Source organism: Roseovarius sp. (genome assembly GCF_040223625.1).
Taxonomy (GTDB): Bacteria; Pseudomonadota; Alphaproteobacteria; order Rhodobacterales; family Rhodobacteraceae; genus Roseovarius.
Genome location: NZ_JAVKFX010000008.1, coordinates 109,947 through 164,796, shown reverse-complemented (window position 1 = coordinate 164,796; position 54,850 = coordinate 109,947). Strand labels below are relative to the sequence as shown.

Below are 54,850 nucleotides of genomic sequence, written 5' to 3'. Positions count from 1 at the left end.
ACGTGGCGGATTCGCAAGGCGCCGTGTCGAGCGGCATGCGCAGGCGGAGGAAGCCGCCCGGCGACAGGCCGAGATCGGTGAGGTCATGGGCCGCGATGTCGGCGGGGTGGGCGCGCAGGCCGGGGCCGGACCAGATCAGCACGGAGGTGTCGGGCAGGGGCAGGAAGCGCCAGGCCGGGGTGGCGGAGAGGGCGTGATGCCCGCCGTCGCGGAAGAAACCGGCGAGCAGGTCGCGTACGGGCGTTTGGCTGGCATGGACCAGGCGGTTTTCCGGCAGCACCGGGTAGGGGCCGCCGCCGAAGGCGCGGTAGTTGTTGACCGCGACGACGAAGTCGTCGGCCGGGGCGACGGGCCTGCCCTCATGGGCGAGGTCGCGGATGCGGCCGGGTCCGGCGGGGCCGGGCAGGGGCCGGCCGCTGTCGTCGTAGAGGGGCGGTGCGGAGAGGTCGATCCGGTAGGTCAGCCCGGCGATGGTGTCGGCGGCGTGGCCGGGGAAGGCGTTGTTCCAGAGCGGCTGGTCGGGTTGGCCCGGCGCGATCCGGTGAAAGCAGGAGGCGGCGCGTTCGAGCCAGTCCTTCACCTCGGCCCCGGTGAAGCGCAGCGCGCAGAGCGAGTTCGGGAAGGGTTGCAGGTCGGCGGCGTTGCGCAGGGTGAGATCGCCCGCGGGAATGTCGGTATAGGCGCGGGGCCCGGCGCGGCCGCCGGTGTTGAAGGGTGCGGTGGCGGCGAGCACGGGCAGGCCGTCGAGCGCGGTGCCGGACAGCGCCTGCCGGACCGCGCGGCGCTTGGCCTCGGCCACCAGCAGGACGGGCAGGTCGGCGCGGTAGAGCGACAGGTAGCTGTGGATCGGCTGATCGGTGTGGCCCAGCGGCGCGCGCATCCGGGCCAGCGTGGCGGCGTGGTCGTGGCGCACGGTTTCGGCGATGGCGGGGTGGGCCGGGGTGTCGCCGGGCAGGACCGGGTGAAGGCGGGCGCGATGGCCGCTGACGGACCAGCCGCCCGCGTCATGGGCAAGGTCGAGGTCGATCTGCCCGAGATGCGAGCCGCGATAGCCCGGCAGCACGGCCGGGATGCCCGAGAAGGTACCGGCGAGGTGATCGGCCTCGTCCGCGCCGGGGGGCGTGTCGCCATGGGGAAACAGCTCGTGGCTGTGGCCGGCGACGATGGCGTCGACGCCGGGCAGGCGGGCCAGCGTGAGGGCGGCGTTTTCCATGTCCGGCCCGGCGTCGCCGGTGTCGATGCCGGTATGGGCGAGCAGGATGACGATATCGGCGCCCTGGGCCCGCAGGGCGGGCACGTGGTGGGCGGCGGTGTCGACCATGTCGCGCGCGGTGACCTCGCCGCCGAGGTGGAACCTGTCCCAGAGGGTGATTTGCGGCGGCAGCAGGCCGATCAGGCCGATATTGAGCGTGCGGGTCTCTCCCGCCGCGCTGGTGACGGTGCGGGTGAGGATGGTGGCCGGGCGCAGGAGGGTTTCATCCTCGGCGGGGGTGGCGCCCTTGCGGGTGAGGGTGTTGGCGCTGAGCACCGGGAAGGCGGCCTGTTCCACCGCTGTCCGGAGCGTGGGCAGGCCGAAGTTGAACTCGTGATTGCCGAGATTGGCGGCGTCGTAGCCCAGCCGGTTCATCGCCGCGATGACCGGGTGCGGGGCGCCCTCGGGATCGTGCAGGTCGCTGAGCGGGCTGCCCTGGAGGAAATCGCCGTTGTCGACCAGCAGGCAGGCGCCGGGGGCCTCGGCGCGGGCGGTGTCGACGAGGCTGGCGATGCAGGCGAGGCTGTAGCCGCTGTCGGGGCGGTCGGCGGCGTAGTCGTAGGGCAGGATGGCGGCGTGGATGTCCGAGGTGGCGAGCAGGCGCAGGTGGAACGACCCGGAGCCCGTGCGGAGGGCTGGGGACGGCTGGGGTCTGACGGGCGAATTCATCCCGGTGCAATCATTACGCAAGCAACTCTTTTCGGTTTCCGGGGCCGGGTGCCAGACGTCCCGGCACATGCGACGAAAGTCAGGGTAATTTGGCAATTATAGATTGTAAACATGCTTGTCGGAAATCGTATTCCGTGAACGAACTGTTTCGACCGGGCCGCGGGCGCGGGGAAGATCGCCGGTGTCGGGCGGCCGGGTGCGGGGCTCTCTTGCCCGGCGGGGTGGAACGTGGCACCCCAAGGGAAAAGGAAGATTGCATGAAGCATGCCGAGACGGTGACATTCGGGGGATCGGGGCTCGACCGGGCGGCCGAGCTGCGCGGCGACGAGGCGGCGCTGGCCTATCGCCGGGCCGAGGGGGCGGTGGACGTGGCGCTTTTGTGGCGCGGCAAGCTGCTGGTGGAGGCGGCGGAGCTGGACCGGCTGGTGCGGCTGCCGGCCGATCATCCGGTTCTGGAGGGGGCGACGCTGCCGCCGGTGCTTCTGGGGCGCGAGGAGAGCGGGCGGCTGGTGCTGGCGCTGGATATCTCGGGCTGGGTGCCCGAGGACCTGGACGAGGCCGAGATCAACCGGTTTCACGACACCAGCCTGCAGTCCCATCCCGACCTGCCCGAGGGCAGCGCCTTTGCCGAGCTGCGGCGGATCATGACCCGGCTGAGCCCGCGGGACGCCGAGCTGGCCGCCACCGCCAAGGCGATCGCCGGCTGGCATGTGAGCCACCGGTTCTGTGCCCGCTGCGGGGCCGAGAGCCGGATGATCCTGTCGGGCTGGCAGCGGTCCTGCGATGCCTGCGGCGGGCAGCATTTCCCGCGGACCGACCCGGTGGTGATCATGCTGATCACCCGCGGCAACCGCACGCTTCTGGGCCGGTCGCCGGGCTGGCCGGAGGGGATGTATTCCTGCCTTGCCGGCTTCGTGGAGCCGGGCGAGACCATCGAGGCGGCGGTGCGGCGCGAGGTGTTCGAGGAATCGCAGATCCGGGTGGGGCGGGTGGAGTATTTGTCGAGCCAGCCCTGGGCCTTTCCCAGCTCGCTGATGTTCGGCTGCCGGGGCGAGGCGCTGACCGACGAGATCCGGATCGACCCGCAGGAGATCGACGACGCGATCTGGGTGAGCAAGGAGGAGGTGATGGACGCCTTCGCCGGGCAAAACCCGAAAATCCTGCCCGCGCGCAAGGGGGCGATCGCCCATTTCCTGCTGCGGAACTGGCTTGCGGATACGCTGGAATGACGTGACAAGCAGGGCATGGCGGGGCACGGAAAATGTGCTAACAAAACGCCGGGGCAGGGCTGACGGACGCAACGAGGGACAGGCATGAAATTCGGGACCAGGGAAGATATCGAGGCACCGATCGAGTTCGTTTTCGAGCAGATGACGGATTTCAAGGCGATCGAGCGCGCGGCGATGCGGCGCGGGGCCGAGGTTCAGCGGGTCGACAAGCTGAACCACAAGGGTGTAGGCATGATGTGGGACGCCGCGTTCGAGCTGCGCGGCAAGGCGCGCGAGATCGAGCTGGAGCTGACCGAGTACGACCCGCCGAACGGGCTGGTGATGGCATCGCGCTCGGCCGGGCTGGGCGGCAAGATGAAAGCGGAGCTGGTGGCGCTGTCGCGGACCCGCACGCGGGTGACGATGGACGTGGAGCTCGAGCCGAAGAACCTGACCGCCAAGCTGCTGGTGCAGTCGCTGAAGCTGGCGAAGAAGAGCCTGATGAACCGGCTCAATGAACGGATGGCCGCGTATTCGAAGGAAATCGAGCGGCGGTACAAGCAAACCGCCTGAACGAACGGAAAACCGTTACAAGGGTATCGTAGGCCAAGGGGCATTCCAGGGAGGCGGGCCATGCAGACAGCCTTTACCGCGCCGGGGCGGTTCTTCCGCGGCAACCTGCACACCCATTCGACCCTGTCCGACGGGCGGCTGGCGCCGGACGAGGTGTGCCGCCGCTACCGGGCGGAGGGGTATGATTTCATCGCGCTGACCGACCATTTCATCGGGCTGTATGGCTATCCTGTGGCCGATACGGTGCCGTTCCGGGGCGAGGGGTTCACCACGATCCTGGGCGCCGAGCTGCATTCGGGGGCGATGCGGAACGGGGAGATCTGGCATATCCTTGCCGTGGGCCTGCCGGCGGATTTCGCGCAAGGCAACGCGCCGCATTTCGGGCCTGTCGAGGGTCAGGAAAGCGGGCCGGAGCTTGCAAGGCGGGCACGGGAGGCCGGGGCGTTCGTGACGGTGGCGCATCCGCAATGGAGCGGTATGCATTTCGAGGACGCGATGTCGATCGAGGCGGCGCACGCGGTGGAGATCTACAACCACGGTTGCGCGGTCGAGGCGGGTCGGGGCGACGGGTGGCACATGGCCGACCTGATGCTGTCGGCGGGCCGGCGGCTGACCGCGATTGCCACGGATGACGCGCATTTCGCCACACCCGACGCGTTCGGCGGCTGGGTGATGGTGAAGGCGGAGGAGAACGCGCCGGAGCCGTTGCTGGCGGCGCTGAAGGCGGGGCATTTCTATGCCACGCAGGGCCCCGAACTGCGGGATGTGCGGATCGAGGGCAAGGAGATCGTGGTGGAGTGCTCGGCCGTGGAGCGGGTGATCGTCCAGGGCCATGGCAGCGCGGCGCTATGCGAGACCGGGCGGTCGCTGACCGGGGCGCGGATCAAGCTGGCAAAGTTCTCCGCGGGCGACTGGGTGCGGGTGACCGTGCTGGATGCCGCCGGGCGGGCCGCATGGTCCAACCCGGTGTGGAAGGACTGACGGTACAGGTTTGCGACCCCGGCCGATGGGCCGGGGCCGGAAAGGCGACATGGCTTATGCGATGCCGGGTTTGCGCTCTTCTTCGCTGAGTTCCGCGATTTCGACTTGCTGCGCGTGGTCGGCGACGTTCTCGATATCGGTTTGCCGTTCGCGTTCACTGAGTTCGGCGATGTCGGTCTGACGCTCGCGTTCACTGAGTTCGGCGATATCGGTTTGCCGTTCGCGTTCACTCAGTTCGGCGATATCGGTTTGCCGCTCGCGTTCACTGAGTTCGGCGATGTCGGTTTGCCGTTCGCGTTCGCTCAGCTCGGCGATGTCGGTCTGCCGCTCGCGTTCGCTGAGTTCGGCGATGTCGGTCTGCCGCTCGCGTTCGCTCAGCTCGGCAATGTCGGTTTGCCGCTCGCGTTCGCTCAGCTCGGCGATGTCCGTTTGCCGCTCACGTTCACTGAGTTCGGCGATGTCGGTCTGCCGTTCGCGTTCGCTCAGCTCGACCAGATCGAGGGTTTCCGTCTGGGCGGTTCTGAGAACGAGGCTGTGCAGCGGGGCCGGCCCCGTCGCGGAATAGGCGGCAAGAGCGGGCAGTGCGGCAGCGGTCGCGATGGCGATCAGTTTGAAGCTTTTCATAGCGTCCTCCTTTGAGGTTTTTCTTGTTTCCATTCACTCAGCGGCGGACTGTTCCGTCGTTGCGTGACGCTCAAATAGGATGCGCGCATGTGCTATGAAACGCCGATGCCGCACGGGTGATTGTGCGCATGTGCGAAGACACTTCGGCGTGAAAAGTCTTGTGCGTCTGGAACAGGTTCCTAACGTACATCTAAGACAAGTGACTGAAACGAAACCGGTTCCCGAACAGGCGACGGCCCCCGGAACGCCGGTTTCGTTGCGGGGGCGCCGGATGGGAAAGCGATCCGGCGCGGACGGCAAAGCCGGAACGGTATCGGTGGCCTAGTGGCGCTTGGGATCGGCGGGGTAGACGCCCAGCATGGTGATCTCGGAGGTGAAATAGTCGAGCTCTTCGAGCGCGCGCTGCACCGCCGGATCCTCGGGGTGACCCTCGATATCGGCGTAGAACTGGGTGGCGAAGAAGGTGCCGCCCAGCATGTAGCTTTCCAGCTTGGTCATGTTGACGCCGTTGGTGGCGAAGCCGCCCATCGCCTTGTAGAGCGCGGCGGGGATGTTGCGGACCTGGAAGACGAAGGTGGTCATCATCCCGTCATCGCCGCGGCGGGACCAGTCGGGCTCTTTCGCCATGACGAGGAAGCGGGTGGTGTTGTTGCCCTCGTCCTCGATGTCGCGGGCCAGCACCTCGAGGCCGTAGATCTCGCCGGCCAGTTCGCTGGCGAGGGCGGCGGTGTGGGGGTCGCCATCCTCGGCCACCTGCCGGGCGGAGCCGGCGGTGTCGGCGCCGGTGACTCGGTGAATATTGTGTTCGCCAAGGAAGCTGCGGCACTGGCCGAGCAGCATGGTGTGGCTCATGGCGTGGGTGATGTCGGTGAGGGGCGTGCCGGGGATGGCGAGCAGGTGGATGCGGACCCGCACGAAGGCCTCGTCGACGATGTAGAGACCGGATTCGGGAAGCAGGTGGTGGATGTCGGCGACACGGCCGAAAGTGGAGTTCTCGACCGGCAGCATGGCGAGCTCGGCCTCGCCCGTGCGGACCGCCTCGATGGCGTCCTCGAAGGTGCGGCAGGGCATGGCCTCCATCTCGGGGTAAGTCTCGTGGCAGGCCTGGTGCGAATAGGCACCCGGCTCGCCCTGAAAGGCAATGCGTCTGGTCATTTCTTGTCCGTTTCTGTCCCTTGTCGCCGCCGGTGCGAGGTGCGGTCGTTTGGTCGCGCAAACTACACCTTGCGCCTTCGTAGTGGAAGCGGATAGATACCGCCCGAGAGATAAATGGGATCGAGGCACATGTTCGATACGATGACATTCACCAAGATCGTCGGCGGTCTCTGCGGCGCGCTGCTGATTTTCCTTTTGGGCAAGTGGGCCGCGGAACTGATCTATCACGGGCCCGGCGGGCATGGTGAGGATCATGCGCAAGGCTACGTGATCGACACCGGAAGCGAGGGGAGCGAAGGCGGCTCGGAAGGCGAGTCCGGCCCGAGTTTCGCGGAGCTGTTCGTGTCGGCCGATGCCAGCAAGGGCGAGCGCGTTTTCAACAAGTGCAAGGCCTGCCACACGGTCGAGGAGGGCGCCAACGGGACGGGCCCCTACCTGTACGGTGTGGTCGGTCGCGACGTGGCCTCGGCTGACGGGTTTTCCTATTCCGGGAACCTCGTGGCGGCGGCGGATGTGTGGACGCCGGAAAACCTGAGCGCCTTCCTCGAAAGCCCCTCCGGTTTCGCGCCGGGCACGACGATGGGTTTCTCGGGTCTCGGCAGCATCGAGGACCGGGCCAACGTGATCGCCTATCTCGACCAGACCGATGGCGATACGTACGAGATGGAAGTGCCCGAGGAAGAGGCGTCTGAAGAAGGGACGGAAGAGGCCTCTGCCGAGGGTGAAGAAGGTGCCGCCGAGGAAGGTGCCGCGGACGAGGGCGCTGCCGAAGGTGAAGCCGCCGAGGAGGGTGCCGCGGACGAGGGTGCTGCCGAAGGTGAAGCCGCCGAGGAAGGTGCTGCGGACGAGGGTGCTGCCGAGGAAGGTGCTGCGGACGAGGGTGCCGCGGAGGATGAGGCCGCTGGTGAGAGTGCCGAGGACGACGTTCCCGCCATCTCCGCCGAGCAGGTCACCGCGGAAGAGCCGGAGCAAGCGGATGTCTCTCCCACGCCGAGCGCCGAGGCGGATGCCGCGAGCGTGACCGAGAACGGCGATGCGGTTCTGGTCGACGAGGAAGCAGACGCGACCACGGAAGAGACCGACGGGGCCGGGGATGCCTCGGGCGACGCCGCCGAAGAGGGTTCGGAAGAATCGGCCGATGAAGAGGCGGCCAGCGAGGAAGAAGCCTCTGCCGAGGGCAGTGGCTTCGCCGCGATGGTCGCGTCGGCCGATCCGGCCGAGGGCGAGAAGGTCTTTCGCAAGTGCAAGGCGTGTCACGTGGTCGACAGCGAGCAGAACCGCGTCGGGCCGCATCTCGTGAACCTCGTGGGTCGCGACGTGGCCGGTGTCGAGGGGTTCCGCTATTCCAACGCCCTGCAGGAGCTTGGCGGTCAATGGACCGAGGACCGGCTGAACGAGTGGCTGGAGGATTCCAAGGGCATGGCGCCGGGCAACAAGATGGCCTTTGCCGGCCTCAAGGACGAGGCAGACCGCGCGGCCGTGGTCGCCTATATCGAGAGCGCCTCGAACTGAACACGGCAGAAACATGCGTTGAAGGCCATCGACCCGGGCGGGACGGTGGCCTTTCGTTTTTGTGACCCCATATTGGGCGAAACGGACGTATCAGCGCTTGAATGTCGGAGGTGGCCTTGATTAGCCTTGCGGCAACGACAAGCGCCAGATCGCAGATCGGCAGGAGGTAGCAAGACATGATCCGATACAACAGCCGGGCCCGCGCGGCGCGCTTTGCCCCCCGCGCGATGGTTGCGGCCCTGACGGGGCTTTGCATCGCGGCGCTGCTGGCGCAGTCGGCGCTGGCGCAGGAGGACGGCGACGAGACGATCATCAAAAGCCACGGCTATTCGTACTTCGGCGACCTGTCCTATCCCGAGGATTACGAGCATTTCGATTACGTGAACCCCGACGCGCCTAAGGGGGGCGAGATTTCCCTGGCGCTGTCGGGCAGCTTCGATTCGATGAACCCCTACACCCGGAAGGGCCGCGCCGCGGCGCTGTCGACGGTGATGTACGAAAGCCTGCTGGGGCAGGTTCTGGCAGGCAGCGGGGCGCTGCCGGCGGATGATTACGACGAGATGTACGGGCTGCTGGCGCACACGATCGAGTATCCCGAGGACAAGTCGTGGGTGATCTTCCACATGCGCCCGGAGGCGGAGTTTTCCGACGGCACGCCGGTGACCGCCCATGACGTGCTGTTCAGCCATAACCTGCTGCTGGACGAGGGGCTGAAATCCTATGCCGAGGCGGTGCGCAAGCGCATTCCCAAGGCCGAGGTGATCGACGATCACACGATCAAGTTCTACTTTGCCGACGGCATCTCGCGCCGGTCGCTGATCGACCAGGTGGGCAGCGTGCCGGTGTGGTCGCAGAAATGGTTCGAGGAGAGCGGCGCCAAGCTGGACGAGAGCCGGCTCGAGACGTCGCCGGGCTCGGGGCCCTACGTGATCGAGGATATCGACGTGAACCGCCGGGTGATCCTCAAGCGGAACCCGGATTACTGGGGCTGGGACCTGCCGATCAACAAGGGCCGGCACAATTTCGATACCATCCGGCTGGAGTATTTCGCCGACAGCACCGCCGCCTTCGAGGCGTTCAAGGCGGGCGAGGTGACATACCGGACAGAGGCCGACCCGAAGAAATGGGCCAGCGCCTATGATTTCCCGGCGCTGAGCCGGGGCGACGTGGTGCGCGAGGAGCTGCCGGACGGGATGCCGCCCAACATGACCGGGATCGTCTTCAACCTCGGCTCGGAGCCGCTGAAGGACAAGCGGGTGCGCGAGGCGGTGGCGCTGGCGCTGAATTTCGAATGGACCAACAAGTCGCTTCTTTATGGTCTCTATGAACAGCAGCGGTCGTATTCCGACGGCACGCGGCTGGAGGCCACCGGCCTGCCCGAGGGCGAGGAGCTGGAATTCCTGAAGTCGCTGGGCGACGTGGTGCCCGAGGAGATCTTCACCGAGGAGCCGTGGGTGCCGCATGAATCCGATCCCGACCGGCTGAGCTCGCGCCGGAACCTGCGGCAGGCGCTGAAGCTGTTCGAGGAGGCGGGCTGGACCGTGGGCGAGGGCGGCCGGCTGCGCAATGCCGAGGGCGAGACCATGCGGCTCGATTTCCTGTTCAACGCGTCGTCCGAGGCGACCAGCCGGGCAATCGCCGAGAACTTCATCGTGAACCTCAAGGCGATGGGCGTGGATGCGCGGTTCGAGTCGGTTGATTCGTCGCAGTATTCCCTGCGCGAGCGGGATCGGGATTACGACCTTGTCTTCGATGGCTACCCGGCGCTGCTGGGCACCGGGACCGGGCTGGCGCAGCGGTTCGGGTCGGAAGCGGCCGAGTACAGCCTGTTCAACCCCGCCGGGCTGGCCAGCCCGCTGGTGGACCGGATCATCGAGGAATCGCTGATGACCGAGAGCCAGGAAGAGGAGGACGTGGCGATCCGCGCCCTCGACCGGGCGCTCAGGCACGAGTTCATCGTCATTCCCGACGGCTACAAGCCCGATCACTGGGTCGCCTACTGGGACATGTACGAGCATCCCGAGGAAATTCCGCCCTACGCGCTGGGCACTCTGGATTTCTGGTGGTTCAACGAGGAGAAGGCCGAGGAACTCAAGGCGTCAGGGGCGCTGCAATGACCCCACGCCGTCTTGCGGCCCACCTGACCCCGCGCCGGAGGGCTTGCTGACGTGGGCGCCTATATTCTTCGCAGGATACTGCTGATCATCCCGACGCTGTTCGGCATCATGGTCATCAACTTCGTGCTGGTGCAGTTCGTGCCCGGCGGCCCGGTCGAGCAGATCATCGCCGAGATGCAGGGCGAGGGCGACGTGTTCGGTTCCTTCGCCGGCGGGGCCGAGGACGCCACGTTCCAGCAGAGCCAGGGCGAGGGCTATATGGGCGCCCGCGGCCTGCCGCAGGAGTTCATCGACGAGCTGGAGGCGCAGTACGGGCTGGACAAGCCGCCGCTGGAGCGGTTCGTCAACATGATGTGGAACTACATGCGGTTCGATTTCGGCGAGAGCTATTTCCGCTCGATCAGCGTGACCGACCTGGTGCTGGAGAAGATGCCGGTAAGTATCTCGCTGGGGCTTTGGTCGACGCTGATCGCCTACCTGATCTCGATCCCGCTGGGCATCCGCAAGGCGGTGCGCGACGGGACGAGCTTCGACAGCTGGACCAGCGGCGTGATCATCGCCGCCTATGCCATCCCCGGCTTCCTGTTCGCGGTGATGCTGGTGGTGCTGTTCGCGGGCGGGAGTTACTGGCAGATCTTCCCGCTGAGGGGGCTGACCTCGGACAATTTCGCCGACCTCAGCCTCTTCGGCAAGATCGTCGACTACCTCTGGCATATCACCCTGCCGGTGCTGGCCTCGACCATCGCGGCCTTTGCCACGCTGACGCTGCTGACGAAGAACTCGTTCCTGGACGAGATCAAGAAACATTACGTGATGACCGCGCGCGCCAAGGGCCTGTCGGAGGGCAAGGTGCTGTATGGCCATGTCTTCCGCAACGCCATGCTGATCGTGATCGCGGGCTTTCCGGCGGTGTTCATCGGGGTGTTCTTCGGTGGCAGCCTGCTGATCGAGACGATCTTCTCGCTCGACGGGCTGGGGCGGCTGGGCTTCGAGGCGGCGCTGAGCCGGGATTACCCGGTGATGTTCGGCACGCTGTTCCTGTTCGGGCTGATCGGGCTGCTGGTGAATATCATCAGCGACCTGTGCTATGTGCTGGTCGACCCGCGGATCGATTTCGAGACGCGGGAGGGGTGATGCGGACGATGTGTTCTTCGCGGTGTGAAGAGGGGCGCTGCCCCACGCTGAACCCCCTGCAGGGGTTCAACGCCCCCCGGGATATTTTTGGCCAGAAGAAGCGCGGGGGCGGTTTTTCATGAAGCTGTCGCCGCTCAACCGCCGCCGCTGGCGCAACTTCAAGCGCAACAAGCGGGCGCTCTGGTCGCTGATCATCTTCTCGGTGCTGATGGTGATCACCCTGCCGGCCGAGTTCGTGGCCAATGACCGGCCGATCCTGGTGCACTACCAGGGCGAGTTCTACACGCCGATCTTCAATTTCTATCCCGAGACGGCCTTTGGCGGGGATTTCGCGACCGAGGCGATCTATGCCGATCCGGAGGTGGAATGCCTGATCGTGTCGGGCGGGCGCGAGGATTGCTTCGACGATCCCGAGGGGGTGATCGCGGATGCGCAGGATGGCGAGATCGGCGGCGAGGCGATTGCCAAGGGCTGGACGCTCTGGCCGCCCATTCCCTACAGCTTCGACACCCCGGTCGACCGGCCCGGCGCGGCGCCGCTGCCGCCCAACGAGCAGAACCTGTTGGGGACCGACGGCACCAAGCGCGACGTGCTGGCACGGGTGATCTACGGGTTCCGGCTGTCGGTGCTGTTCACGCTGATCGTGACGGTGCTGTGCAGCGTGATCGGCATCTTCGCGGGTGCCGTGCAGGGGTATTTCGGCGGGCTGACCGACCTGATCTTTCAGCGGATCATCGAGATATGGTCGGCGACGCCGCAGCTTTACGTGATCATCATCCTGTTCGCGATATTGCCACGAAGTTTCTGGCTGCTGGTGGGGATCATGGTGTTCTTCGGCTGGATGGCGCTGGTCGGCGTGGTCCGGGCCGAGTTCCTGCGGGCGCGGAACCTTGAATACGTGCGGGCCGCCAAGGCGCTGGGGGTGGGGAACCTGACGATCATGTTCCGTCACATGCTGCCCAACGCGATGGTGGCGACGCTGACGCTGTTGCCGTTCATCGTGACCGGCACGATCGGCACGCTGGCCGCGCTCGACTTCCTCGGCTTCGGGCTGCCCTCCTCGGCGCCGAGCCTGGGGGAGATGACCTTGCAGGCCAAGCAGAACCTGCAGGCGCCGTGGCTGGCCTTTACGGCGTTCTTTGCCTTCGCGATCATGCTGTCGCTGCTGGTGTTCATCTTCGAGGGTGTGCGCGATGCGTTCGACCCGAGGAAGACCTTCGAATGAGTGTCGTGGTCACCTCTCCCTGGCTGGGCCGGGCCTTTGTCGCCGCGCTGGCGGTGCATGGCGCGATCGTGGCGGTGCTGGCGGGCGCGGCGCTTTGGGTGGCCCGGGTCGGTGTGGGCGCGGATTCGGCGCCGGGCGGCGTCGGTCCTGCGCTGATCGCGTTGCCGGTGCTGCTTGCGGCGCTGCCCTCGGGCGTGGCGCTGTTGTCGGCGTGGATGTGCCGGCGCCAAGGGTGGCGGCCCTCGGCCACGCACATGGCATTGACCATCGGGGCGGCGGCGCTTTTCCCGATTCTGTACCTGGGGGCCCTCTGACATGAGCGATGCCGTTCTCGACGTGCGCGACCTGACGGTCAGCTTTTTCCAGGATGGGCGGACCATCGAGGCGGTGAAGGGCGTGTCCTTCTCGGTCGGGCGGGGCGAGACCGTGGCGCTGGTGGGCGAAAGCGGGTCGGGCAAGTCGGTGACGGCCTTGTCGACCGTGTCGCTGCTGGGCGCGTCGGCAAGGGTTGGCGGCTCTGTCACCTATGACGGGCAGGAGATGATCGGCGCGTCGGACAAGCGGCTGCGCGACGTGCGGGGCAACGATATCAGCTTCATCTTCCAGGAGCCGATGACGTCGCTGAACCCGCTGCACACGCTGGAAAAGCAGATCCGCGAGAGCCTGGAGCTGCACCAGGGGATCGTGGGCGACGCGGCCCGGGACCGGATCGTGGAACTGCTCGACATGGTGGGCATTCGCAACGCGGAAAGCCGGCTGAAGGATTATCCGCACCAGTTGTCGGGCGGGCAGCGGCAACGGGTGATGATCGCCATGGCGCTGGCCAACAAGCCCGACATCCTGATCGCCGACGAGCCGACAACCGCGCTGGACGTGACGATCCAGGCGCAGATCCTGGAGCTGCTGGCGCGGATCAAGCGGGACGAGGGGATGGGCCTTCTGTTCATCACCCATGACCTGCAGATCGTCGAGCGGATCGCCGACAAGGTCTGTGTCATGAAGGATGGCGAGATCGTCGAGGCCGGGCCGACGAAGGAGATCTTCGCCAACCCGCAGCACGCCTATACGCAGAAGCTTCTGGGTGCGCGGGCCACGGGCGAGCCGGCGCCTGTGCCGGAGGGGGCAAGGACCATCGTCGAGACCGAGGGGCTGCGGGTGTGGTTCCCGATCCAGCGGGGCCTGCTGCGGAAGACCACGGGCCATATTAAGGCGGTGAACGACGCGACCATCTGGGTGCGCGCGGGCGAGACGCTGGGGATCGTCGGCGAGAGCGGGTCGGGCAAGACCACGCTGGCGATGGCGGTGATGCGGCTGGCGGCGTCGCAGGGGAAGATCACGTTTGACGGCGAGGATGTGCATGGCTGGTCGACGCGGCAGTTGCGCAAGCGGCGGGCGGATATGCAGATCGTGTTCCAGGACCCGTTCGGCAGCCTGAGCCCGCGGATGACCTGCGAGCAGATCATCGCGGAAGGGCTGGGGGTGCATGGCAACCCCGATGACCGGTCGCCGCGAGAGCTTGTGGCCGAGGTGATGGAGGAGGTCGACCTGAACCCCGCCACGATGGACCGCTACCCGCACGAGTTCTCGGGCGGGCAGAGGCAGCGGATCGCCATTGCAAGGGCGATGATCCTGCGGCCCAAGATGGTGGTGCTGGACGAGCCCACCAGCGCGCTCGACATGACGGTGCAGGTGCAGATCGTCGACCTGTTGCGGAAGCTGCAGGAGAAATGGGGGCTGGCCTACCTGTTCATCAGCCACGACCTGAACGTGGTGCGGGCGATGAGCCATAACGTGGCGGTGATGAAGGACGGGGATATCGTCGAGTACGGCTCGGCGCAGGAGATCTTCGACAACCCGCGCACGGCCTATGCCAAGACGCTGTTGCACGCGGCGCTGGACCTGAAGGCGTCGGTACCGGCGTGAGGGGTGAGGCCCCGGATCAGGTCCGGGGCGGGCTATCGGGCACCTCAGATCGCCGAGCTGTGGCCGGCCTTGTCGAGGTCGTAGGCGTCGAGGCTGCGGGCGACCATGCGGGTCAGCGGGCGGGCCTCGGGCGGGATCGAGAGGCCGTCGGGGCCGACGCGAAGCAGGCCGTCGAAATCGCGGTTGATCCGTTCCAGCAGGGACGACAGCGCCGGGGCCGAGAGGCCGAAGCGGCTTCGGATCTCGGCGGCGTCGATGCGGAACTCGCACATGAGCTGTTCGATCATCCGGCCGCGCATCAGGTCTTCCTGTGTGAAGACATGGCCGCGCGCGGTCGAGAAGCGCCCCTCGCGGATGGCGGCGGTGTGGGCGCCGGTGGCGGGGGCGTTCTGGGCATAGCCCTGCGGGAAGCGCGAGATCGAGGAGGCGCCGACGCCGATCAGCACCTCGGCGGTGTCGTCGGTATAGCCCTGGAAATTGCGGCGCAGGCGGCCGGTCTTGCGGGCGATGGACAGGCCGTCATGCTTGGTGGCGAAATGGTCGATGCCGAGCTCGTCGTAATGATCCCACAGGAAGAGACGGCGGGCGGTGTCGAAGAGCTCGAGCCGTTCGGCGGGCGTGGGCAGCGCATCGGACGGGATCATCTGCTGGCGCTTGGCCATCCACGGAACGTGGGCATAGCCGTAAAGCGCCACCCGGTCGGGGTTGAGCGAAAGGAGTTTCTGGACGCTCTCGGTGATCTTCGCGCGCGACTGGTGCGGCAGGCCGTAGAGGATATCGGCATTGAGGCTGGCGACGCCGCGGGCGCGGATTTCATCCACCGCGTCGCGGGTGATGTCGTAGCTTTGCATCCGACCGATGGTGGCCTGTATGTCGGGATCGAAATCCTGCACGCCGATCGAGGCGCGGGTCATCCCGGCGCGGGCCAGCGCGTCGAGCCGGGGGCCATCGATCTCGTTCGGGTCGATCTCGACCGAGAATTCGGTGTTGTCGGTGAAGGGCGCGACCTCCCCGATGGCGCCGGCGAGGTCTTCCATCATCTGCGGCGACAGCAGCGTGGGCGTGCCGCCGCCCCAGTGCAGGCGGGACAGTGCCACGCCCTCGGGCAGGTGTTCGGCCAGCAGGCGAAGCTCGGCCTTCAGCGTTTCGAGATAGGCCGCGACGGGCTTGTCGGTCTGCGTGCCCTGCGTGCGGCAGGCGCAGAACCAGCAGAGCCGCCGGCAGAAGGGCACGTGGACATAGAGCGATATCCGCGCCCCCGGCGCGATGGCGCCGATCCAGCCTGCGAAGCGGTCGTGGCCCACATCGCGCCCGAAATGCGGGGCGGTGGGATAGCTTGTGTAGCGGGGCACCTTAGCGTCAAAAAGACCCAGTCTGCCGAATTGAGATTTCGTCATCATGGATTTACCCTTAGAGGCGGAGATCGAGACGATCCTTGATGCAGATCAACCTTTGCCGCGTGTGAGGCACCATGCTGAATGAAACCGTCAAAGCCATTCCAAGGGAATGCGGGGATTGCCCGATCAGGCACCGGGCGGTCTGTGCGCGCTGCGAGGCGGACGAGCTAGAGCAGCTCGACAAGATCAAGTATTACCGCAGTTTCCAGGCCGGCCAGCCGGTGATCTGGGCCGGGGACAAGATGGAGTTCGTGGGCTCTGTCGTCTCGGGGATCGCCACGCTGACGCAGGCGATGGAGGACGGGCGCACGCAGATGGTGGGCCTGCTGCTGCCAAGCGATTTCGTCGGCCGGCCGGGGCGCGAGACCGCGGCCTATGACGTGGTGGCGACGACCGACATGGTAATGTGCTGTTTCCGCCGGAAGCCGTTCGAGACGATGATGGCGGTGACGCCGCATATCGCGCAGCGGCTGCTGGAGATGACGCTCGACGAACTGGACGCGGCGCGGGAATGGATGCTGGTGCTGGGCCGTAAGACGGCGCGGGAGAAGATCGCCTCGCTGCTGTCGATCATCGCGCGGCGCAATGCGTCGCTGACCTTCGGCAAGATCACCGGGCCGATGGTGTTCGACCTGCCGCTGACGCGCGAGGCGATGGCGGATTACCTCGGGCTGACGCTGGAAACGGTGAGCCGGCAGATTTCGGCGCTGCGCAAGGACGGGGTGATCGTGCTGGAGGGCAAGCGGCACGTGACGGTGCCGGATTTCAACCGCCTGATGGAAGAGGCGGGCGATGACAGCGACGGCGGGTTGCTGGCCTAGGCCGGGCCGGCCTTTCCTGACATTCGGACTCGAATCGCGGGCGGGGAAGCCCGCCCCGGCGGTCGGGGCGGGCCTGTAGTGAATCAATGCGCCATCAGCACCGGCAGCGTCGCCTCTTCCAGCATCGAGCGGGTGGCGCCGCCGAAGATCGCCTCGCGGAAGCGGGAGTGCCCGTAGGCGCCCATCACCAGCAGGTCGGCCCCCACGTCGGTGGCGTGGCGGAGCAGGATGTCGGAGACCTTGGGAAGGGTTTTCGACAGCACGTCGATCTCGACCTTCACGCCGTGGCGAGACAGGTATTGCGACACCATGCCGCCCGGATCGGAGCGGGTCGGCCCGTGGGTGGGCGGGTCGATGATGGCGAGGTGCGCCACCTCGGCCCCCCGCAGCACCGGCATCGCCGCGCGCACCGCCGCCAGCGCCTCGGCGCTTTCGTTCCATCCCACGACCACGCGCTTGGGCGGGCGGGGCGCGACCGAGCGCGGCACGATCAGCGCGGGCGTCCGGCCGTCGAAGAGCACCGCCTCGGTGGCCGGCTCGAGCTCGGCGCCGCGGTCTTCGCCATAGGGCTGCGGGACGATCGCGAGGTCCGAGAAGCGGGCCCGCAAGGCCACGTGGCGGCCGAGATCGGCAAGCTGGCAGGCGCCTTTCTCGATGGACCAGCGAATGTCTTCGCGACCGAGACGCCGGCGCGCGGCGGCGTCGATCTCGTCGGCCTCTTCCTGGGCACGGGTGATCGTGTCCTGAAGCACCACGGCGCTGGCGCCGGCGTAGTAATACCCGGTCTGGCTTCGGTCGACCCCGAGGCAGAGCACGTCGAGATGCGCGTCATGCGCGGCGGCCATCGCGATGGCGTGGTCGAGGGTTCCGTCGACCAGCGCCGTATCCGTCAGCACGGAGAACAGGGAATTGTAGGACATATCGCCTTCCTTAACAAAGCGTTCATATCCCGACTTTAGGGCGGGTTCGGACGCTGTGCCTTGATGCGTGTCAAATCGCCCTGCTGCGCCGGGCCTCGGCGCAGGGCCGGTCTCATTGATGTAGATCAAGGCGCCGGCCCGGCCAGTTCAGCATTACGGCATCAGTCAAAACGCGCCCGCGCGCGGTGATTCCATTGCCCGCGCGGATGAGGACGAAGGGACGAAGAGATATGGCGAACTACTTCAAGCTGATCGCGCTTGGCGTCATCGTGCTTCTGGCACTGATGGCGGCGAATTTCGCGCGCGATCTGGCCTATCTGGCCAATGCGCTCACCGTGGCGCTGGTGGCCGGGGGGCTGTTCATCTGGGTGCTGCGGAACACCGACGAACCGGTGATCCGGCGCGACCTGTCCGGGGAATACATGGACGACGTGATCCGCTATGGCGTGATCGCGACGGCGCTCTGGGGGGTCGTGGGCTTCCTCGCGGGCACGTTCATCGCGTTCCAGCTTGCCTTTCCGGAGCTGAACTTCGAATGGTCGCAGGGGCTGCTCAACTTCGGCCGGCTGCGGCCGCTGCATACCAGCGCGGTGATCTTCGCCTTTGGCGGCAACGCCCTGATCTGTACCTCGTTCTATGTCGTCCAGCGCACCAGCGCGGCGCGGCTTTGGGGCGGCAACCTCGCGTGGTTCGTCTTCTGGGGCTACCAGCTTGTGATCGTGCTGGCCGCGGTCGGCTACCTGCTGGGCGCCACGCAGGGCAAGGAATACGCCGAGCCGGAATGGTACGTGGACTGGTGGCTGACCATCGTCTGGGTGGCCTACCTGATGGTGTTCGCGGGCACGCTGATGAAGCGGAAAGAGCCGCATATCTACGTGGCGAACTGGTTCTACCTGGCGTTCATCCTGACCGTGGCGATGCTGCATATCGTCAACAACCTGAGCATCCCGGTGTCGATCTTCGGGTCGAAATCAGTGCAGGTCTTCTCGGGCGTGCAGGATGCGATGACGCAGTGGTGGTACGGCCATAACGCCGTGGGCTTCTTCCTGACCGCCGGCTTCCTGGGCATGATGTACTACTTCGTGCCGAAACAGGCCGAGCGGCCGGTCTACAGCTACAAGCTGTCGATCGTGCACTTCTGGGCGCTGATCTTCATCTACATCTGGGCCGGCCCGCACCACCTGCACTATACCGCGCTGCCCGACTGGGCCTCGACGCTGGGCATGGTGTTCTCGGTCATCCTGTGGATGCCGTCCTGGGGTGGCATGATCAACGGGCTGATGACGCTGTCGGGCGCGTGGGACAAGCTGCGCACCGACCCGGTGATCCGGATGATGGTGATCTCGATCGGCTTCTACGGCATGTCGACCTTCGAGGGGCCGATGATGTCGATCCGGGCGGTCAACTCGCTGTCGCACTATACCGACTGGACGATCGGGCACGTGCATTCCGGCGCGCTTGGCTGGAACGGCATGATCACCTTCGGCGCGCTCTACTTCCTTGTGCCCAAGCTGTGGAACAAGGAGCGGCTTTACAGCCTGAGCATGGTGAGCTGGCACTTCTGGCTCGCGACGATCGGGATCATCCTCTACGCCGCCGCCATGTGGGTGACCGGCATCATGGAGGGCCTGATGTGGCGCGAAGTGGATGCCAACGGTTTCCTCGTGAACTCGTTCGCCGACACCGTGGCCGCCAAGTTCCCCATGTACGTGGTGCGTGGCCTGGGCGGGGTGCTCTACATCAGCGGCGCGATCATCATGTGCTACAACCTCTACATGACCATTCGTCGGAGCCCGGCCACGCAAGCGGCCGCCGGTTCCGCGGTCCCGGCTGAATAAGGAGGGCCGGACAATGGCAGACCAATCCAACAAGAAACCCCCGATGCCGGCCTCGGCCACGGGGATCGGCGACCGGCCGAAACGGAAGACCTTCCTCGACCGGCACCAGATGCTCGAACGGAACGTCACGCTGCTGGCGGTACTGTCGCTGATCGTGGTGTCGATCGGCGGGATCGTCCAGATCGCGCCTCTGTTCTGGCTGGAGAACACGATCGAGGATGTGGAGGGCATGCGCCCCTACACCCCGCTCGAGATGGCCGGGCGCAACATCTACATCCGCGAGGGGTGCTATGTGTGCCACAGCCAGATGATCCGGCCGATGCGGGACGAGGTGGAGCGCTATGGCCATTACAGCCTTGCCGCCGAAAGCCAGTATGACCACCCGTTCCAGTGGGGGTCCAAGCGGACGGGGCCGGACCTTGCCCGCGTCGGCGGCCGCTACTCGGACGAGTGGCATGTCGACCACCTGCGCGACCCGCAGGCCGTGGTGCCGGAATCGGTGATGCCGAAATACGGCTATCTCGAAGACCGGCTCATCGAGGGCGAGCATATCGGCGACGTTCTGGCGACCAACGCCATGGTGGGCGTGCCCTATACCGAGGAGATGATCGAGAATGCGCAGGCGGACTTCGTGGCGCAGACCGATCCCTATGGTGACGTCGACGGGCTGTTCGAACGCTATGGCGAGACCGTCAACGTGCGCAATTTCGACGGGGCGGCCGGCATTTCCGAGGCCGACGCGCTGATCGCCTATCTGCAGATGCTGGGCACGCTGGTCGACTTCTCGACCTTCACGCCCGTGGCCAGCCGGTAAGGGAGGATATCATGGAAACCTATTCCCTGCTCCGCCAGTTCGCCGACAGCTGGATGCTGCTGTTCCTGTTCGTCTTCTTCCTCGGCGTCGTGGTCTGGGTGTTCCGGCCCGGGGCGTCGAAGAAATACGAGGACACGGCCAGCATCCCCTTCCGGTACGAAGACAAGCCCGCGCCCGACAGCGCGGAGAGCGCCAAGGAGGCGTGAGGACAATGGCAAAAGAACCGCAAATCCAGGACAACGATCCGGAAACCACCGGGCACGAGTGGGACGGCATCCAGGAATTCAACAACCCGCTGCCGCGCTGGTGGGTCTGGGTGTTCTACCTGACGATCGTCTGGGGCATCTGGTACAGCGTCGCCTACCCGGCATGGCCGGGCATCAAGGAGGCCACGGCCGGCTACATGGGCTGGTCGACCCGCGCCAACGTGGCCGAGGAGATTGCCGCGGCCGAGGCCGCCAATGCCGGCATCAACGAGAGGCTGGCCTCGGTCGAGCTGACCGCGATCCAGGGCGATGACGAGCTGCAGGGCTATGCCACCTCGGCCGGGGCGGCGGTGTTCCGGACGTGGTGCGCGCAGTGCCACGGATCGGGCGCCGCCGGGGCCAAGGGCTATCCCAACCTGCAGGATGACGCATGGCTCTGGGGCGGCACGATGGAGGAGATCCACACCACCGTCACCCACGGGATCCGCAACGAGGAAGACCCCGATGCGCGGTATTCGCAAATGCCCGCCTTCGGCGAGATCCTCGAAGACGAGCAGATCGGGCAGGTGGTCAACTACGTGATGGCGATGTCGGGGCAGGAGCCGCGCAATGCCGAGGCCGCGGCGGCCGGAGAGCAGGTCTTCGCCGACAATTGCGCGGTCTGCCACATGGATGACGGCAAGGGCGACCGGACGCAGGGCGCGCCCAACCTGACCGACGCGATCTGGCTCTATGGCGGGGATTACGACACCCTGCACGACACCGTGACCTACAGCCGGTTCGGCGTGATGCCGCCGTGGAACCAGCGCCTGTCCGAGGCCGAGATCCGCGCCGTCACGACCTATGTCCACCAGTTGGGCGGCGGCGAGTAGGCCGCAGACGAGAAACTCGCGGGCGGAGTGAGTGCCGCCCGCGAGCCCTGGCACCGGCCGTTCCGTCCTGTTCGCGCGTTTCCTGGAACGGTCGGTGCCTTTTTTCAGAACCGGTTCATGTCAGCCATCGAGAAACCCCGTGAGCGCGTTCAGCACGGCGCCGGGCGCCTCGAGCTGGGGCAGGTGGCCGATGCCCGGCAGCGTCTCGAACCCGGACCCGGGCATCAGCCCGTGCAGGGCCCGGCCGCGGGCGAGCGGGATCCACGGATCGGCCTCGCCCCAGAGGATCTTCACCGGACGGCGGACATCTCCGAACATCGGCTCGACCTCGGCGGTGAAGGCTTCGTCGGCCTGGGCGAACTGCCGGTAGAAGCTGGTGCGCCCGGCGTCGTCGAGCCACGGGGCGACCAGCGCCTCGGTATCCTCGGGGGGCAGGGCCGTGACCAGCGCGCCGTCGATATAGGCGCGGACCACGGCCTCGTGGATATGTGGGGGCAGGGCGGTGAAGGCGTCGACATGGCGGCGGACATGGTCGAAGAACGCCGACCCCCAGGGCCGCATCGCCACCACGTTCATCAGCACCAGGCGGTCGAATTCCGCCCCGTGGAGGAGATGCGCGCGCAGCGTGGTCGCTCCGCCGAAATCATGCGCCACCACGCCCGGCCGGTCGAGACCCCAGCGGGTCAGCATGTGGGCAAAGACCTTGCCTTGCATGTCGAGGCCGGTGGGTTGGTCGGGGCGCTTTTCGGAGCGGCCATAGCCCGGCATGTCGTACCAGTAGACGGTATGGCTGCGGGCGAGGGCGGGGATGATCCGGCGCCACGAGACCGAGGACCACGGCCAGCCATGCGCCAGCACCAGCGGCGGGCCGGCGCCGGCACTGCCCCATGTGACGGTGCCGGCGGGGGTGTCGGTGCTGTGGGCCAGATGCCATTCCATGGGGATCCTTTCGGGGCGGTCCAAAAAAAGCCCGTGGCGCGGCGGTGATGCCGGGGCCACGGGCCAGTCAGGGGAGAAATCGGGGCGCTCGGGCGCGCGCCCCTATCGGGATCAGCGAAGGCGGTGCGGCCAGCGCCGCCCGCGCCACGGCCAGCGCTGGGTCTGGTGTTCGCGGGCGGCGAGGCCGGGATGGAACAGGAGCGTGTCCATCAGAAGCGGCGGCCGGTCAGGTGGGCCTCGATCTCGGCGTTGCGGCGGTTGTCGAAGCGTTCGCCGCGGACCCAATGCGAAGGCGCGCTCCAGTGGTCGCGGGGTTCGTTACGGGTGGCGGTTCTGAAAGTATTTGCGAAGATATGGAACATGGCGTTTCCTTTCGTTTGGCTGCTGCATGCCTTGGAATATGGGATAGGGTGGGTCATGATGCGACTCAGGAAAAATTGGTTTATGTAAGGTGGGATTACATGATTGACTGGATCGCCCTGCCGCCCCTTTCGGCGCTGCGCGCCTTTGCGGCCCTGGCGGAAAGCCGGTCGGTGACCAAGGCGGGCGAGCGTCTGAACGTCAGCCACGCCGCCGTCAGCCAGCAGATCCGCACGCTCGAGACGCATCTGGGCCTGTCGCTGGTCGACCGGTCGGGCCGGCGGCTGGAGCTGACGCCGGAGGGCGCGCAACTGGCCGAGGCGCTGACCGAGGGGTTCGGCACGATCCATCGCACCATCCAGTTGCTGACCGGGGCCGATGCGGCGCGGCCGCTGCAGATTTCCACGACCCAGCTTTTTGCCAGCACCTGGCTGATGCCGCGGCTGCTGGATTTCCAGACGAAGCATCCGGGCGTCGACCTGATGGTGCACCCCACCGCCGAGATCAGCGACCCGGCGCCGGGGGGGATCGACCTGTGCCTGCGGTTCGGCGACGGCAACTGGCCGGGGCTGGAGGCCGAGATGCTGGTGCCGGCGGATATCGTCATCACCGCCGCGCCCTCGCTGGTGGGGGAGTGCGACGTGACGGAGCCGGCCGACCTGTTGCGGTTTCCGTGGCTGCAGGAGCTGGGGACCAACGAATCGATGGACTGGCTGCGCTCGCACGGGGTGACGGAGGGCTGCGTGAAAAGCCTGACCCACGTGCCCGGCAACCTGATGCTGGAAGGGGCCCGGGCCGGGCAGGGGGTGATCAGCACGGCGATGTCCTCGGTCGAGGAGGACGTGAAGGCGGGGCGGTTGCGCATCCTGTTCCGCGATGCGGGCGAGACGGGCTATCACATCGTGACCCGCCCCGGCATCCTGCGACCGGCGGCGAAGGCCTTCGTGCAATGGCTGAGGCGGCACGGCAAGGCGGCCGCGGCGCTGGCGGAGGCCTGACCCCCGGGGCCGGCTGCGGCATCGGCGCGCATTCCGCGGGACGCGGGAATAGATCACTTTCAAAGTCAGAATTTGATGCAGGTCAAAGCCTGCGCGCGGCCGGTCTGGGACAAGACCGGGAAACCCCGCCACAAGCAGTGGAGTGATTCCCGTTGGCAAACTCCCCGCCGAGCGCACCGCCGAGCCTCTATGCCGCGCGCGAGCCCATCTTTCCGAAACGGGTCTACGGCACGTTCCGAAACCTGAAATGGGTGATCATGATCGTCACCCTCGGCATCTATTACCTGACCCCGTGGATCCGCTGGGACCGCGGGCCGGAACTGCCCGACCAGGCGGTCCTGGTCGACCTCGCGCATCGGCGGTTCTTCTTCTTCTGGATCGAGATCTGGCCGCACGAGTTCTATTTCGTGGCCGGGCTGCTGGTGATGGCGGGGCTGGGACTTTTCCTGTTCACCTCGGCGCTGGGCCGGGTCTGGTGCGGCTATGCCTGCCCCCAGACGGTGTGGACCGACCTTTTCATCCTTGTCGAGCGCTGGATCGAGGGCGACCGCAACGCCCGCCTGCGGCTGCACCGGCAGAAGAAGCTGGACCTTCGCAAGGTGCGGCTGCGGCTGACCAAGTGGGCGGCCTGGCTGCTGATCGCGGTGGCGACGGGCGGGGCCTGGGTGTTCTATTTCACCGACGCGCCGACGCTGCTGGTGGACCTGTTCACGCTTCAGGCGCACCCGATCGCCTATACGACCATCGCCATCCTGACCGGCACCACCTTCTTCTTCGGCGGCTTCGCGCGGGAGCAGATCTGTATCTATGCCTGCCCGTGGCCCCGCATCCAGGCGGCGATGATGGACGAAGACACGCTGACCGTGGGCTACCGCTACTGGCGGGGCGAGCCGCGCGGCAAGGGCAACGTGCGCCGGCGGAAGACCGAGGAAGCGATTGCGGCCGAGGCGGCCTCGCACGCCGCGGGAGAGACGGCGGGGGGCAGCTATGCACGGACGCCGGTGCCCAATAACGCGAGCGACATGGTGCCCGATGCGGCGGCGGCAGCCACCGGGCCGGGCGACTGCATCGACTGCATGGCCTGCGTGAATGTCTGCCCGATGGGGATCGACATTCGCGACGGGCAGCAGATGGAATGCATCACCTGCGCGCTGTGCATCGACGCCTGCGACGACATCATGGCCAAGATCGGCAAGCCGCGCGGCCTGATCGACTACATGGCGCTGACCGATGAACAGCGTGAGCGTGAGGGCCAGCCGCCCAAGCCGGTGATCCGGCATATCCTGCGGCCGCGGACGATCCTTTACACCTCGCTCTGGTCGCTGGTGGGCGTGGGGCTTCTGTTCGCGCTGTTCATCCGGTCCGAGATCGACATGACCGTGGCACCGGTGCGCAATCCGACCTTCGTGATGCTGTCGGACGGCTCGGTCCGCAACACCTACGAGGTGCGCCTGCGCAACAAGCATGGCGAGACGCGGCCCTTCCGCCTGTCGGTCGGGGGCGACGGGCCGATCCGGCTGGAACTTGAGGGGGCAGAGTCTGCGACGGTGGAAGTGGCGGCCAACGCCCAGCGGCTGCAGCGCGTCTACCTGATCGCGCCCGCCGGCTCGGAGGCGGCACAGGCCGAGCGCAGCGACGTGCGGCTGTGGGTCGAGGACGAGACCAACGGCGACCGGGTCTACAAGGACACCATCTTCAACGGAAAGGCGAACCAGTGATGACCGAGGAACGGATGACCGGGAAGCAGATCACCGGAAAGCACGTGCTGATCGGCTTTGTCCTGGCCTTCGGCGTGATCATCGGGGTGAACATCCTGCTGGCGGTCTCGGCGGTGCGGACCTTTCCGGGGCTGGAGGTGAAGAACTCCTACATCGCCAGCCAGACCTTCGACGACCGCAAGGCCGCGCAGGAGGCGCTTGGCTGGACCGTGGGGGCGCATCACCACGACGGTATCCTGACCCTGTCGATCACCGACGAGGCGGGGGCGCCGGTGCGGGTGGCCAAGCTGGATGCGACGGTGGGCCGGGCCACGAGCGTGGCGCAGGACGTGACGCCGGAATTCCGTTTTGACGGCGATGCCTACGTGGCGCCGGTGGAGCTGGGCGGCGGCAACTGGAACATCCGCATGGAGGCGATTGCCGGCGACGGCACGCCGTTCCAGCAGCGCGTCGTGCTGATCAAGGACTGACAGGGATGAAGGGAATATCGGCAATGGTGGTGACACGCGCCCCGGGCCTGACCCGTGGCCTTGCGGCTGGCGGGGAGGTCCCGGCGCGGGGGCCGGGACGGGGGGCGCAATGACCGCCACGATGCGCCCCTCCGCCTCGGCCTGTCCGGCCTGTTCGGCGGTGCCGGCGGCGGAGGCGCTGGCCGGTGCGGGGGCTCATGACGCGCAGATCGCGCTGAGCCTGCCGACGATCCATTGCTCGGCCTGCATCACCCGGATCGAGAAGGCACTGAACGCCGATCCGCGGGTGCATTCGGCCCGGGTGAACCTGACACTGAAGCGCGCCAGCATCCAAGCCGAAGGGGATGTCACCGCGCAGGAGATGAAGGCGCTGGTCGAGGCGCTGGGCTACGAGGCGCACGAGCTGGACCCCGGCACGCTGAACGCCACGTCCAACGACCGGGCGGGGCGCAACCTGCTGATGCGGCTGGCGGTGGCCGGGTTCGCCTCGATGAACGTGATGCTCTTGTCGGTGTCCGTCTGGTCCGGTGCCGAGGATGCGACGCGGGACATGTTCCACTGGATCTCCGCAGCCATCGCCCTGCCGACAATCGCCTTTTCCGGCCAGCCTTTCTTCGTGAACGCCTGGGCGGCGCTCAGGAAGCGGCAGCTCAACATGGATGTGCCGATCACGCTGGCGATCCTGCTGGCGGTGGTGACATCGCTGTGGGAAACGTCGCTGTCGGGGGAGCACGCCTATTTCGACGCGGCGCTGGCGCTGACCTTCTTTTTGCTGGCCGGGCGGTATCTCGATCACCGGACGCGGGCGATTGCCCGGTCGGCGGCGGAGGAGCTGACCGCGCTGGAGGTGCCGCGCGCGGTGCGGCTGCGCGGCGGGGTTGAGCAGACGGTGGCGGTGGCCGAGCTGGCCGTGGGCGACATGGTGCTGGTGCGGCCGGGCGGGCGGATGCCGGTGGATGGCGAGATTATCGAGGGCACGTCGGAGATCGACCGGTCGCTGTTGACCGGCGAGACGGTGCCGGTGTTCGCGGGTCAGGGGCAAGCCGTGTCGGCCGGCGAGGTGAACCTGACCGGCCCGCTGACGGTGCGGGCGACGGCGGTGGGCGCCGATACCTCGCTGCACCGGATGGCCGACCTTGTCGCCATCGCCGAGTCGGGCCGGTCGCGCTATACCTCACTCGCCGACAAGGCGGCGAAGCTCTACGCGCCGGGGGTGCATATCCTTGCCGGTCTGGCCTTCGTGGGCTGGTATCTTTACACCTTCGACCTCCGCACGGCGATCAACATCGCGGCGGCGGTGCTGATTATCACCTGCCCCTGTGCGCTGGGGCTGGCCGTTCCGGCGGTGACCACGGCGGCGAGCGGGCGGCTGTTCCGGCGCGGCATGCTGATCAAGCACGAGACGGCGCTGGAGCGGCTGGCCGAGGTCGACGCGGTGGTCTTCGACAAGACCGGCACGCTGACCGAGGGCACGCCGGAGCTGACGAACCTGGCCGATCTGAAACGGGCGGATGTGGAGCTGGCATTGGCGCTGGCGCAAGGCTCGTCGCATCCGCTGGCGCAGGCGATCACGCGGGCGGCAAGGGCGGCGGGCTTTGCCCCGGCGCGGGTGAGCGATGTCACCGAGGTGCCGGGTTACGGCACGAGGGCCACCTTCGACGGGCAGGAGGTGCGGCTGGGCCGGGCGAGCTGGACCGGGGCCGAGGGCATGGCGGTGACCGCAAGCTTCCTGCAACGGGGCGAGGGCGCGCCGGTGGGGTTCGTCTTCGCCGACCGGCTGCGCGCCGGGGCGGAGGCGGCCGTGGCGGAGCTGCAGGCGGCCGGCAAGCAGGTCTACCTGATGTCTGGCGACACCACCCCGGCGGTCGAGGCGCTGGCGCAGAGGCTGGGCATCGCGCGCTGGATGGCCGAGGCGCTTCCGGCGGACAAGGCCGCGCGGGTGCGGGCGATGACCGAAGAGGGGCACTGCGTGCTGATGGTGGGCGACGGGCTCAACGATACCGCGGCGCTGGCGGCGGCGCATGTGTCGATCTCGCCCGCCTCGGCGCTGGATGCCGCGCGGGTGGCCAGCGACATCGTGCTGCTGGGCGGTGACCTGTCGCCGATCCCCGCGGCCTGCGGAACGGCCAGTTCGGCCACCCGCCGCATCAGGGAGAATTTCCGCATCGCCACGGTCTACAACATCATCGCCGTGCCGCTGGCGGTGGCGGGGCTGTGCTCTCCGCTGATCGCGGCCTTGGCCATGTCGGCCTCGTCGATTACCGTGTCCCTGAACGCATTGCGCCTGAGGTAGCCATGACCATTCTCGCCTATCTCATCCCGATCTCGCTGATCATGGGCGGGCTGGGGCTGGCTTTCTTCATCTGGACGGTGAAGACCAACCAGTATGACGACCCCGAGGGCGACGCCCGGCGTATCCTGTCGGACGAGTATGACGACAAGCCCAAGCAATAGGGGAAGGCCATGACCGTCAAGCGGATCGTCGCCAACATCGCCACGGAACGCGTGGCGGAGGTACGGGCGTTCTATGCCGAGCTGCTGGGGCTGGAGGCGGCGATGGACATGGGCTGGATCGCGACGCTGGCCTCGGGCGCGCAGGCGCTGACGCAGGTGAGCATCATGTCGGAGGGCGGGTCGGGCACGCCGGTGCCGGATCTCTCGATCGAGGTGGAGGATGTGGATGCCATCCATGCAAGGGCGCGGGAGATGGGCTGCGACATCGCCTATGACCTGACGGACGAGCCGTGGGGCGTGCGGCGGTTCTACCTGCGCGACCCGGCGGGCAAGCTGGTCAACATCCTATCGCACGGATCATAGGGCAGGGGCCCGGTCACTCGCAGCTTTCGATCGCCTCGCCATGCGCCTCGCGCGCGGAGTTCATCCGCTCGAGCAGCTCCGCCTGGTCGGTGTCGTTCTGCCCCGCCACCGTTTCGATCGCCGCGTCCCACGCGGCCTCTTCCTCTTGGCCGTTGGCCTTGCCGTCGAGGTAGAGCACGCCGACGGCGTTGTACATGTCGGCGTCTTCCTCGCCGATCTCCTCGGCCAGGGCCTGGGTGGCGCATTGGCACTGGGCATCGTCGGTGCCGGTCTGGTCAAGGCACATGGCCGTCGTGTCGGCGGCGGCCGCGGGGCCGGACGTGGCCATCGCGAGGACGAGAATGAAGGGGAAACGTTTCAGCATGGCAACCTCCCAGCGGCATACAGCTGTAAGATAGAACGCCGGGGCGGAAAGCAAAGTTCCCGGACGCGGCGGTGGGGGCCGCGTCCGGGAGGTGCGCATTCCGGTTAGGGCAATGCGTGGTCTTCTCCGGTCCTTCGTAGGGGAGACCGGTTCGACCGACGGGGGGCTACCCCGTCGGCTCGATCATGAAACAGGTGATCTTCTTGGCCTGAAGCCGGCGACAGGCCAGTTCGGCCGTCTCGCGGGTCATGCCCATGAAATTGGCGTCGTAGCCGCTGTTGCGCTTGAGCACCTTGCGCAGGCTGCCGTCGAGCGTCGACATCTCGTTGAGCGCGATCTGCAGCAGCACCTTGCGGGCCTTGTACTGGCTCGGGTAGCGGCCCACGGTGATACCCCAGTGCCGCCCGCCGGAGGTTGAGACGCGCTCGACGATCTCCTGCTCGGGGTCGCCCCTGGGCGTGCCGACCTCGCGCGAGGCGAGGACGATGCTTTCGGGGCGCAGCTCGGGGGTGACATCCGGGTTCACGTCCAGCGCGGCGGTCAGCATCTCCGAGCCGGGCTCGGGCACGAGCTCGGCCTCTTCCGCCTCGGCGGTATTACGCTCGGGCTCGGTCTCGGGCTCTGCCAGCGCAACCTCCTGCGCGGCTAGGATCGCGTTCTCGATATCCGCCTTGTCGGCCACCAGCACCGGCGCCGGTTCCTCGGGCACGGGGCGCATGACCGGCCTCAGGCTGCTCTTGACCGCCGCGGCGCTGGCCAGCCGCACGACCTTGCCGACACCGCCGGGCACGTCGTCGCCGTTGATCTTGCCCATGTAGGGCGGCTTCGAGGGCTTGTTCAGGGCGACATGGGTCTTCGCCTCGGCAAAACCGAGGTCGAGCAATTCCGCAACCTTTGCGTTGCGCGTGGCGGTCGAGCGGCCGCCATAAACGGTGGCGATGATGCGCTTGCCGCCGCGCTCGGCGCTGGCGGTCAGGTTGAAGCCAGCGGCGCGGGTATAGCCCGTCTTGATCCCGTCGGCGCCCTTGTAGCTGCTCAGCAGCTTGCGGTTGGTATGGTAGACCTTGCGCACCCCCGCATCCGCCGTGATCCGCGAGAACAGGTTGTAATACTCGGGATAGTCGAAAAACAGGTGCCGCCCGAGGATCGTCATGTCGCGGGCGGTCGACTGGTGCCCGGATTCGGTCAGCCCGTGGGCGTTCTTGAAGGTGGTGTTCTTCATGCCGAGCGCCTTGGCGGTGCGGTTCATCCGCGCCGCGAACCGCGCCTCGGACCCCTCGATCGCCTCGCCAAGCGCGGTGGCCGCGTCATTGGCCGACTTCACGGCGGCTGCACGGATCAGGTAGCGCAGGCGAATGTTCTGCCCGGCGCGCAGGCCCAGCTTGCTGGGCGGCTCGCTGGCGGCGTGGCTGGATATCTTGACCTGGTCGTCGAGCCCGATCTCGCCGTTCTCGACGGCCTCGAACACGATGTACAGTGTCATCATCTTGGTGAGGGATGCCGGGTGAAGCCGCGTGTCCGCGTTGCGGGCATGCAGAACTTCGCCCGACCGGGCATCCATCACGAAGGCGGCGTAGGGGGCCGCCGCGGCGCTTAGGGGGACTATGACCATCATCCAGAGGGCGGCCAACGCCACAAGCCCCCACCGGACCGGCTGTTTGTTCCGGGCTCTCATGAACCTGCTCTTCTCTGCCTCGTCCCGCACTTTTGTCGGGTTTTTTGCTTTATACGTTAATTGGTAACACAAGGCGGAATTCGAATAAAGCCGTCATTTAAAAGAGTTATTCAAGCGCGGGAACACGCCGCCACAACATGTGGTGTGGCCCTGGCGCGCCGTCGCAACCCGTGCCAATGTGGCGGGAATGTGGCGAAGGGCTACCGCACAAAAAACAGGCCCTGAGCCGTTTCCGGCCAGGGCCTGTCGCGCGTGTTGCGGAATCACGCTTTAGTTGAGCGCCTCGTCGGTGATGGCATGGGTCCAGGCGTCGTCACCCGGATGCTCGGTGATCACCGGGGCTGAGCCGCCGGACAGCAGCGATTCGACCGTCCGCTCGAAATCGGCCGGGTCGAGCGCCCCGTTCGAGCCGGCGGTCAGCTTGGCGACCTCTTCCATCATCCGCTTCTGGTGCTTCTCGGTCTGGGCGCCGGTGGCGTCGTTGTCGAGCACGATCATCGCCGCCTCTTCCGGATTCTCCTCGGCCCATTTCCAGCCCTTCATCGAGGCCCGGACGAAGCGCACCATCTTGTCGGCGAACTCCGGATCCTCGAGGTTCTCGCCCAGCACGTAGAGCCCGTCTTCCAGCGTGGCGACACCCTGGTCCTCGTATTTGAAGACGACCAGCTCCTCGGGGGTGAGGCCCGCGTCGATGACCTGCCAGTACTCGTTATAGGTCATGGTCGAGATGCACGCCGCCTGGCCCTGAAGCAGCGGGTCGACGTTGAAGCCCTGCTTGAGCACGGTCACCCCGTCCTCGCCGCCCTCGGTGGGAATGCCGAGCTGGCTCATCCAGCTCAGGAACGGGTATTCGTTGCCGAAGAACCAGACGCCCAGCGTCTTGCCCTTGAAGTCTTCCGGGCCTTCGACGCCGGTATCCTTGCGGCAGGTCAGCATCATGCCCGAGCTCTTGAACGGCTGGGCGATGTTGACGAGGTCGAGCCCCTTCTCGCGGCTGGCCAGCGCCGAGGGCATCCAGTCGACGATCACGTCGGCGCCGCCGCCGGCGATCACCTGCGCCGGCGCGATGTCGGGGCCGCCCGGCTTGATCGTGACATCGAGGTCTTCCTCTTCGTAGAAGCCCTGGTCCTGGGCCACGTAATAGCCCGCGAACTGGGCCTGGGTGACCCATTTGAGCTGGATCGTGACCTCGTCGGCGGCCTGCGCCATCCCGGCGACAAGCCCCGCGGCCGCAAGGCCGATTGTGGTGGCGAGTTTCTTCATTGTTGTCGTCTCCCTTGTTGTGGTTTCCGGTTATGCCCGGCCCCTTTGTGATGGGTGCCAGAATGTCATTGCCTTCTCGATCAGCGCAACCCCGCCGTAGAAGCCCGAGCCCGCCAGCGCGGCGACCACGATCTCGGCCCAGACGAGATCCATCGAGAGCTGCCCGACCGAGGTCGAGATGCGAAAGCCCATGCCCTTGATCGGCGAGCCGAAGAACTCGGCCACGATGGCCCCGATCAGCGCCAGCGTGGTGGCGATCTTGAGCCCGTTGAAGATGAACGGCATGGCGGCGGGAAGGCGCAGCTTGAACAACGTCTGCCAATAGCTTGCGCCATAGGTGCGCATCAGGTCGCGCTGCATCGCGTCGGTGTCCTGCAGGCCCTGCACGGTGTTCACCAGCATCGGGAAGAACACCATCACCACGACGACTGCCGCCTTCGACTGCCAGTCGAAGCCGAACCACATCACCAGGATCGGCGCGGTGCCGACGATGGGCAGGGCAGCCACGAAATTGCCCACCGGCAGCAGCCCGCGCTTGAGGAAGGGCGAGCGGTCGATGGCGATGGCCAGCAGCACGGCGGCCCCGCAGCCGAGGATATAGCCGGTCAGTGCGCCCTTGATGGCGGTCTGCACGAAATCCTGCCACAGGATGCCGGTGGAGGCGGCGAAACGCGCGGCGATCTGGGTCGGCGCGGGCAAAAGCACGGTCGGGATGTCGAACCCCCGCACGATACATTCCCAGACCACGATCACGGTCACCCCGAAGATCACCGGCACGGCCAACCGGGTGAAGCGGGTGCGCGGCCGGTGCGACAGCACGTGGTTGAGCCACCACCCCAGCGCCCACGCGGCGAGACCTGCAATCACCCACATCATTCCGCCATCCCCATCCGCTTGAGCGTGATCCGCTGCATCAGCCCGATGAGCCCCACCAGAACGGCGGCCAGCGTCGCCGCCATGATCAGCGCGCTCCATATCTGGATGGTCTGGCCATAATAGCTGCCGGTCAGCAGCCGCGCGCCGAGGCCGGCCACCGCGCCGGTGGGCAGCTCGCCCACGATGGCACCGACAAGGCTCGCCGCCATGGCGATCTTGAGCGAGGTGAAGAGATAGGGCATCGACGAGGGCAGGCGCAGCTTCCAGAAGGTCTGCGACGACGAGGCGTTCCACGTGCGCATCTGGTCAAGCTGCATCGGCCCGGGGCTGCGCAAGCCCTTCACCATACCGACCACAACCGGGAAGAAGCTGAGATACATCGAGATCATCGCCTTGGGCAGCAGCCCCGAAATGCCCACCGCGTTCAGCACCACGATGATCATCGGCGCGATGGCGAGGATCGGGATGGTCTGGCTGGCGATCACCCATGGCATGACGCTCATGTCCATCGTCCGGTTGTAGACGATCCCCACCGCCAGCGCGATGCCCAGCCCCGTGCCCAGCAGGAACCCCAGCATGGTCGAGGAGAAGGTGACCCACGCGTGATAGATCAGCGACCGCTTGGAAAAGGCGCGGCCGTCCCTGACCATCTCGCCGGTGGTGTTCCAGATTTCCACCGCCACCTGGTGCGGCGCGGGCAGCTTGGGCTTGTCCTGGCTCCAGGTGTCGGCCACCAGTTCGGAGAACCCCAGCGTGACGTCGGCCCGCTTGGCCTTGTCATAGGCCCATGGGGCGTTCAGCACGACCGCCGCCCCGTACCACAGGGTGAAGATCACGGCGACCACGGTCAGGACAGGCACGGCATTCCGCATCAGCTTGCCCCCGCCCGGTGTTTCATCTTTCCACAAATACTCGAGTCGCTCCGCCTGCCGAGAGCGGGGATATTGAGTATTTTTAGAAAGATGAAAGGATTTGGTGCTCTACTGGTAAAGCGGTACAGGCTGGAGAGCCGATGACCGCGAAAGGTGAAAGTCCTCCGCCCCGTCAAAAGGGCGGGGGCACCCCGGCAAACGGCGACGCCGCCCGCAAGGGCGGAGGAGCGGGCGCTACTCGTCATAGCTGTGCCCCGCGCGCAGACCGTCGCGGACGCGGTGCGCGACTTCGAGGAATTCCGGCGTGTCGCGGATGTCGAGCGGGCGCTCCTTGGGCAGGGGGCTTTCGATCACGTCGGTGATCCGGCCCGGGCGCGGCGACATGACGACGATGCGCGTGGACAGGTAGACCGCCTCGGGGATCGAGTGGGTGACGAAGCAGATCGTCTTTTCCGTCCGCTCCCAGAGCTGCAGAAGCTGCTCGTTGAGGTGGTCGCGCACGATCTCGTCCAGCGCGCCGAAGGGCTCGTCCATCAGCAGGATATCGGCGTCGAAGGCCAGCGCCCGCGCGATCGAGGCGCGTTGCTGCATCCCGCCCGACAATTGCCAGGGATATTTCTTCTCGAACCCGGCCAGATCGACCAGTTCCAGCACCTCGCCGATGCGCCGGTCCTGCTCGGACTTGCCGTAGCCCATGATCTCCAGCGGCAGGCGGATGTTGCCGCCGATGGTGCGCCACGGGTAAAGCCCCGCCGCCTGGAAGACATAGCCATAGGCCCGCGCCATCCGGGCCTCGGCAGCGCTGACGCCGTTGACGGTGATCGTGCCGCCGGTGGGATGCTCGAGATCGGCCATGCAGCGCAGGAAGGTGGTCTTGCCACAGCCCGAGGGCCCGATGAAGGAGACGAAATCGCCCTTCCGGACGTCCAGCGTCACGTCCTTGAGCGCGTGAACCGGCCCGTCATTTGTCTCGAAGGTCAGCGAGAGGTTCTCTGCGCTGATGACCGAATTTCCCGTCACGTATTTTCCCCCGCTTGCCTGGGGCGGATTGCGCCCATGCTGGCCCGGTGTTGTCAATGGGCCGCCCCCGCCCGCTGGCGGGACCGGCCGGTTCGTCTCAGATCCCCGCCGGAATATTCATCGGGTCCCGGTGGATCTGCTTCGGCGCCGTCAGCTCCTTCCACTTCGACAGCGCGGCATGCGCCGAGGGGAAGGCCGGGCGGGGCACGAAACGGCCGCGGCCGGGCTGCGGCTGCGAGTTCTGGCCCCAGGCCCAGATCACCTCGCCGCGCGAGATGGTGTAGCGGGCGTTGGCCGTCACCTCGAACCCCTCGAAGACGTTGTAATCGAGGATCGAATGGTGATTGGCCGCCGAGATGGTCTTGGAAATCTTCGGGTCCCAGACCACGATATCGGCATCCGCCCCTTCCACGATCGCCCCCTTCTTGGGGTAGATGTTGAGGATCTTGGCGACGTTGGTCGAGGTCACCGCCACGAACTCCTGCGGCGTCAGGCGCCCGGTTTCCACGCCCTTGGTCCAGAGCACCGAGAGCCGTTCCTCCAGCCCGTTCGAGCCGTTGGGGATCTTGGTGAAATCGTTCACACCCATCCGCTTCTGCTCGGTCGAGAAGGCGGCGTGGTCGGTCGCGACCACCTGCAGGGACCCGGCGGACAGCCCGTTCCACAGCCCGTCCTGGTTCTCCTTGTCGCGGAACGGGGGCGACATGACGCGGCGCGCGGCATGATCCCAGTCCTTGTTGAAATACTCGCTCTCGTCCAGCGTCAGGAACTGGATCAGCGGCTCGCCATAGACCCGCATCCCCTTCTGCCGCGCGCGGCGGATGGCTTCATGCGCCTGCTCGCAGCTCACGTGCACGATATAGAGCGGCACGCCCGCCGCATCGGCGATCATGATCGCGCGGTTGGCGGCCTCGCCTTCCACTTCGGGCGGGCGCGAATAGGCGTGGCCCTCGGGCCCGGTGATGCCCTGTTCCAGCATCTGCTGCTGGAGGTCGGCGACGATATCGCCGTTCTCGGCATGTACCATCGGCAGCGCGCCGAGTTCGCGGCAGCGCTTGAACGAGGCGAACATCTCGTCATCCTCGATCATCAGCGCGCCCTTGTAGGCCATGAAATGCTTGAACGAGTTGACGCCCATGTCCACGGCGTCCTTCATCTCGTTGAAGATGGTCTCGTTCCAGCCGGTCACCGCGATGTGGTAGCCGATGTCGCTGCAGATCTGCGGCCCCGACTTGCGGTGCCACTCGTTGATCGCGTTCTTGAGCGAGCCATCGGCGCCCGGCAGGCAGAAATCGACCAGCATGGTCGTCCCGCCACAGGCCGCGGCCCAGGTGCCCGTCTCGAAGGTCTCGGCGGCGGTGGTGCCCATGAAGGGCATTTCCAGGTGCGTATGCGGGTCGATGCCGCCGGGGATGACATAGGCGCCCTCGGCGTCGATATACTCGTCGCCCGAGAGGTCCTCGCCGATCTGCTTGATCGTTTCGCCCTCGATCAGGACGTCGGCCTTCCACGTCCGGTCTGCCGTGCAGACGGTGCCGTTCTTGATGACTTTGGTGGTCATTGTCTAACTCCCTGGTTTGTCCCGCAGAGTATCTGCCTTCTTCTTGGGCAAAATATCCCGGGGGTTTGGGGGCTGGCCCCCAATTACTCCACGATCTCCGCCGTCTCCACGACGGCATGCATCAGCACGTCCGCCCCCGCCGTGGCCCAGTCCTTCGATATCTCCTCGGCCTCGTTATGCGACAGCCCGTCGACGCAGGGGCACATCACCATGGCCGTGGGCGCCACGCGGTTGATCCAGCAGGCGTCGTGCCCGGCGCCCGAGACGAGGTTGCGGTGGGAATAGCCCAGCCGTTCGGCGGCGTTGCGGATGGCGGTCACGCAGCCCTCGTCGAATTCCACCGGGTCGAACCCGCCCGCCTTCTCGAACTCCACCTCGCAGCCCATGTCGGCGCAGATCTTCTTCGCGCCCTCCTTCATCCGGGCCACCATGTCCTCGATCACGTCAAGCTGGGGCGAGCGGAAATCGACGGTGAAGACCGCCTTGCCGGGGATCACGTTGCGCGAGTTGGGGTGGATCTCGATATGCCCTGCCGCGCCCACGGCGTCGGGCGCGTGCGACAGGGCGATCTCCTCGACCAGTTCCAGCACGCGGGCCATGGCGAGCCCGGCATTCTTCCGCATCGGCATGGGGGTCGAGCCGGTATGGGCATCCTTGCCGGTGATCGTCACCTGCGTCCACGAAAGGCCCTGCCCGTGGGTGACGACGCCGATATCCTTTTCCTCCGCCTCGAGGATCGGGCCCTGTTCGATATGCAGCTCGAAGAAGGCGTGCATCTTGCGGTCGCCCACCTTTTCCTCGCCCTTCCAGCCGATCCGTTCCAGCTCGTCGCCGAAGCTCTTGCCCTCGGCATCCTTGCGCCCGTAGGCAAATTCCTGCGTGTGCATGCCGGCGAACACGCCCGAGGACAGCATGGCGGGCGCGAACCGCGTGCCTTCCTCGTTGGTCCAGTTGGTCACCACGATCGGGTGTTTCGTCTTGATATTCAGGTCGTTCAGGGTGCGGACCAGTTCCAGCCCGGCCAGCACGCCAAGTACGCCGTCATACTTGCCGCCCGTGGGCTGGGTGTCGAGGTGAGAGCCCACGTAGACCGGCAGCGCGTCGGGGTCTGTGCCCTCGCGCCGGGCGAACATGTTGCCCATTTCATCGAGCCCCATGGAACAGCCCGCCGCCTCGCACCATGTCTGGAACAGGGCGCGCCCTTCGGCATCCGCGTCGGTCAGGGTCTGTCGGTTGTTGCCGCCCGCCACGCCGGGGCCGATTTTGGCCATCTCCATCAGGCTGTCCCAGAGCCGGTCGCCGTTGATCTTCAGGTTTTCGCCCGGTGCCGCCATGGCATCATCCCCCTTGCTATTGACCGCTCCAAGGTGCCCGAGTCGCGCCGGATGCGCAATTCCGGGCCGGGCTCTTGCGGTTTTGGCTTTTTTACCATTTGGTCAAGTTACGATTGCGGAGGAGGCTTTCCCTGTCAAGGCGTGAGTGCGACAGCCCGCCGAACTGGCCAGTGGCAAGCCAATGATGCTAGAGATTCAGGCAGAGGACGAAAGGACCCCTGATGCAGGACAGCGCGCCGGCGGCGACCCCCAAACCGAGCCGGATTCAGCGGCGGAACCGCAAGCGCATTCTCGACGCGGCGCTCGAGGTGTTTTCGCAACACGGGTTCCGGGGCGCGACGCTCGACCAGATCGCGGCCGAGGCCGGGCTGTCGAAGCCGAACATCCTCTATTACTTCTCCAGCAAGGAGGAGATTCACGTCACCCTGCTCAACGCGCTGATGGATACCTGGCTTGATCCGCTGCGCAGGATCGACCCCGAGGGCGACCCGCTGGAGGAACTGCTGCAATACGTGCACCGCAAGCTCGAGATGAGCCGCGAGTTTCCCCGCGAAAGCCGTCTCTTCGCCAACGAGATCATCCACGGCGCGCCCCGCATGGGCCCGGACCTCGAGACCGTGCTGAAGCCCTTGCTGGAACAGTCCGCCACGATGATCGATGGCTGGGTCGCCGAGGGGCGGATCGCGCCGGTCGATCCGCGCCACCTGATCTTCTCGATCTGGGCGACGACCCAGCACTACGCCGATTTCGACGCCCAGTTGCAGGTGCTGATGGAAGGGCAGGACGTGCTTGAAGGCGCCAGCGCCTATCTCGACACGCTCTACCGGCGGCTGCTGACGCCCTGACGCAGGCTGGACGGGCGCCGCCTCCGCGCTAGACTATAGCTCCCCGCGGAACGGAGCTGTCCCATGCCTGCCAAACGCCCCAAGCTCGTCGGCATCAACCATGTCGCCCTCGAAGTGGGTGACATCGAGGAGGCGCTTGATTTCTACGGCCAGTGGTTCGATTTCAAGCTGCGCGGGCGCGGCGAGGGCTCGGCCTTCCTCGACATGGGCGACCAGTTCCTCGCCCTGATGGAGGTGGAGGAGATCACGACCGACAACCACCGCCATTTCGGGCTCGTCGTGGATGATCGCGAGGGGCTGCGCGCCCGGATGGAGGAGGCGGGGATCACCTTCGTGTCCGACAAGCGGTTCGATTTCCTCGACCCCTGGGGCAACCGGGTGGAGGTGGTGGCCTATCCGGATATCCAGTTCCTCAAGACGCGCGGCGTGCTCGATGCCTCCGGCCACGCGGGCCTGCGCAAGTCGGACGAGGCGCTGGCGGAACTCGAAGAAAAAGGCATCACCCCGCCGGATGATGCCTGATCCCGTCTCGCCGATCGGGCCGCCCTAGCCCAGCAGCCGCCGCGCGATCACCTGCGCCTGGATCTCGGCGGCGCCCTCGAAGATGTTCAGGATCCGCGCATCGCACAGCACCCGGCTGATCGCATATTCCAGCGCGAAGCCGTTGCCGCCATGGATCTGCAGCCCGTTATCGGCCGCGGCCCACGCCACCCGGGCGCCCAGCAGCTTGGCCATCCCGGCCTCGAGGTCGCAGCGGTGGCCGTTATCCTTCTCCCACGCGCTGAAATAGGTCAGTTGCCGGGCGATCATGATCTCGACCGCCATCATCGCCAGCTTGCCCGACACGCGCGGAAACTCGATCAGCGATTTGCCGAACTGCTTGCGGTCGACGGCATAGCGCATGGCGATGTCCAGCGCCGACTGCGCCACGCCGATGGCGCGGGCGGCGGTCTGGATGCGGGCGCTCTCGAAGGTTTCCATGAGCTGCTTGAAGCCCTTGCCCTCTTCGCCGCCCAGCAGGTTCTCGCCCTTGACCTTGAAATTGTCGAAGCCGAGCTCGTATTCCTTCATGCCGCGATAGCCCAGCACCTCGATCTCGCCCCCGGTCATGCCCTCGGTGGGGAACGGGTCTTCGTCGGTGCCCGGCGTCTTCTCGGCCAGGAACATCGACAGGCCCTTGTAATCGGTGGTCGACGGGTCCGTGCGGGCCAGCAGCGTCATCACGTGGGTGCGCGCGGCGTGGGTGATCCAGGTCTTGTTGCCGGTCACGCTGTAATCGCCATTCTCGTCCTTCACCGCGCGGGTGCGCAGGCTGCCGAGGTCCGAGCCGGTGTTGGGCTCGGTGAAGACGGCCGTCGGCAGGATCTCCCCGCTGGCGATCTTCGGCAGCCAGTGCGATTTCTGCGCGTCCGTGCCCCCGGCCAGGATCAGCTCCGCCGCGATCTCCGACCGGGTGCCAAGCGAGCCCACACCGATATACCCGCGCGACAGTTCTTCCGAGACCACCACCATCGACGCCTTGGACAGTCCCAGCCCGCCAAGGTTCTCGGGAATGGTCAGGCCGAACACGCCCATTTCTGCCAGCTCCTCGATGATCTCCATCGGGATCAGCTCATCCTTGAGGTGCCAGTCATGGGCATGGGGTTCCACCTTGTCGAGCGCGAAGCGGCGGAACTGTTCGCGGATCATCTCCAGCTCTTCATCGAGACCGGTGGCGCCCACCGTGATCTCGGCGCTGCGCTCCTGCATCAGCTCGACAAGCCGCGTGCGCGCGCCCTGGCTGTTGCCGCGGGACATCAGCGTCTGCACTTCGCTGCACTGGAACCCCGACAGCGCGTCCCAGCCAAGCCCCATCTCCTGCAGGCGCACGACCTCGCCCTGGTTCATGGCGATGCCGCCGGCAATCTGGTGCAGGTACTCGCCAAAGGCGATCTGGTGAATGAGTTGCTCGACCTCGCCGAACTTGCCCGCCTCCTTCAGTCCCTCGGCCCATTTCTGCATCTGCCGCAGCGCTTCGACGTAGGTCGCCAGCCACGCCAGCCCGTGCGCCGCGCTCTGATGCGCCTCGACGGCGCGCGACGACACGCGGCCATCGACCACGACCATGCCGCGCACGGCCTCCTTCGCGGCCTCCAGCACGGTTTCGGCGGGTGCCACGGCGGCGCCGGTGAGGGTCAGCAGGTCGTCCAGCACGACCGGGTCCGCGGTGACGCTGTCCTGTCCGTCATGAGCCATGAATCAGTTCCCCTTCTCGAAGTCGCCCCGTCCTAGCCACTTTGCAGGTGCAGCGCAACTATTATGCCGAATGCTCTCAGGTTTTGTTCTAATCTTGCGCCCTCATGCCGCAGCCGCAGCACGCTGTCCCGCCGCCAGACCAGAATTAGCCCGTGCGCCCGCCGGGGAAAGTGCTAGGAGGGGGGCGATGGACGCACTTACGCCAGAGCTCTTGGCCGTCGCCTGCGCGGTGGCCCTGCTGGGCGGCCTCGTCAAGGGGCTGGTCGGGTTCGCCATGCCGATGATCCTGATCTCCGGGCTCAGCATGATGGTGCCGCCCGACGTGGCGCTGGGCTGGCTGATCCTGCCGACGCTGGTCACCAACCTCTGGCAGGCGCTGCGGCAGGGGGCAGGGGCGGCCTGGGCCTCGGTCCGCCGCTTCCGGCGGTTCCTGCTGGCGGGGTTCGTGCTGATGGTCTGCGCGGCTCAGCTTGTCACCTCGATCCCCAGCGGTGTGCTGTTCCTGGTGATCGGCGTGCCGATGACGCTGTATGCCGGGCTCACCCTGGCCGGCCGGCCGCTGCGCCTGCCCAGCCCGCCGGGCGCGCGGGTGGAATACGGCGCCGGGGCGGTGGCGGGGTTCTTCGGCGGCATCTCGGGCGTCTGGGGCCCGCCCACCGTGGCGCTGCTCACCGCCCTCGACACCGAGAAATCCGAGCATCTGCGGGTGCAGGGCGTGATCTATGGCGCCGGCGCCGTGGTGCTGTTGGGCGCGCACATCGCCTCGGGCGTGCTCAATGCCGAGACATTCAAGGTCTCGGCCCTGCTGGTGCCGCCGGCGCTGCTGGGCATCTGGGCGGGTTTTGCCATCAACGACCGGATCGACCAGGCCGCCTTCCGCCGGCTCACCCTGATCCTTCTGCTGCTGGCGGGTCTCAACCTCCTGCGACGTGCCCTCTTCGCGGGCTGAGCCTCACCCTACCCGGCCGGGGCCCCCGCCCGATGCCGGCAGGGCCCCGCCACCGCCGCCACGCCAAGGATCACCCCCGACACCGTCGCGATCATCCCCGCCGCGCTCACCGCGTTCTGTCCGCCCAGCCACAGCGGCCCGTACCCGGCCAGCACGTAGCCCAGCACCGCCGACAGCGTCGCGAACCCCACCGACCAGCCGATCTGCGCCTCCAGCCGGTTGGTCATCATCCGCGCGGCGGCGGGCGGGCAGATGAACATGGCGATCACGATGATCGAGCCCACCGCGTCGAACGCCGCCACCGCCGCGATCGCCGCCACCACCACCAGTGATAGCCCGATCAGCCCGGTCGGCAGGCCCAGCGTCCGGGCGAACCCCTCGTCGAAGGTCGACAGCTTCAACGGCCGCCACAGCAGGAACATGAACCCGCAGACGAAGACCAGCGTGAAGAACATCCGCGGCAGCTCCGGCGGCAGGCCTTGCAGCGCCTCCCAGTCCAGCAGCGAGGCCCAGCCCAACCCGTCCAGCCAGATCAGGCTTTCGAGATTGCCGTAAAGCGCGTGCTGCACGTCGAGATGCACGCTCGAGGTATCCGACTGCTCCAGCAGCAGCACGCCGCCCGCGAACATCGCGGTGAACACCACCCCCATCGCCGCGCCCGGCTCGATCCTCCCCACCCGGCGGATGATCTCGATCAGCAGCACCGTCACCAGCGCCGCCGCCCCCGCGCCCAGAAGCATCGGCCAGGCGGACACAACCCCCGTCACCAGGAAGGCCAGCACGATGCCGGGCAGCACCACGTGGCTGATCGCATCCCCGATCAGCGCCTGCCGCCGGAGCAACAGGAAATTCCCCGGCAGGGCACAGGCGATCGCCGCGAAGATCCCGATCAGCAGCGGCGGAAGTGACAGCGATACGAACTCCAGGCCCATCATGTCGCCGCCTCCGGTTTCAGCGAGCGGTCAAGCTCGGCAATCTGGTCCGCGGTCAAAAGCGTCTCCAGCGGCGTCAGCCCGTCATACCGTGCGGCGGCCGCCTCGTGCCGCGGGTCGGCGCGCAACAATTGCCAGCGCCGCTCGTCCAGCAGCGCGCGCGCGGCCTTGGCCCGCCCGGCCTCCGTCGCGACGCCATCGGCGCGGATAAGTCCCGCCCGCCGCATCAGCCGCAGTGTCAGCCCCTCGTAGATCGGCTGTTCCTGCGCCAGCGCCAGCAGGCCCTGCCGCACGTGCACCCGCGCCTGGAACCGCCGGTGCCGCAGCACGGCGGCCAGCACCCCGCGCCCCGGCGCGAAAAGCAGCGAGAGGGCGAAGAAACCGGTGGCGACGACTACGATGATCGGCCCCGTTGGCAGGTCCGGCGCCGTCGCCGACAGCGACGCGCCGATCCAGCCCGAGGCCCCGCCGATGGCCCCGGCGATGCCCACCACGTGGCCCATCCGGTCGCTCCAGAACCGCGCCGCGACGGCGGGGATGATCAAGAGCGCAACGATCAGGATCAGCCCGACGATCTTCAGCCCCACCACCGTGATCGCCAGCGCCAGCCCCATCATCGCAAGATCGGTCCGCCGCACGTTCACGCCGGTCGAGGCCGCGAACTCGGAATCGAACGCCACCAGCGTCATCGGCCGCCGCAACAGCACCACCAGCGCCAGCACCAGCGCCCCGCCCCCGGCAATGATCACCGCGTCGTTCCACAGCATCCCGGCGGTCGAGCCCAGCAGGAACGTCTCCAGCCCCGCCTGCCGCCCGGAGCTCATCGTCTGGATCACCGTCAACACCACGATCCCCAGCCCGAAGAACACCGACAGCACCGCCCCGATCGCCGCATCCTCCGCCAGCCGCGTGCGGGTGGACAGCCAGCTCACGCAGAGGAGCCCGATCGCGGCGGAGACGGCCGAGCCCAGCAGCAACCCCGGCAGGAACCGCCCGTCGCCCCCCAGCAGCACCATCGCGATGAACGCCAGCCCGACACCCGGCAGCGTCGCATGGCTGATCGCATCACTGACCAGCGCCCGCTTGCCGACATAGAGAAAGGTGCCGGTGGCGCCGGCGGCAATACCAAGCAGCGCCGCGCCGATGGTCACCAGCGTGGCGTTGTAGCCAAGTTGCAGGGTGAGGGCCTCAAGCAGCATGGTCAGCGCCATACAAACTCAAACCCGCCCCGGGCCTGACCCGGGGCCTTCGGGCCAGCCACAAGGCCCCGGCTCGGGGGCCGGGGCACGGATCGTCCCACGTCCAAGCCATCGAAAACCTACCCCGCCACGTTCATCTGCGCCGTCGCCAGCCGCCCGCCATAGGCCTCGTGCAGATGCGCCTCGGTGAACGCCTCCTCGACCGTGCCCTCGGCCACCCGCGTGGTGTTGATCAGGAACACCCGGTCGAAATATTCCGGCACCGTCGACAGGTCGTGATGCACCGCCACCACCGTCTTGCCCTGCGCCTTGAGGTCTTTCAAAACGGCGATGATCGCCTTTTCCGTCGCCGCATCCACGCCGGCGAATGGCTCGTCCAGCAGGTACAGGTCCGCCCCCTGCGCCAGTGCCCGGGCCAGGAACACCCGCTGCTGCTGCCCGCCGGACAACTGCCCGATCTGCCGGTCGGCGAAATCGCTCATGCCCACCCGGTCGAGACAGGCCAGCGCCCTCTGCAACTGCTTCGTATTCACCCGGCCCAGCAATCCGAGCTGCCGGTATAGCCCCATCAGCACCACGTCGAGCACCCGCGTCGGGAAATCCCAGTCCACGCTCGCCCGCTGCGGCACATAGGCGATCCGCCCCCGCTGCTTCGCCAATGGCTGACCATAGCACGTGACCTTCCCCGACAGCGGCCGCACGATCCCCAGCGCGGCCTTCAACAGGGTCGATTTCCCCGCCCCGTTCGGGCCCACGATCGCCGTCATCGCCCCCGCCCGGAACGTCGCATCGACCGAGAACACCGCCGGCTTCTCGCCATACGAAACGGTCAGCCCCCGCACCGCCAGCGGGCTTTCGGCCCGTCCCTCATCGCGGGGCTGGTTCCGCCCGTCCTTTGCTGCAAGCGTCAGGTTCATCGCCTCAGCTCCCCGCCGCCAGCTTGCCGGTCATGCCGCGCTCGGGCACATCGCCCCCCAGCGCCCCGGCGATGGTGCTCACGTTATGGTCGATCATCCCGATATAGGTGCCCTCGTAGGTGCCCGGTTGGCCCATCGCGTCGGAAAACAGCTCGCCGCCGATCTTCACCTCGTGGCCCTGCGCCGCGGCGCCTTCGACCAGCGCGCGCATGTTCCGGTCGGAAACGGAGCTTTCCACGAACACCGCCCCGATCTTCCGTTCGACCAGCATGTCGACCAGCGTCCTGATCCGGTCCAGCCCGGCTTCCGACTCGGTCGAGATGCCCTGGATGCCGATCACCTCGTAGCCGAAACTCCGCCCGAAATAGCCGAACGCGTCATGCGCGGTCAGCAGGACGCGGGCGGGCTCGGGCACGGTGGCCAGCGTCTCGCGCGCATAGGCGCCCAGCCGCTCGATCTCGGCAAGATGCGCCTCGGCATTCGCGGCGAAGACCTCCGCATGTTCCGGCGCGGTCTCGGCCAGCGCCGTTTCCACCCCGCGCACCACGTGCGCCCACAGCTCCGGCACCATCCAGACGTGGGGGTCGAACTTGTTCTCGTAATCCTCGTGGCCGATCCGCTCGTCCACCGGCACGGCCTCGCCCACGGCGACGACATTGCCGCGCTCCCCGAGCTTCAGCAGCAGCTCTTCCATCTGCGCCTCGAGGTACAGCCCGTGCCACAGCACGAGGTCGGCGCGCGTGAGCGCGACGATATCGGTGCGCGTCTGGCGATAGGAATGCGGGTCGACACCGGGGCCCATCAGCCCCTGCACCTCGACCAGATCGCCGCCCACCTGCCGCGCGGCATCGGCGATCATGCCGGTCGTGGCGACCACGCCGATCTTCTCCTCCGCCGCGTGCAGCGGGCCCGCGGCCAGTGCCGTACCGGCAAGGATCAGTCCAAGGAAATGACGTCGCAGGGTCAGCATGAGTCGTGGTCCTTTCGGTTGCCCTGGTTCATGAATATGCGAGTCATTCGCAAAAAGTCAATGCAGTTGCGACTTATTCTCATTTTGTCCGGCAGTCCCCCGCCGAAACCGTCGCGGCCTGCCGTGGCGGCCCGCTTGCCAAGGCCCGGCCCCCGTGCCACGCTTCCCCCATGAGCGACACGCAAGACGCCCCCTCACCCACGCAAACCGACCCCGCGCAGATGCACCTGCCGCAGGCGGTCGAGCCGCGCAACGCGGGCCTGCCGCTGGATATGGCTTGGCTCCGCTCGGTCCAGGCCAACACCTCGGCCATCGAACGCCGCGCTAAAACCCTGCCGGGCCGCCGCACCGTCAAGAAGGATCACCAGACGGCGTGGCTCTGCCGGGCAATCTCCTGCATCGACCTGACCACGCTCTCGGGCGACGACACCGAGGGCCGCGTTCGCCGCCTCTGCGCCAAGGCCCGCCAACCGGTGCGCCACGACCTGCTCGAGGCGCTGGGCATGGACGGCCTCACCGTCGGCGCCGTCTGCGTCTATCACGAGATGGTCGCGCCCGCCGTCGCCGCCCTGCAAGGCACCAACATCCCCGTCGCAGCGGTCTCCACCGGCTTCCCGGCGGGCCTCTCGCCTTTCCCGCTGCGCGTCGCGGAAATCGAGGCCAGCACCGCCGCCGGCGCCCGCGAGATCGACATCGTCATTTCCCGCCGCCACGTCCTCACCGGCAACTGGCAGGCGCTCTATGACGAAATGCGCGCCTTTCGCGAGGCTTGCGGTGAAGCGCATGTGAAGGCCATCCTCGCCACCGGCGAGCTGGGCTCGCTCCGCAACGTTGCCCGCGCCTCGCTGGTCTGCATGATGGCGGGGGCGGATTTCATCAAGACGTCGACCGGCAAGGAAAGCGTCAACGCCACCCTGCCGGTCACGCTGGTGATGCTGCGCGCCATCCGCGAATACCATGCCCTGACCGGCTGGCGCGTCGGCTACAAGCCGGCGGGCGGGATATCCAAGGCGAAGGACGCGATCGTCTACCTCTCGATGATCAAGGAGGAGCTGGGCGACCGCTGGCTGCGGCCCGACCTCTTCCGCTTCGGGGCGTCGTCGCTGCTCGGCGATATCGAGCGGCAGTTGGAACATCAGGTGACGGGCGACTACTCCGCCGGGTGGCGCCATGCGGTTGCGTGATCGCGCGGGGCCGGCGTTGCGCTGTTTGAGTATTTGGACCAAGAAGAAGCCATGAGTGTTCGCGACATATACGATACGATGGCGTATGGTTCGGCCCCGGAAAGCGCCGCCGACGCCTATGCCTGGCTGGTGGATCAGGGCGACCGGTTCGGCCATTTCATCGACGGCGCCTTCACCGAGCCGGGCGAGGGGTTCGACTCGAAGAACCCAGCCACCGGCGAGGTGCTGGCGACGCTGACACAAGGCAGCGCGGCGGATGTCGACGCGGCCGTGGCGGCGGCCCGCAAGGCGCAGGGCAAGTGGGAGCGCCTCGGCGGGCCCGGCCGGGCGCGGTACCTCTACGCGCTGGCGCGGCTCCTGCAGAAGCACGCCCGCCTCTTCGCCGTGCTCGAAACCCTCGACAACGGCAAACCCATCCGCGAGGCGCGCGATATCGACGTGCCGCTGGCGCAGAGGCATTTCTACTTCCATGCGGGCCTCGCCCAGCTTCTGGAAAGCGAAAGGCCGGGTCAGCAGGCGCTCGGGGTCTGCGGGCAGGTGATCCCGTGGAACTTCCCGCTGCTGATGCTGTCTTGGAAGATCGCCCCGGCGCTGGCGGCGGGCAATACCGTTGTCCTGAAACCCGCCGAATGGACCTCGCTTACCGCCCTCCTCTTCGCCGATATCTGCCGGCAGGCGGGGCTGCCGAAGGGCGTGGTCAACATTGTCACCGGCGACGGCTCGGTCGGCGAGATGATCGTCGCCCATGACGGTATCGACAAGGTGGCCTTCACCGGCTCCACCGCCGTCGGCCGCCGCATCCGCGAGGTGACGGCGGGGCAGGGCAAGGCGCTGACGCTCGAACTGGGCGGCAAGTCGCCCTACATCGTTTTCGACGATGCCGACCTGGATTCGGCGGTCGAAGGCCTCGTCGATGCCATCTGGTTCAACCAGGGCCAGGTCTGCTGCGCCGGCTCCCGCCTGCTGGTGCAGGAGGGCGTGGCCGAGCGGTTTCACGACAAGCTGCGCCATCGCATGGCCAACCTGCGCATGGGCAACCCGCTCGACAAGTGCATCGATATCGGCGCCATGGTCGACCCGGTGCAGCGCGACCGCGTGGCCGACATGGTCGCCGCCTGCGACAGCGGCGAAACCTACCGCGCGGACATCGACACCCCGCAGACCGGCGCCTTCTACCCGCCCACGCTGATCACCGGCCTGTCGCCCGCCGACCCGCTGATGCAGGAGGAGATCTTCGGCCCGGTCCTCGTCGGCACCACCTTCCGCACGCCGGCCGAGGCGGTGCAGCTGACCAACAACACCCGCTACGGGCTGGCGGCGTCGGTCTGGTCCGAGAACCTCAACCTCGCGCTCGACGTGGCGCCCAAGCTGGCGGCGGGCGTGGTCTGGATCAACGGCACCAACATGTTCGACGCCGCTGCCCCCTTCGGCGGGGTGCGCGAAAGCGGCTTCGGCCGCGAAGGCGGGTGGGAAGGGCTGTCGGCCTATCTCAGGCCCGCAGGCACGCCGAAGCGGCTCAAGCCCATCGAACCCTTCCCCGGCAACGGCGATCCGGAGGATGGCATCGACCGCACCCCGAAGCTCTATATCGGCGGCAAGCAGGCCCGCCCCGACGGCGGCTATTCCCGTGCCGTCCACTCCCGCAGCGGCAAGCTTCTCGGGCAGGTCCCCATCGCCAACCGCAAGGACATCCGCAACGCGGTCGAGGCGGCGCGCGGCGCCGCCGCGTGGTCCGCCACCCCCGGCCATGCCCGCGCCCAGATTCTCTATTACATGGCCGAGAACCTCTCGGCCCGCGCCACCGATTTCGCCGCACAGATCGACGCCCAGACCGGCACCCGCACCGGCAAGAAGGAAGTCGAGGCCGCCATCACCCGCCTCTTCACCTATGCCGCCTGGGCCGACAAGTTCGACGGGCAGGCCCATGGCGTTCCCCTCCGCGGCATGGCGCTGGCAATGCGCGAACCCGTGGGCGTGATCGGCGCCATCTGCCCCGACGAGGCGCCGCTCCTCGGGCTCATCTCCCTTCTCGGGCCCGCGATGGCCATGGGCAACCGCGCGGTGCTGCTGGCCTCCGAACCCTTCCCGCTCTCGGCGCTGGAATTCGTGCAGATCCTCGAAACCTCCGACGTGCCGGGCGGCGTGGCGAACATCCTCACCGGCTCGCATGCGGAGCTCGCCCCCCACCTCGCCGGTCACGCCGATATCGACGCCGCCTGGTCCTTCTCCTCCTCCGACGTCTCGGGGGAAATCGAACGCGCCAGCGCCGGCAACCTCAAGCGCACCTGGGTCAACAACGGCCACGCCCGCGACTGGTTCGCCCCCGACGCCGAGGGCCGCGCCTTCCTCGATCAGGCGACAGAGGTGAAGACCGTCTGGGTGCCCTACGGCGAATAGTTTCCGCGCCGCTCCGCCTTCTCGGTCAGCCCGGTGATATAGCGGCTGAACGCGTCGTCCTCGCCCTCCAGCAGCACCGGCAGCGCCGCGCGGAAATCCGGCCGGCGCAGCCAGTCGATCATGTCATCCTCCCACGACAGCCAGCGCCGCTTCGCATCGCCCGTCAGGTGCTCGGAATGCAGGATGATATAGGCCTTCTCGAACAGCGAGACGAGCATCTCGAACACGATCTGCCGCCGCTCCTTCTGTTCGTCGGTCAGCGTGGTCTTGGGCGCGCCCCGGCTCATCAGCAGCAGGTCGGCATTGTCCATCACCAGCCGCAGGAAGCCGTCATATTCCTGCGTCAGGTTGCGGTGCAGCTCGTGCTCCTCGTTGATCCGCCGCAGCCGCTCCTCGCGGAGGATCACGAAAATCGCGATCGGAAAGCCGAGCACGGTGACGACATAGCTGAGCCCTTCGAGCCATTGCATCAGCATGGCGGCGATCCTTCCCCGGTTATGGTCCGGGGCAGGATAGGACAGGCGCCCACGGCGGGGCAATGGCGGCGATGCCGCCACCGATCCCGGGCTAGGCCAGCGCCCGCGCCCCGGCGAAGGATACCAGCCGCCGGCTCTTCTCGTCCCACAGGTGCAGCCGCGCGCAGCGGATGCTGTCCATCAGCGTCAGCCGTTTTATCTGCGTCAGGATATCGTGATCCCGCAGCACCTCGCCCAGCCGGTAGAAGGGGATGCGGCTCGCCATGTGGTGCACGTGATGCACGCCGATATTCGCCGTGATCCAGCGCAGCACGCCGGGCAGGTCGTAATAGGAACTGCCATGCAGCGCCGCCTCCTGGATGTTCCAGTCCTCCTCGCGGTCCCAGTGGGTCTCCTCGAACTGGTGCTGCACGTAGAACAGCCACATCCCCGCCATTGCCGCCAGAAGCGTCGTCGGCAGGTAGATCAAGAGCAGCACGTCGGCCCCGCCCAGCCACGCCAGAAGCGCCACCACCCCGGCAATCGCAAGGTTCGTGCCCATCGCGCTCATCCAGTAGCGCCAGCCCGAGCGCATCAGCCCGGCGGGCACCCGGTTCTGCAGGAAGAAGCTGTAGAACGGCACGATCCCGAACAAAAAGACCGGGTTCCTGACCAGCCGATACCCGGCCCGGCCCCACCAGCCCTTCTCGCGGTACTCCCGCACCGTCAGGGTCGGCATGTCGCCGATGCCGCGCCGGTCGAGATTTCCGGTCGAGGCGTGATGTATCGCATGGGTCCGCCGCCACACCGCGTAGGGCGTCAGCGTCAGCACCCCGATCACCCGCCCGACCCAGTCGCCCAGCTTGCGATCCCTGAAGAACGCGCCATGCCCGCAATCGTGCTGGATCATGAAAAGCCGCACGAGGAAGGCGGCGTTGATGACCGCCAGCGGCAGCGACAGCCACGGGCTGATCGTGTGCGCCCACCACGCGAGCGCCCAGATCCCGAGGAACGGCAACAGCGTGACGGCCAGTTCGAGAAGGCTGCGCAGGGGGAAGGGCTCGCGGTACTGCGCGAGCGTGCGGGTCCAGTCTGAAGGTCTCAATCCGATACCTTTCGGTGGGAGGATGCCGTGAATTGTCGGCCCGGTGAAGGCTGAGGCGGCACTGCGCCGCCGGTCAGGACGTGCCTGACGTGGCCCGGGCTTTCTTGCGCGCAGTCTTGGGGATCGGGGGCGTCTCGTCAACCGCTGTCTCGTCGGCCGGGTCATTGGCGCGGGCCAGCCGCGCCTCGCGCAGCCGTTCGGTCTTGAGATCGCGCTTGGCGTTCTCGTCGTCGATGATGTCCCACGCGGCGCGCGTGGTCTTTTCCAGCAGCGTTTCCGACCGCGTCGGTGTTCCGGCCGCCGGGCCGGGTTTGGTGGGTTTCGGCATCGCGTCGTCTCCTTCTCCTGTTGCGCCCGGCATGTGCCGCCGGCTCAAATGAAAAGACGGGGGCCGCCGCCTGGCCGCCCCCGTCCCGGTTGTCGCGTGTTCACGGCTTATGCCAGGGCGAGGTTGCCCGCCGATTCCCGCCCGTCGCGGCCGCTTTCGATATCGAAGGTCACGGCCTGCCCGTCGTCGAGCCGGTGAATGCCGGCCCGTTCGAGCGCGGAGGCATGAACGAAAACGTCCTTGCTGCCGCCCTCGGGGGCGATGAAGCCGAAGCCTTTGGATGAGTTGAACCATTTCACGGTGCCATTGGCCATCGTGTCGTCTCCTGTCTGTGGTGTCACCCGCAAGATGCGGTGACCTGGCTCAGTGTCGTCATAAGAACAGCTGAAGCCCTGGGGAAACAGATGGTCGAAGGAAGATGCGTCGCCCTCCTGACATAGGGTGCCTCATGCCGTTCCGCAATGGCGCGGCCCGATTAAACCGGATCGAAGGCGGGCCGCCGCCCGCGCCTACTCCAGCGTGGCGCTGCTCACGTTCACGTCCTTGCAGTAGAGCTGGTAGTCACCCGAAGCGCCCGAGCCCAGGAAGTAATAGGTCCGCTCGAGCTGCCCCGTCGTGCCTTCCCCCTGCCAGTTGCTGGTGTTGGAGTTGTTGCTGGACAGCGTCAGGCTCCCGCCGTTGTTGCGCGCTTCGCCCACCAGCGCCAGCGGCAACCCCTCGGGCCCCACCAGCCCGACATGTTTCGACGTGAAGGCGGCGGCGTTGTTCTCGTTCAGCCGGTCGGCCTTGAGGTCGCGCTTGGGCGTCAGGCTCAGGTCGACCTTCACCATCTTGCCGATCGCCGGCGTGACCCGACCGGCCACGGTCTGCCCGCGCGAGCCGTGCTCGGTCACCACCTCGTCGACCAGTGACAGGCCGGTGATCTCCACGTCCCACAGGCTGCCGGCCTGCGGAAACTCGGTGACCTCGCCGGACAGGTCGAGGGGGAACTCGACCGTGGGCTCGTCCTTCTTGCCGATGATCAGCGTGCCTTCCATCGCGTCCGAGGGCACGGTGAAGACCGCCTCGAGCTTAACCCCGATTCGCGGCGGGTTGGCGGTGCATCGGTTTTTCTGCACCCGCAAAATGGTTGCGATTGCCCCGGCAATTTTATACCGGTTGCGGCGAACCTGACGCAATTTCCGAACCCTTCGAGAGGTGCCCGACATGAGCTTCCGCCTGCAACCCGCCCCGGTCTCCCGCCCCAACCGCTGCCAGCTCTTCGGGCCCGGCTCGAACGTCAAACTCTTTGAAAAGATGGCCTCTTCCGCCGCCGACGTGATCAATATCGACCTCGAGGATTCCGTCGCCCCCACCGACAAGGACACGGCCCGCGCCAACACCATCAAGGCCATCAACGAGGTCGACTGGGGCAACAAGACCCTCTCGGTCCGCATCAACGGGCTGGATACCGGCTGGTGGTACCGCGACGTGGTCGACCTGCTGGAACAGGGCGGCGACCGGCTCGACCAGATCATGATCCCCAAGGTCGGCTGCGCCGCCGACATCTATGCCGTCGACGCGCTGGTCACCGCCGTGGAAAAGGCGCAAGCCCGCGAAAAACCTATCAATTTCGAGGTGATCATCGAATCCGCCGCCGGCATTTCCCATGTCGAGGAAATCGCCGCCGCCTCGCCCCGGCTGGTGGCGATGAGCATCGGCGCGGCCGATTTCGCGGCCTCGATGGGCATGTCCACCACCGGCATCGGCGGCACGCAGAAGGATTATTACATGCTGCACGAAGGCCAGAGCTACTGGCCCGACCCGTGGCACTGGGCCACCGCCGCCATCGTCGCCGCCTGCCGCACCCACGGCATCCTGCCGGTCGACGGCCCGTTCGGCGATTTCTCCGACGACGACGGTTTCCGCGCCCAGGCCCGCCGCGTCGCCACGCTGGGCATGGTCGGCAAATGGGCCATCCACCCCAAGCAGATCGCGCTCGCCAACGAGATCTTCACCCCCTCTGACGAGGCGGTTCAGGAAGCCCGCGAGATCCTGCAGGCGATGGAAGACGCCAAGGCCCGCGGCGAGGGGGCGACCACCTACAAGGGCCGCCTCGTCGACATCGCCTCGATCAAGCAGGCCGAGGGAATCGTGCGCCAGGCCGAGATGATCGAGGCCATGTAGGCCGTTCCGCCGGCGGCGGCTTCGGGACGCCTCCGGCGGGAGTATTTGGGCCAAGAAGAAGCCTGACGCATGCTTCTTCTGGCCGACAATATCCCGGGGAGCGTTGAAATCCTTCGGGATTTCAACGTGGGGCAGCGCCCCAAGCCACGGTGAGATCATTTGGGAGGGACAAGGATGAAGACCGCCATCGTCACAGGCGCGGCCCGCGGGATCGGGCTGGCGACCACGAAACAGTTCCTCGACCAGGGCTGGCGCGTGGTCATGATCGACCGCGACGAGGCGGCCTTGATGGAGGAGGCCGGCAAGCTGGACGAGGTGGACCCGGTGGTCTGCGACGTCTCGCAGCCCGAGCAGGTGGCGGAAATGGCCCGGCATGTCGGCGGGAGTTGCAAGACCGTCGATGCGCTGGTGAACAATGCCGGCGTGGCGGATTTCGGGCCGATCGGCGAGACCGGCTTTGACCGCTGGCGCACGGTGATGGAAACCAATCTCGACGGGGTCTTTCTGGTCACGCAGGCACTGACCCCCGCGCTGGCCGCGGCGAAGGGCGCCATCGTCAACATCGCCTCGATCTCCGGCCTGCGCGCCTCGACCCTGCGGGTGGCCTATGGCACGTCGAAGGCCGGGGTCATGGCGCTGACGCAGCAGCAGGCGGTGGAGCTTGGCGAGAAGGGCATCCGCGCCAATTGCGTCTGCCCCGGCCCGGTGCGCACCAAGCTGGCCATGGCCGTGCACAGCCAGGCCATCATCGACGCCTATCACGATGCGATTCCGCTGAACCGCTACGGCTCGGAGGACGAGATCGCCAGCGTGATCACCTTCCTCTGCTCGCCCGGTGCCAGCTATGTCACGGGGCAGATCATCGCCGTCGATGGCGGTTTCGAGGCCACCGGCATAGGCCTTCCCGCCCTGCGCCAGTAGATCGCCTTCCATTTCGCTTGCCCTTCGCGGATGAGCCGGGCAATCCTTGGCGCAACATGGAATTGGGTCCTTACATTCTTCTGGCCTCGCTCGAGGGTGCGGTCACGGCGGCGGTGCTGGCGCTGACGGCCGTGGGCCTCAGCCTCGTGTTCGGCGTGATGCGCGTGGTCAACATCGCCCATGGCGAGTTCTTCATGTTGGGCGCGGTGATCGCGTGGTTCGTGGCCCAGACGGTGGGCGGGCACCCGGCGCTGGGCTTTGTCGCGGCGCTGGTGATTGCGCCGCTTGTCGTCGGCGCCATCGCGGCGGCGGCCGACATGACGATCCTGAAGCGGATCGACTATGACCCCGAGCGCACCATCGTCGCCACCATCGGGCTTCTCTACATCATCCAGCAGCTCACCCTGATGACCTACGGCCCCGAGGCGCGCCCGGTCGAGGCACCCTTCAACCAGCGGCTTGCCCTGCCGTGGTTCGAATGGGGCGAGGAAGGGTTCGAATTCTACTTCCCCTGGGGCCTGTCGACGACCACCTACAAGCTGGCGGTGATCGGCGCGGCGGGCGTGGTACTGGTGGGCGTCTGGCTGATGATGGCGCGCACGCGGATCGGGTTGCTGATGCGCGCCACGCAGGCCGACCGCGACATGGCGCTGGCCTTCGGTATCCCGGTGGAGCGGGTCTATGCGCTGGTCTTCGGCATCGGTGCGGCGCTGGCGGCGCTGGCCGCCGTGCTGATCGT

The 54,850-nt window shown here is 66.9% G+C and carries 53 protein-coding genes (2 of these 53 only partly in view); 28 read left to right on the top strand and 25 right to left on the bottom strand.

What is annotated here, in order from left to right; genetic code table 11:
• On the bottom strand, positions 1 to 1,921 hold the 5' portion of the coding sequence (locus RLN94_RS02785) for a bifunctional 2',3'-cyclic-nucleotide 2'-phosphodiesterase/3'-nucleotidase (protein WP_350130624.1). 2 nt of this gene lie to the left of the window's left edge; only the first 1,921 of its 1,923 coding nucleotides appear in the window; the start codon lies at positions 1,919 to 1,921; the stop codon is cut by the window's left edge — 1 of its three bases falls inside, at position 1.
• 257 nt (positions 1,922 to 2,178) lie between these two features.
• On the opposite strand from RLN94_RS02785, the gene nudC reads away from it, so the two are divergent.
• The 3 genes from nudC to RLN94_RS02770 all read left to right on the top strand — a co-directional run bounded on the left by nudC (position 2,179) and on the right by RLN94_RS02770 (position 4,683).
• The gene (gene nudC / locus RLN94_RS02780) at positions 2,179 to 3,150 is read left to right on the top strand and encodes an NAD(+) diphosphatase (protein WP_350130623.1); all 972 of its coding nucleotides are present in this window, start codon (positions 2,179 to 2,181) and stop codon (positions 3,148 to 3,150) included.
• 84 nt (positions 3,151 to 3,234) lie between these two features.
• On the top strand, positions 3,235 to 3,702 hold the full coding sequence (locus RLN94_RS02775; protein ID WP_350130622.1) for an SRPBCC family protein: 468 nt from the start codon (positions 3,235 to 3,237) through the stop codon (positions 3,700 to 3,702).
• Positions 3,703 to 3,762: 60 nt separating this feature from the next.
• Complete coding sequence (locus RLN94_RS02770; protein WP_350130621.1) at positions 3,763 to 4,683, top strand: PHP domain-containing protein; 921 nt, start codon at positions 3,763 to 3,765, stop codon at positions 4,681 to 4,683.
• Positions 4,684 to 4,737: 54 nt separating this feature from the next.
• Here the strand turns inward: RLN94_RS02770 and RLN94_RS02765 are convergent, their stop codons facing one another.
• Together RLN94_RS02765 and RLN94_RS02760 are read right to left on the bottom strand one after the other, a co-directional pair.
• On the bottom strand, positions 4,738 to 5,307 hold the full coding sequence (locus RLN94_RS02765; RefSeq protein WP_350158571.1) for a hypothetical protein: 570 nt from the start codon (positions 5,305 to 5,307) through the stop codon (positions 4,738 to 4,740).
• Between the two features lie 321 nt (positions 5,308 to 5,628).
• Positions 5,629 to 6,462: a prephenate dehydratase gene (locus RLN94_RS02760; protein ID WP_350130619.1), complete on the bottom strand. Its 834-nt coding sequence runs from the start codon at positions 6,460 to 6,462 to the stop codon at positions 5,629 to 5,631.
• Between the two features lie 129 nt (positions 6,463 to 6,591).
• Here RLN94_RS02760 and RLN94_RS02755 point away from each other — a divergent pair, with 129 nt between their 5' ends.
• The 6 genes from RLN94_RS02755 to RLN94_RS02730 all read left to right on the top strand — a co-directional run bounded on the left by RLN94_RS02755 (position 6,592) and on the right by RLN94_RS02730 (position 14,373).
• Complete coding sequence (locus RLN94_RS02755; protein ID WP_350130618.1) at positions 6,592 to 7,974, top strand: c-type cytochrome; 1,383 nt, start codon at positions 6,592 to 6,594, stop codon at positions 7,972 to 7,974.
• 176 nt (positions 7,975 to 8,150) lie between these two features.
• Positions 8,151 to 10,091 (top strand): extracellular solute-binding protein, encoded by a 1,941-nt coding sequence (locus tag RLN94_RS02750; protein WP_350130617.1) that lies wholly within the window; start codon positions 8,151 to 8,153, stop codon positions 10,089 to 10,091.
• A 51-nt stretch (positions 10,092 to 10,142) separates the two neighbouring features.
• Positions 10,143 to 11,225: a microcin C ABC transporter permease YejB gene (locus tag RLN94_RS02745; protein ID WP_350130616.1), complete on the top strand. Its 1,083-nt coding sequence runs from the start codon at positions 10,143 to 10,145 to the stop codon at positions 11,223 to 11,225.
• Positions 11,226 to 11,343: 118 nt separating this feature from the next.
• The gene (locus RLN94_RS02740) at positions 11,344 to 12,450 is read left to right on the top strand and encodes an ABC transporter permease (RefSeq protein ID WP_350130615.1); all 1,107 of its coding nucleotides are present in this window, start codon (positions 11,344 to 11,346) and stop codon (positions 12,448 to 12,450) included.
• Positions 12,447 to 12,764, top strand: coding sequence for a hypothetical protein (locus RLN94_RS02735; protein WP_350130614.1), 318 nt, complete (start codon positions 12,447 to 12,449; stop codon positions 12,762 to 12,764). Before RLN94_RS02740 ends, RLN94_RS02735 begins: the two co-directional genes overlap by 4 nt.
• A 1-nt stretch (position 12,765) precedes the next feature.
• Positions 12,766 to 14,373, top strand: a complete 1,608-nt coding sequence (locus RLN94_RS02730) for an ABC transporter ATP-binding protein (protein ID WP_350130613.1) — start codon at positions 12,766 to 12,768, stop codon at positions 14,371 to 14,373.
• A 44-nt stretch (positions 14,374 to 14,417) separates the two neighbouring features.
• Here RLN94_RS02730 and hemN read toward each other — a convergent pair whose 3' ends face one another.
• Entirely contained in the window at positions 14,418 to 15,773 is a 1,356-nt protein-coding gene (gene hemN, locus RLN94_RS02725) for an oxygen-independent coproporphyrinogen III oxidase (RefSeq protein ID WP_350130612.1), read from the bottom strand.
• 71 nt (positions 15,774 to 15,844) lie between these two features.
• Here hemN and fnrL point away from each other — a divergent pair, with 71 nt between their 5' ends.
• On the top strand, positions 15,845 to 16,591 hold the full coding sequence (gene fnrL / locus RLN94_RS02720; RefSeq protein WP_350130611.1) for a transcriptional regulator FnrL: 747 nt from the start codon (positions 15,845 to 15,847) through the stop codon (positions 16,589 to 16,591).
• A gap of 83 nt (positions 16,592 to 16,674) precedes the next feature.
• Here the strand turns inward: fnrL and RLN94_RS02715 are convergent, their stop codons facing one another.
• Positions 16,675 to 17,511 (bottom strand): universal stress protein, encoded by an 837-nt coding sequence (locus tag RLN94_RS02715; protein WP_350130610.1) that lies wholly within the window; start codon positions 17,509 to 17,511, stop codon positions 16,675 to 16,677.
• 230 nt (positions 17,512 to 17,741) lie between these two features.
• Between RLN94_RS02715 and ccoN the strand changes: the two genes are divergently transcribed.
• Genes ccoN through ccoP form a run of 4 tightly spaced genes read left to right on the top strand, consistent with a single transcriptional unit; the run spans position 17,742 to position 21,241 of the window.
• A complete protein-coding gene (gene ccoN / locus RLN94_RS02710) occupies positions 17,742 to 19,349 on the top strand; it encodes a cytochrome-c oxidase, cbb3-type subunit I (protein WP_350158570.1) in 1,608 nt (535 codons plus the stop codon).
• 43 nt (positions 19,350 to 19,392) lie between these two features.
• Positions 19,393 to 20,163: a cytochrome-c oxidase, cbb3-type subunit II gene (gene ccoO / locus RLN94_RS02705; RefSeq protein WP_350130658.1), complete on the top strand. Its 771-nt coding sequence runs from the start codon at positions 19,393 to 19,395 to the stop codon at positions 20,161 to 20,163.
• A gap of 11 nt (positions 20,164 to 20,174) precedes the next feature.
• The gene (locus RLN94_RS02700) at positions 20,175 to 20,369 is read left to right on the top strand and encodes a CcoQ/FixQ family Cbb3-type cytochrome c oxidase assembly chaperone (RefSeq protein WP_350130608.1); all 195 of its coding nucleotides are present in this window, start codon (positions 20,175 to 20,177) and stop codon (positions 20,367 to 20,369) included.
• 5 nt (positions 20,370 to 20,374) lie between these two features.
• A complete protein-coding gene (gene ccoP, locus RLN94_RS02695; RefSeq protein WP_350130607.1) occupies positions 20,375 to 21,241 on the top strand; it encodes a cytochrome-c oxidase, cbb3-type subunit III in 867 nt (288 codons plus the stop codon).
• A 120-nt stretch (positions 21,242 to 21,361) separates the two neighbouring features.
• On the opposite strand, the gene RLN94_RS02690 is transcribed toward ccoP, so the two are convergent.
• Both RLN94_RS02690 and RLN94_RS02685 read right to left on the bottom strand, forming a co-directional pair.
• Positions 21,362 to 22,180, bottom strand: a complete 819-nt coding sequence (locus RLN94_RS02690) for an alpha/beta fold hydrolase (protein ID WP_350130606.1) — start codon at positions 22,178 to 22,180, stop codon at positions 21,362 to 21,364.
• 209 nt (positions 22,181 to 22,389) lie between these two features.
• Positions 22,390 to 22,542 (bottom strand): hypothetical protein, encoded by a 153-nt coding sequence (locus RLN94_RS02685; RefSeq protein WP_350130605.1) that lies wholly within the window; start codon positions 22,540 to 22,542, stop codon positions 22,390 to 22,392.
• Positions 22,543 to 22,641: 99 nt separating this feature from the next.
• Here RLN94_RS02685 and RLN94_RS02680 point away from each other — a divergent pair, with 99 nt between their 5' ends.
• The 6 genes from RLN94_RS02680 to RLN94_RS02655 all read left to right on the top strand — a co-directional run bounded on the left by RLN94_RS02680 (position 22,642) and on the right by RLN94_RS02655 (position 28,543).
• Complete coding sequence (locus tag RLN94_RS02680; RefSeq protein WP_350130604.1) at positions 22,642 to 23,538, top strand: LysR family transcriptional regulator; 897 nt, start codon at positions 22,642 to 22,644, stop codon at positions 23,536 to 23,538.
• Between the two features lie 152 nt (positions 23,539 to 23,690).
• The gene (locus RLN94_RS02675) at positions 23,691 to 25,256 is read left to right on the top strand and encodes an RdxA/RdxB/FixG family protein (protein WP_350130603.1); all 1,566 of its coding nucleotides are present in this window, start codon (positions 23,691 to 23,693) and stop codon (positions 25,254 to 25,256) included.
• Entirely contained in the window at positions 25,256 to 25,726 is a 471-nt protein-coding gene (locus tag RLN94_RS02670; protein WP_350130602.1) for a FixH family protein, read from the top strand. The genes RLN94_RS02675 and RLN94_RS02670 overlap by 1 nt, the downstream gene beginning before the upstream one ends.
• Before the next feature lie 109 nt (positions 25,727 to 25,835).
• Entirely contained in the window at positions 25,836 to 28,019 is a 2,184-nt protein-coding gene (locus RLN94_RS02665) for a heavy metal translocating P-type ATPase (protein ID WP_350130601.1), read from the top strand.
• Positions 28,020 to 28,021: 2 nt separating this feature from the next.
• Positions 28,022 to 28,180, top strand: a complete 159-nt coding sequence (ccoS, locus tag RLN94_RS02660) for a cbb3-type cytochrome oxidase assembly protein CcoS (RefSeq protein ID WP_300893740.1) — start codon at positions 28,022 to 28,024, stop codon at positions 28,178 to 28,180.
• Between the two features lie 9 nt (positions 28,181 to 28,189).
• Complete coding sequence (locus tag RLN94_RS02655; RefSeq protein ID WP_350130600.1) at positions 28,190 to 28,543, top strand: VOC family protein; 354 nt, start codon at positions 28,190 to 28,192, stop codon at positions 28,541 to 28,543.
• A gap of 13 nt (positions 28,544 to 28,556) precedes the next feature.
• Here the strand turns inward: RLN94_RS02655 and RLN94_RS02650 are convergent, their stop codons facing one another.
• From RLN94_RS02650 to RLN94_RS02615, 8 genes are all read right to left on the bottom strand, one after another.
• Positions 28,557 to 28,907: a hypothetical protein gene (locus tag RLN94_RS02650; RefSeq protein ID WP_350130599.1), complete on the bottom strand. Its 351-nt coding sequence runs from the start codon at positions 28,905 to 28,907 to the stop codon at positions 28,557 to 28,559.
• A 166-nt stretch (positions 28,908 to 29,073) separates the two neighbouring features.
• Positions 29,074 to 30,582 carry a D-alanyl-D-alanine carboxypeptidase family protein gene (locus tag RLN94_RS02645; RefSeq protein WP_350130598.1) on the bottom strand — a complete coding sequence of 503 codons (1,509 nt, stop codon included), beginning with the start codon at positions 30,580 to 30,582 and terminating at the stop codon, positions 29,074 to 29,076.
• A gap of 270 nt (positions 30,583 to 30,852) precedes the next feature.
• On the bottom strand, positions 30,853 to 31,845 hold the full coding sequence (locus tag RLN94_RS02640; protein ID WP_350130597.1) for an ABC transporter substrate-binding protein: 993 nt from the start codon (positions 31,843 to 31,845) through the stop codon (positions 30,853 to 30,855).
• Between the two features lie 30 nt (positions 31,846 to 31,875).
• Positions 31,876 to 32,721 carry an ABC transporter permease gene (locus tag RLN94_RS02635; RefSeq protein ID WP_350130596.1) on the bottom strand — a complete coding sequence of 282 codons (846 nt, stop codon included), beginning with the start codon at positions 32,719 to 32,721 and terminating at the stop codon, positions 31,876 to 31,878.
• Positions 32,718 to 33,593: an ABC transporter permease gene (locus tag RLN94_RS02630; RefSeq protein ID WP_350130595.1), complete on the bottom strand. Its 876-nt coding sequence runs from the start codon at positions 33,591 to 33,593 to the stop codon at positions 32,718 to 32,720. Before RLN94_RS02630 ends, RLN94_RS02635 begins: the two co-directional genes overlap by 4 nt.
• A 234-nt stretch (positions 33,594 to 33,827) precedes the next feature.
• Positions 33,828 to 34,613 carry an ABC transporter ATP-binding protein gene (locus RLN94_RS02625; protein ID WP_350130594.1) on the bottom strand — a complete coding sequence of 262 codons (786 nt, stop codon included), beginning with the start codon at positions 34,611 to 34,613 and terminating at the stop codon, positions 33,828 to 33,830.
• Positions 34,614 to 34,710: 97 nt separating this feature from the next.
• On the bottom strand, positions 34,711 to 36,174 hold the full coding sequence (gene hydA / locus RLN94_RS02620; protein WP_350158568.1) for a dihydropyrimidinase: 1,464 nt from the start codon (positions 36,172 to 36,174) through the stop codon (positions 34,711 to 34,713).
• 83 nt (positions 36,175 to 36,257) lie between these two features.
• Complete coding sequence (locus tag RLN94_RS02615; RefSeq protein WP_350130593.1) at positions 36,258 to 37,508, bottom strand: Zn-dependent hydrolase; 1,251 nt, start codon at positions 37,506 to 37,508, stop codon at positions 36,258 to 36,260.
• Positions 37,509 to 37,729: 221 nt separating this feature from the next.
• Between RLN94_RS02615 and RLN94_RS02610 the strand changes: the two genes are divergently transcribed.
• Positions 37,730 to 38,353 carry a TetR family transcriptional regulator C-terminal domain-containing protein gene (locus RLN94_RS02610; RefSeq protein WP_350130592.1) on the top strand — a complete coding sequence of 208 codons (624 nt, stop codon included), beginning with the start codon at positions 37,730 to 37,732 and terminating at the stop codon, positions 38,351 to 38,353.
• Positions 38,354 to 38,416: 63 nt separating this feature from the next.
• Positions 38,417 to 38,875 (top strand): VOC family protein, encoded by a 459-nt coding sequence (locus tag RLN94_RS02605; protein ID WP_350130591.1) that lies wholly within the window; start codon positions 38,417 to 38,419, stop codon positions 38,873 to 38,875.
• 24 nt (positions 38,876 to 38,899) lie between these two features.
• On the opposite strand, the gene RLN94_RS02600 is transcribed toward RLN94_RS02605, so the two are convergent.
• A complete protein-coding gene (locus RLN94_RS02600) occupies positions 38,900 to 40,588 on the bottom strand; it encodes an acyl-CoA dehydrogenase family protein (protein ID WP_350130590.1) in 1,689 nt (562 codons plus the stop codon).
• 187 nt (positions 40,589 to 40,775) lie between these two features.
• Here RLN94_RS02600 and RLN94_RS02595 point away from each other — a divergent pair, with 187 nt between their 5' ends.
• Positions 40,776 to 41,537, top strand: a complete 762-nt coding sequence (locus RLN94_RS02595; RefSeq protein ID WP_350168498.1) for a sulfite exporter TauE/SafE family protein — start codon at positions 40,776 to 40,778, stop codon at positions 41,535 to 41,537.
• A gap of 8 nt (positions 41,538 to 41,545) precedes the next feature.
• Here RLN94_RS02595 and RLN94_RS02590 read toward each other — a convergent pair whose 3' ends face one another.
• From RLN94_RS02590 to RLN94_RS02575, 4 genes are all read right to left on the bottom strand, one after another.
• Positions 41,546 to 42,472, bottom strand: coding sequence for a metal ABC transporter permease (locus RLN94_RS02590; RefSeq protein WP_350130589.1), 927 nt, complete (start codon positions 42,470 to 42,472; stop codon positions 41,546 to 41,548).
• Positions 42,469 to 43,668: a metal ABC transporter permease gene (locus tag RLN94_RS02585; protein WP_350130588.1), complete on the bottom strand. Its 1,200-nt coding sequence runs from the start codon at positions 43,666 to 43,668 to the stop codon at positions 42,469 to 42,471. The genes RLN94_RS02590 and RLN94_RS02585 overlap by 4 nt, the downstream gene beginning before the upstream one ends.
• 119 nt (positions 43,669 to 43,787) lie before the next feature.
• Positions 43,788 to 44,585 carry a metal ABC transporter ATP-binding protein gene (locus RLN94_RS02580; RefSeq protein WP_350130587.1) on the bottom strand — a complete coding sequence of 266 codons (798 nt, stop codon included), beginning with the start codon at positions 44,583 to 44,585 and terminating at the stop codon, positions 43,788 to 43,790.
• A gap of 4 nt (positions 44,586 to 44,589) precedes the next feature.
• Positions 44,590 to 45,555, bottom strand: coding sequence for a metal ABC transporter solute-binding protein, Zn/Mn family (locus RLN94_RS02575; RefSeq protein ID WP_350130586.1), 966 nt, complete (start codon positions 45,553 to 45,555; stop codon positions 44,590 to 44,592).
• Between the two features lie 170 nt (positions 45,556 to 45,725).
• Between RLN94_RS02575 and deoC the strand changes: the two genes are divergently transcribed.
• A complete protein-coding gene (deoC, locus tag RLN94_RS02570) occupies positions 45,726 to 46,739 on the top strand; it encodes a deoxyribose-phosphate aldolase (protein ID WP_350130585.1) in 1,014 nt (337 codons plus the stop codon).
• 51 nt (positions 46,740 to 46,790) lie between these two features.
• On the top strand, positions 46,791 to 49,136 hold the full coding sequence (locus RLN94_RS02565; protein WP_350130584.1) for an aldehyde dehydrogenase family protein: 2,346 nt from the start codon (positions 46,791 to 46,793) through the stop codon (positions 49,134 to 49,136).
• Here RLN94_RS02565 and RLN94_RS02560 read toward each other — a convergent pair.
• From RLN94_RS02560 to RLN94_RS02540, 5 genes are all read right to left on the bottom strand, one after another.
• A complete protein-coding gene (locus RLN94_RS02560; protein WP_350130583.1) occupies positions 49,124 to 49,612 on the bottom strand; it encodes a hypothetical protein in 489 nt (162 codons plus the stop codon). The genes RLN94_RS02565 and RLN94_RS02560 overlap by 13 nt on opposite strands.
• Positions 49,613 to 49,703: 91 nt before the next feature.
• Positions 49,704 to 50,696 carry a fatty acid desaturase gene (locus tag RLN94_RS02555; protein ID WP_350130582.1) on the bottom strand — a complete coding sequence of 331 codons (993 nt, stop codon included), beginning with the start codon at positions 50,694 to 50,696 and terminating at the stop codon, positions 49,704 to 49,706.
• Positions 50,697 to 50,769: 73 nt separating this feature from the next.
• Positions 50,770 to 51,024 carry a hypothetical protein gene (locus RLN94_RS02550; RefSeq protein ID WP_350130581.1) on the bottom strand — a complete coding sequence of 85 codons (255 nt, stop codon included), beginning with the start codon at positions 51,022 to 51,024 and terminating at the stop codon, positions 50,770 to 50,772.
• A gap of 107 nt (positions 51,025 to 51,131) precedes the next feature.
• The gene (locus tag RLN94_RS02545) at positions 51,132 to 51,338 is read right to left on the bottom strand and encodes a cold-shock protein (protein WP_350130580.1); all 207 of its coding nucleotides are present in this window, start codon (positions 51,336 to 51,338) and stop codon (positions 51,132 to 51,134) included.
• A 195-nt stretch (positions 51,339 to 51,533) separates the two neighbouring features.
• Positions 51,534 to 52,142, bottom strand: a complete 609-nt coding sequence (locus RLN94_RS02540; protein WP_350130579.1) for a hypothetical protein — start codon at positions 52,140 to 52,142, stop codon at positions 51,534 to 51,536.
• An 88-nt stretch (positions 52,143 to 52,230) separates the two neighbouring features.
• On the opposite strand from RLN94_RS02540, the gene RLN94_RS02535 reads away from it, so the two are divergent.
• The 3 genes from RLN94_RS02535 to RLN94_RS02525 form a co-directional block, all read left to right on the top strand.
• Positions 52,231 to 53,190 (top strand): L-malyl-CoA/beta-methylmalyl-CoA lyase, encoded by a 960-nt coding sequence (locus tag RLN94_RS02535; protein ID WP_350130578.1) that lies wholly within the window; start codon positions 52,231 to 52,233, stop codon positions 53,188 to 53,190.
• A gap of 174 nt (positions 53,191 to 53,364) precedes the next feature.
• Positions 53,365 to 54,111 (top strand): SDR family NAD(P)-dependent oxidoreductase, encoded by a 747-nt coding sequence (locus tag RLN94_RS02530; RefSeq protein ID WP_350130577.1) that lies wholly within the window; start codon positions 53,365 to 53,367, stop codon positions 54,109 to 54,111.
• A 56-nt stretch (positions 54,112 to 54,167) separates the two neighbouring features.
• Positions 54,168 to 54,850: the 5' portion of a branched-chain amino acid ABC transporter permease gene (locus RLN94_RS02525; RefSeq protein WP_350130576.1), read on the top strand. The gene runs 244 nt beyond the window's last position; only the first 683 of its 927 coding nucleotides appear in the window; its start codon is at positions 54,168 to 54,170; the stop codon falls past the right edge of the window.

What these genes read in the sequence shown, in the direction of transcription:
- RLN94_RS02605 (WP_350130591.1), top strand. Translation starts at nt 38,417, where the DNA reads ATGCCTGCCAAACGCCCCAAGCTCGTCGGCATCAACCATGTCGCCCTC.
- RLN94_RS02600 (WP_350130590.1), bottom strand. Translation starts at nt 40,588, where the DNA reads ATGGCTCATGACGGACAGGACAGCGTCACCGCGGACCCGGTCGTGCTG.
- RLN94_RS02690 (WP_350130606.1), bottom strand. Translation starts at nt 22,180, where the DNA reads ATGGAATGGCATCTGGCCCACAGCACCGACACCCCCGCCGGCACCGTC.
- hydA (WP_350158568.1), bottom strand. Translation starts at nt 36,174, where the DNA reads ATGACCACCAAAGTCATCAAGAACGGCACCGTCTGCACGGCAGACCGG.
- RLN94_RS02530 (WP_350130577.1), top strand. Translation starts at nt 53,365, where the DNA reads ATGAAGACCGCCATCGTCACAGGCGCGGCCCGCGGGATCGGGCTGGCG.
- RLN94_RS02680 (WP_350130604.1), top strand. Translation starts at nt 22,642, where the DNA reads ATGATTGACTGGATCGCCCTGCCGCCCCTTTCGGCGCTGCGCGCCTTT.
- RLN94_RS02650 (WP_350130599.1), bottom strand. Translation starts at nt 28,907, where the DNA reads ATGCTGAAACGTTTCCCCTTCATTCTCGTCCTCGCGATGGCCACGTCC.
- deoC (WP_350130585.1), top strand. Translation starts at nt 45,726, where the DNA reads ATGAGCGACACGCAAGACGCCCCCTCACCCACGCAAACCGACCCCGCG.
- nudC (WP_350130623.1), top strand. Translation starts at nt 2,179, where the DNA reads ATGAAGCATGCCGAGACGGTGACATTCGGGGGATCGGGGCTCGACCGG.
- RLN94_RS02735 (WP_350130614.1), top strand. Translation starts at nt 12,447, where the DNA reads ATGAGTGTCGTGGTCACCTCTCCCTGGCTGGGCCGGGCCTTTGTCGCC.
- RLN94_RS02535 (WP_350130578.1), top strand. Translation starts at nt 52,231, where the DNA reads ATGAGCTTCCGCCTGCAACCCGCCCCGGTCTCCCGCCCCAACCGCTGC.
- RLN94_RS02700 (WP_350130608.1), top strand. Translation starts at nt 20,175, where the DNA reads ATGGAAACCTATTCCCTGCTCCGCCAGTTCGCCGACAGCTGGATGCTG.
- ccoP (WP_350130607.1), top strand. Translation starts at nt 20,375, where the DNA reads ATGGCAAAAGAACCGCAAATCCAGGACAACGATCCGGAAACCACCGGG.
- RLN94_RS02630 (WP_350130595.1), bottom strand. Translation starts at nt 33,593, where the DNA reads ATGCGGAATGCCGTGCCTGTCCTGACCGTGGTCGCCGTGATCTTCACC.
- RLN94_RS02755 (WP_350130618.1), top strand. Translation starts at nt 6,592, where the DNA reads ATGTTCGATACGATGACATTCACCAAGATCGTCGGCGGTCTCTGCGGC.
- hemN (WP_350130612.1), bottom strand. Translation starts at nt 15,773, where the DNA reads ATGATGACGAAATCTCAATTCGGCAGACTGGGTCTTTTTGACGCTAAG.
- RLN94_RS02595 (WP_350168498.1), top strand. Translation starts at nt 40,776, where the DNA reads ATGGACGCACTTACGCCAGAGCTCTTGGCCGTCGCCTGCGCGGTGGCC.
- RLN94_RS02715 (WP_350130610.1), bottom strand. Translation starts at nt 17,511, where the DNA reads ATGTCCTACAATTCCCTGTTCTCCGTGCTGACGGATACGGCGCTGGTC.
- RLN94_RS02760 (WP_350130619.1), bottom strand. Translation starts at nt 6,462, where the DNA reads ATGACCAGACGCATTGCCTTTCAGGGCGAGCCGGGTGCCTATTCGCAC.
- RLN94_RS02560 (WP_350130583.1), bottom strand. Translation starts at nt 49,612, where the DNA reads ATGCTGATGCAATGGCTCGAAGGGCTCAGCTATGTCGTCACCGTGCTC.
- RLN94_RS02770 (WP_350130621.1), top strand. Translation starts at nt 3,763, where the DNA reads ATGCAGACAGCCTTTACCGCGCCGGGGCGGTTCTTCCGCGGCAACCTG.
- RLN94_RS02640 (WP_350130597.1), bottom strand. Translation starts at nt 31,845, where the DNA reads ATGAAGAAACTCGCCACCACAATCGGCCTTGCGGCCGCGGGGCTTGTC.
- RLN94_RS02610 (WP_350130592.1), top strand. Translation starts at nt 37,730, where the DNA reads ATGCAGGACAGCGCGCCGGCGGCGACCCCCAAACCGAGCCGGATTCAG.
- RLN94_RS02550 (WP_350130581.1), bottom strand. Translation starts at nt 51,024, where the DNA reads ATGCCGAAACCCACCAAACCCGGCCCGGCGGCCGGAACACCGACGCGG.
- RLN94_RS02765 (WP_350158571.1), bottom strand. Translation starts at nt 5,307, where the DNA reads ATGAAAAGCTTCAAACTGATCGCCATCGCGACCGCTGCCGCACTGCCC.
- RLN94_RS02590 (WP_350130589.1), bottom strand. Translation starts at nt 42,472, where the DNA reads ATGATGGGCCTGGAGTTCGTATCGCTGTCACTTCCGCCGCTGCTGATC.
- RLN94_RS02750 (WP_350130617.1), top strand. Translation starts at nt 8,151, where the DNA reads ATGATCCGATACAACAGCCGGGCCCGCGCGGCGCGCTTTGCCCCCCGC.
- RLN94_RS02575 (WP_350130586.1), bottom strand. Translation starts at nt 45,555, where the DNA reads ATGCTGACCCTGCGACGTCATTTCCTTGGACTGATCCTTGCCGGTACG.
- RLN94_RS02635 (WP_350130596.1), bottom strand. Translation starts at nt 32,721, where the DNA reads ATGATGTGGGTGATTGCAGGTCTCGCCGCGTGGGCGCTGGGGTGGTGG.
- RLN94_RS02545 (WP_350130580.1), bottom strand. Translation starts at nt 51,338, where the DNA reads ATGGCCAATGGCACCGTGAAATGGTTCAACTCATCCAAAGGCTTCGGC.
- ccoN (WP_350158570.1), top strand. Translation starts at nt 17,742, where the DNA reads ATGGCGAACTACTTCAAGCTGATCGCGCTTGGCGTCATCGTGCTTCTG.
- RLN94_RS02565 (WP_350130584.1), top strand. Translation starts at nt 46,791, where the DNA reads ATGAGTGTTCGCGACATATACGATACGATGGCGTATGGTTCGGCCCCG.
- RLN94_RS02730 (WP_350130613.1), top strand. Translation starts at nt 12,766, where the DNA reads ATGAGCGATGCCGTTCTCGACGTGCGCGACCTGACGGTCAGCTTTTTC.
- RLN94_RS02580 (WP_350130587.1), bottom strand. Translation starts at nt 44,585, where the DNA reads ATGAACCTGACGCTTGCAGCAAAGGACGGGCGGAACCAGCCCCGCGAT.
- RLN94_RS02585 (WP_350130588.1), bottom strand. Translation starts at nt 43,668, where the DNA reads ATGCTGCTTGAGGCCCTCACCCTGCAACTTGGCTACAACGCCACGCTG.
- RLN94_RS02615 (WP_350130593.1), bottom strand. Translation starts at nt 37,508, where the DNA reads ATGGCGGCACCGGGCGAAAACCTGAAGATCAACGGCGACCGGCTCTGG.
- ccoO (WP_350130658.1), top strand. Translation starts at nt 19,393, where the DNA reads ATGCCGGCCTCGGCCACGGGGATCGGCGACCGGCCGAAACGGAAGACC.
- RLN94_RS02685 (WP_350130605.1), bottom strand. Translation starts at nt 22,542, where the DNA reads ATGTTCCATATCTTCGCAAATACTTTCAGAACCGCCACCCGTAACGAA.
- RLN94_RS02665 (WP_350130601.1), top strand. Translation starts at nt 25,836, where the DNA reads ATGACCGCCACGATGCGCCCCTCCGCCTCGGCCTGTCCGGCCTGTTCG.
- RLN94_RS02655 (WP_350130600.1), top strand. Translation starts at nt 28,190, where the DNA reads ATGACCGTCAAGCGGATCGTCGCCAACATCGCCACGGAACGCGTGGCG.
- ccoS (WP_300893740.1), top strand. Translation starts at nt 28,022, where the DNA reads ATGACCATTCTCGCCTATCTCATCCCGATCTCGCTGATCATGGGCGGG.
- fnrL (WP_350130611.1), top strand. Translation starts at nt 15,845, where the DNA reads ATGCTGAATGAAACCGTCAAAGCCATTCCAAGGGAATGCGGGGATTGC.
- RLN94_RS02775 (WP_350130622.1), top strand. Translation starts at nt 3,235, where the DNA reads ATGAAATTCGGGACCAGGGAAGATATCGAGGCACCGATCGAGTTCGTT.
- RLN94_RS02670 (WP_350130602.1), top strand. Translation starts at nt 25,256, where the DNA reads ATGACCGAGGAACGGATGACCGGGAAGCAGATCACCGGAAAGCACGTG.
- RLN94_RS02645 (WP_350130598.1), bottom strand. Translation starts at nt 30,582, where the DNA reads ATGAGAGCCCGGAACAAACAGCCGGTCCGGTGGGGGCTTGTGGCGTTG.
- RLN94_RS02740 (WP_350130615.1), top strand. Translation starts at nt 11,344, where the DNA reads ATGAAGCTGTCGCCGCTCAACCGCCGCCGCTGGCGCAACTTCAAGCGC.